General features: G+C 70.6%; 52 protein-coding genes (1 of these 52 only partly in view). 23 read left to right on the top strand and 29 right to left on the bottom strand.

All coding sequences use genetic code 11. From position 1 onward, the window contains the following. The 7 genes from QSJ40_RS08775 to QSJ40_RS08745 form a co-directional block, all read right to left on the bottom strand. Positions 1–25, bottom strand: the 5' portion of a protein-coding gene (locus QSJ40_RS08775; protein WP_024289416.1) for an excalibur calcium-binding domain-containing protein. 641 nt of this gene lie to the left of the window's left edge; 25 of the gene's 666 nt are visible here — the first part of the coding sequence; its start codon is at positions 23–25; the stop codon falls past the left edge of the window. Between the two features lie 200 nt (positions 26–225). Next, positions 226–1,068, bottom strand: coding sequence for an excalibur calcium-binding domain-containing protein (locus tag QSJ40_RS08770; RefSeq protein WP_259871789.1), 843 nt, complete (start codon positions 1,066–1,068; stop codon positions 226–228). Positions 1,069–1,386: 318 nt separating this feature from the next. Next, a complete protein-coding gene (locus QSJ40_RS08765; protein WP_006215402.1) occupies positions 1,387–1,737 on the bottom strand; it encodes a PH domain-containing protein in 351 nt (116 codons plus the stop codon). A 110-nt stretch (positions 1,738–1,847) separates the two neighbouring features. Next, a complete protein-coding gene (locus tag QSJ40_RS08760) occupies positions 1,848–3,053 on the bottom strand; it encodes an aminotransferase-like domain-containing protein (protein WP_024289418.1) in 1,206 nt (401 codons plus the stop codon). 40 nt (positions 3,054–3,093) lie between these two features. Further along, positions 3,094–4,230 (bottom strand): N-acetylglucosamine-6-phosphate deacetylase, encoded by a 1,137-nt coding sequence (nagA, locus tag QSJ40_RS08755; protein ID WP_285730296.1) that lies wholly within the window; start codon positions 4,228–4,230, stop codon positions 3,094–3,096. Further along, the gene (gene nagB, locus QSJ40_RS08750) at positions 4,227–4,976 is read right to left on the bottom strand and encodes a glucosamine-6-phosphate deaminase (RefSeq protein WP_053448153.1); all 750 of its coding nucleotides are present in this window, start codon (positions 4,974–4,976) and stop codon (positions 4,227–4,229) included. Before nagB ends, nagA begins: the two co-directional genes overlap by 4 nt. Before the next feature lie 4 nt (positions 4,977–4,980). Further along, positions 4,981–6,246, bottom strand: a complete 1,266-nt coding sequence (locus tag QSJ40_RS08745; protein ID WP_058871583.1) for a PTS transporter subunit EIIC — start codon at positions 6,244–6,246, stop codon at positions 4,981–4,983. A 175-nt stretch (positions 6,247–6,421) separates the two neighbouring features. On the opposite strand from QSJ40_RS08745, the gene QSJ40_RS08740 reads away from it, so the two are divergent. The 3 genes from QSJ40_RS08740 to QSJ40_RS08730 are packed head-to-tail and all read left to right on the top strand — an operon-like array spanning position 6,422 to position 7,882. Further along, entirely contained in the window at positions 6,422–6,652 is a 231-nt protein-coding gene (locus QSJ40_RS08740) for a PTS sugar transporter subunit IIB (RefSeq protein ID WP_006215397.1), read from the top strand. Then, positions 6,649–7,119 carry a PTS sugar transporter subunit IIA gene (locus QSJ40_RS08735; protein WP_006215396.1) on the top strand — a complete coding sequence of 157 codons (471 nt, stop codon included), beginning with the start codon at positions 6,649–6,651 and terminating at the stop codon, positions 7,117–7,119. Before QSJ40_RS08740 ends, QSJ40_RS08735 begins: the two co-directional genes overlap by 4 nt. Positions 7,120–7,123: 4 nt before the next feature. Beyond that, positions 7,124–7,882: a GntR family transcriptional regulator gene (locus QSJ40_RS08730; RefSeq protein WP_235444547.1), complete on the top strand. Its 759-nt coding sequence runs from the start codon at positions 7,124–7,126 to the stop codon at positions 7,880–7,882. A 22-nt stretch (positions 7,883–7,904) separates the two neighbouring features. On the opposite strand, the gene QSJ40_RS08725 is transcribed toward QSJ40_RS08730, so the two are convergent. Next, on the bottom strand, positions 7,905–8,792 hold the full coding sequence (locus QSJ40_RS08725) for a LysR family transcriptional regulator (protein ID WP_239546515.1): 888 nt from the start codon (positions 8,790–8,792) through the stop codon (positions 7,905–7,907). 121 nt (positions 8,793–8,913) lie between these two features. Between QSJ40_RS08725 and mmsB the strand changes: the two genes are divergently transcribed. The 4 genes from mmsB to QSJ40_RS08705 are packed head-to-tail and all read left to right on the top strand — an operon-like array spanning position 8,914 to position 13,903. Continuing rightward, entirely contained in the window at positions 8,914–9,825 is a 912-nt protein-coding gene (gene mmsB, locus QSJ40_RS08720; protein WP_204782536.1) for a 3-hydroxyisobutyrate dehydrogenase, read from the top strand. A gap of 45 nt (positions 9,826–9,870) precedes the next feature. Next, positions 9,871–11,370: a CoA-acylating methylmalonate-semialdehyde dehydrogenase gene (locus QSJ40_RS08715; protein WP_278856024.1), complete on the top strand. Its 1,500-nt coding sequence runs from the start codon at positions 9,871–9,873 to the stop codon at positions 11,368–11,370. A gap of 48 nt (positions 11,371–11,418) precedes the next feature. Further along, complete coding sequence (locus tag QSJ40_RS08710; protein WP_239546513.1) at positions 11,419–12,933, top strand: GntP family permease; 1,515 nt, start codon at positions 11,419–11,421, stop codon at positions 12,931–12,933. 37 nt (positions 12,934–12,970) lie between these two features. Continuing rightward, a complete protein-coding gene (locus QSJ40_RS08705) occupies positions 12,971–13,903 on the top strand; it encodes a patatin-like phospholipase family protein (protein ID WP_285730284.1) in 933 nt (310 codons plus the stop codon). 19 nt (positions 13,904–13,922) lie between these two features. Here QSJ40_RS08705 and QSJ40_RS08700 read toward each other — a convergent pair whose 3' ends face one another. Continuing rightward, positions 13,923–14,657 carry a Crp/Fnr family transcriptional regulator gene (locus QSJ40_RS08700; protein WP_024289424.1) on the bottom strand — a complete coding sequence of 245 codons (735 nt, stop codon included), beginning with the start codon at positions 14,655–14,657 and terminating at the stop codon, positions 13,923–13,925. A gap of 56 nt (positions 14,658–14,713) precedes the next feature. Here QSJ40_RS08700 and QSJ40_RS08695 point away from each other — a divergent pair, with 56 nt between their 5' ends. After that, a complete protein-coding gene (locus tag QSJ40_RS08695; protein ID WP_285730281.1) occupies positions 14,714–15,382 on the top strand; it encodes a DUF1801 domain-containing protein in 669 nt (222 codons plus the stop codon). Beyond that, entirely contained in the window at positions 15,383–16,672 is a 1,290-nt protein-coding gene (locus tag QSJ40_RS08690) for an MFS transporter (RefSeq protein WP_285730279.1), read from the top strand. A 174-nt stretch (positions 16,673–16,846) separates the two neighbouring features. On the opposite strand, the gene QSJ40_RS08685 is transcribed toward QSJ40_RS08690, so the two are convergent. After that, positions 16,847–18,841: an alpha-amylase family protein gene (locus tag QSJ40_RS08685; protein WP_285730277.1), complete on the bottom strand. Its 1,995-nt coding sequence runs from the start codon at positions 18,839–18,841 to the stop codon at positions 16,847–16,849. Positions 18,842–18,889: 48 nt separating this feature from the next. After that, positions 18,890–19,213, bottom strand: coding sequence for a hypothetical protein (locus QSJ40_RS08680; RefSeq protein WP_204782530.1), 324 nt, complete (start codon positions 19,211–19,213; stop codon positions 18,890–18,892). Between the two features lie 152 nt (positions 19,214–19,365). Here QSJ40_RS08680 and QSJ40_RS08675 point away from each other — a divergent pair, with 152 nt between their 5' ends. Then, positions 19,366–22,224, top strand: a complete 2,859-nt coding sequence (locus QSJ40_RS08675) for an FAD-binding and (Fe-S)-binding domain-containing protein (RefSeq protein ID WP_285730273.1) — start codon at positions 19,366–19,368, stop codon at positions 22,222–22,224. Positions 22,225–22,287: 63 nt separating this feature from the next. Here QSJ40_RS08675 and QSJ40_RS08670 read toward each other — a convergent pair whose 3' ends face one another. From QSJ40_RS08670 to QSJ40_RS08655, 4 genes are all read right to left on the bottom strand, one after another. Continuing rightward, on the bottom strand, positions 22,288–23,745 hold the full coding sequence (locus QSJ40_RS08670) for an MDR family MFS transporter (protein ID WP_006215385.1): 1,458 nt from the start codon (positions 23,743–23,745) through the stop codon (positions 22,288–22,290). 275 nt (positions 23,746–24,020) lie between these two features. Further along, a complete protein-coding gene (locus QSJ40_RS08665) occupies positions 24,021–24,590 on the bottom strand; it encodes a Dps family protein (protein WP_006215384.1) in 570 nt (189 codons plus the stop codon). A 208-nt stretch (positions 24,591–24,798) separates the two neighbouring features. Continuing rightward, entirely contained in the window at positions 24,799–27,261 is a 2,463-nt protein-coding gene (locus QSJ40_RS08660) for an MMPL family transporter (RefSeq protein ID WP_285730270.1), read from the bottom strand. An 83-nt stretch (positions 27,262–27,344) separates the two neighbouring features. Continuing rightward, the gene (locus QSJ40_RS08655; RefSeq protein WP_285730268.1) at positions 27,345–28,019 is read right to left on the bottom strand and encodes a TetR/AcrR family transcriptional regulator; all 675 of its coding nucleotides are present in this window, start codon (positions 28,017–28,019) and stop codon (positions 27,345–27,347) included. A 112-nt stretch (positions 28,020–28,131) separates the two neighbouring features. Here QSJ40_RS08655 and QSJ40_RS08650 point away from each other — a divergent pair, with 112 nt between their 5' ends. Both QSJ40_RS08650 and QSJ40_RS08645 read left to right on the top strand, forming a co-directional pair. Beyond that, positions 28,132–29,550, top strand: coding sequence for an amino acid permease (locus QSJ40_RS08650; protein WP_352156336.1), 1,419 nt, complete (start codon positions 28,132–28,134; stop codon positions 29,548–29,550). Between the two features lie 174 nt (positions 29,551–29,724). Beyond that, positions 29,725–31,464, top strand: a complete 1,740-nt coding sequence (locus tag QSJ40_RS08645) for an ABC-F family ATP-binding cassette domain-containing protein (RefSeq protein ID WP_024289436.1) — start codon at positions 29,725–29,727, stop codon at positions 31,462–31,464. Between the two features lie 174 nt (positions 31,465–31,638). Here the strand turns inward: QSJ40_RS08645 and QSJ40_RS08640 are convergent, their stop codons facing one another. After that, positions 31,639–32,655, bottom strand: coding sequence for a DUF2382 domain-containing protein (locus QSJ40_RS08640; protein WP_285730265.1), 1,017 nt, complete (start codon positions 32,653–32,655; stop codon positions 31,639–31,641). A 282-nt stretch (positions 32,656–32,937) separates the two neighbouring features. On the opposite strand from QSJ40_RS08640, the gene QSJ40_RS08635 reads away from it, so the two are divergent. Beyond that, positions 32,938–33,507 (top strand): hypothetical protein, encoded by a 570-nt coding sequence (locus QSJ40_RS08635; protein WP_285730263.1) that lies wholly within the window; start codon positions 32,938–32,940, stop codon positions 33,505–33,507. A 34-nt stretch (positions 33,508–33,541) separates the two neighbouring features. Beyond that, positions 33,542–33,856 (top strand): hypothetical protein, encoded by a 315-nt coding sequence (locus QSJ40_RS08630; protein ID WP_006215378.1) that lies wholly within the window; start codon positions 33,542–33,544, stop codon positions 33,854–33,856. Positions 33,857–33,899: 43 nt separating this feature from the next. On the opposite strand, the gene QSJ40_RS08625 is transcribed toward QSJ40_RS08630, so the two are convergent. The 3 genes from QSJ40_RS08625 to QSJ40_RS08615 form a co-directional block, all read right to left on the bottom strand. Further along, positions 33,900–35,363: an NYN domain-containing protein gene (locus QSJ40_RS08625; protein ID WP_081609558.1), complete on the bottom strand. Its 1,464-nt coding sequence runs from the start codon at positions 35,361–35,363 to the stop codon at positions 33,900–33,902. 87 nt (positions 35,364–35,450) lie between these two features. Further along, positions 35,451–35,813 carry a tautomerase family protein gene (locus QSJ40_RS08620; RefSeq protein WP_285730260.1) on the bottom strand — a complete coding sequence of 121 codons (363 nt, stop codon included), beginning with the start codon at positions 35,811–35,813 and terminating at the stop codon, positions 35,451–35,453. Positions 35,814–35,885: 72 nt separating this feature from the next. Next, a complete protein-coding gene (locus QSJ40_RS08615) occupies positions 35,886–37,616 on the bottom strand; it encodes a glycoside hydrolase family 13 protein (protein WP_285730258.1) in 1,731 nt (576 codons plus the stop codon). Positions 37,617–37,921: 305 nt separating this feature from the next. Between QSJ40_RS08615 and QSJ40_RS08610 the strand changes: the two genes are divergently transcribed. From QSJ40_RS08610 to QSJ40_RS08595, 4 genes are all read left to right on the top strand, one after another. Further along, positions 37,922–38,587, top strand: coding sequence for a LysM peptidoglycan-binding domain-containing protein (locus QSJ40_RS08610; protein WP_285730257.1), 666 nt, complete (start codon positions 37,922–37,924; stop codon positions 38,585–38,587). A gap of 122 nt (positions 38,588–38,709) precedes the next feature. Continuing rightward, on the top strand, positions 38,710–39,324 hold the full coding sequence (locus QSJ40_RS08605; protein WP_024289443.1) for a DinB family protein: 615 nt from the start codon (positions 38,710–38,712) through the stop codon (positions 39,322–39,324). Next, on the top strand, positions 39,321–39,449 hold the full coding sequence (locus QSJ40_RS08600; protein WP_285730255.1) for a hypothetical protein: 129 nt from the start codon (positions 39,321–39,323) through the stop codon (positions 39,447–39,449). Before QSJ40_RS08605 ends, QSJ40_RS08600 begins: the two co-directional genes overlap by 4 nt. A gap of 69 nt (positions 39,450–39,518) precedes the next feature. Beyond that, positions 39,519–40,469 (top strand): VOC family protein, encoded by a 951-nt coding sequence (locus QSJ40_RS08595; RefSeq protein ID WP_285730253.1) that lies wholly within the window; start codon positions 39,519–39,521, stop codon positions 40,467–40,469. Here QSJ40_RS08595 and QSJ40_RS08590 read toward each other — a convergent pair. After that, the gene (locus QSJ40_RS08590) at positions 40,400–41,461 is read right to left on the bottom strand and encodes a hypothetical protein (protein WP_285730251.1); all 1,062 of its coding nucleotides are present in this window, start codon (positions 41,459–41,461) and stop codon (positions 40,400–40,402) included. The genes QSJ40_RS08595 and QSJ40_RS08590 overlap by 70 nt on opposite strands. Before the next feature lie 150 nt (positions 41,462–41,611). Between QSJ40_RS08590 and QSJ40_RS08585 the strand changes: the two genes are divergently transcribed. Further along, positions 41,612–41,920 (top strand): 4a-hydroxytetrahydrobiopterin dehydratase, encoded by a 309-nt coding sequence (locus tag QSJ40_RS08585; protein WP_058871596.1) that lies wholly within the window; start codon positions 41,612–41,614, stop codon positions 41,918–41,920. A 121-nt stretch (positions 41,921–42,041) separates the two neighbouring features. Here the strand turns inward: QSJ40_RS08585 and QSJ40_RS08580 are convergent, their stop codons facing one another. Both QSJ40_RS08580 and QSJ40_RS08575 read right to left on the bottom strand, forming a co-directional pair. Beyond that, the gene (locus QSJ40_RS08580) at positions 42,042–42,782 is read right to left on the bottom strand and encodes a response regulator (RefSeq protein ID WP_285730247.1); all 741 of its coding nucleotides are present in this window, start codon (positions 42,780–42,782) and stop codon (positions 42,042–42,044) included. Further along, positions 42,770–44,119: a sensor histidine kinase gene (locus QSJ40_RS08575; RefSeq protein ID WP_285730245.1), complete on the bottom strand. Its 1,350-nt coding sequence runs from the start codon at positions 44,117–44,119 to the stop codon at positions 42,770–42,772. Before QSJ40_RS08575 ends, QSJ40_RS08580 begins: the two co-directional genes overlap by 13 nt. A 196-nt stretch (positions 44,120–44,315) precedes the next feature. Here QSJ40_RS08575 and QSJ40_RS08570 point away from each other — a divergent pair, with 196 nt between their 5' ends. After that, positions 44,316–46,262: a BCCT family transporter gene (locus tag QSJ40_RS08570; RefSeq protein ID WP_285730243.1), complete on the top strand. Its 1,947-nt coding sequence runs from the start codon at positions 44,316–44,318 to the stop codon at positions 46,260–46,262. Between the two features lie 210 nt (positions 46,263–46,472). Here QSJ40_RS08570 and QSJ40_RS08565 read toward each other — a convergent pair whose 3' ends face one another. The 3 genes from QSJ40_RS08565 to QSJ40_RS08555 form a co-directional block, all read right to left on the bottom strand. Next, complete coding sequence (locus QSJ40_RS08565; protein WP_285730241.1) at positions 46,473–46,862, bottom strand: DoxX family protein; 390 nt, start codon at positions 46,860–46,862, stop codon at positions 46,473–46,475. A 4-nt stretch (positions 46,863–46,866) separates the two neighbouring features. Beyond that, positions 46,867–47,847 carry an LLM class flavin-dependent oxidoreductase gene (locus QSJ40_RS08560; RefSeq protein WP_285730239.1) on the bottom strand — a complete coding sequence of 327 codons (981 nt, stop codon included), beginning with the start codon at positions 47,845–47,847 and terminating at the stop codon, positions 46,867–46,869. Positions 47,848–47,933: 86 nt separating this feature from the next. Then, positions 47,934–49,742: an AMP-dependent synthetase/ligase gene (locus QSJ40_RS08555; protein ID WP_285730237.1), complete on the bottom strand. Its 1,809-nt coding sequence runs from the start codon at positions 49,740–49,742 to the stop codon at positions 47,934–47,936. A 244-nt stretch (positions 49,743–49,986) separates the two neighbouring features. On the opposite strand from QSJ40_RS08555, the gene QSJ40_RS08550 reads away from it, so the two are divergent. Further along, positions 49,987–51,303 carry an NRAMP family divalent metal transporter gene (locus tag QSJ40_RS08550; RefSeq protein ID WP_259903249.1) on the top strand — a complete coding sequence of 439 codons (1,317 nt, stop codon included), beginning with the start codon at positions 49,987–49,989 and terminating at the stop codon, positions 51,301–51,303. Between the two features lie 55 nt (positions 51,304–51,358). Continuing rightward, complete coding sequence (locus QSJ40_RS08545; RefSeq protein WP_285730233.1) at positions 51,359–52,153, top strand: putative hydro-lyase; 795 nt, start codon at positions 51,359–51,361, stop codon at positions 52,151–52,153. A gap of 9 nt (positions 52,154–52,162) precedes the next feature. Here QSJ40_RS08545 and QSJ40_RS08540 read toward each other — a convergent pair whose 3' ends face one another. The 3 genes from QSJ40_RS08540 to QSJ40_RS08530 form a co-directional block, all read right to left on the bottom strand. Beyond that, entirely contained in the window at positions 52,163–52,582 is a 420-nt protein-coding gene (locus tag QSJ40_RS08540) for an organic hydroperoxide resistance protein (RefSeq protein ID WP_285730231.1), read from the bottom strand. A 132-nt stretch (positions 52,583–52,714) separates the two neighbouring features. Next, positions 52,715–54,010: an MFS transporter gene (locus tag QSJ40_RS08535; RefSeq protein WP_285730228.1), complete on the bottom strand. Its 1,296-nt coding sequence runs from the start codon at positions 54,008–54,010 to the stop codon at positions 52,715–52,717. Between the two features lie 161 nt (positions 54,011–54,171). Further along, the gene (locus tag QSJ40_RS08530; protein ID WP_285730226.1) at positions 54,172–55,332 is read right to left on the bottom strand and encodes a GmrSD restriction endonuclease domain-containing protein; all 1,161 of its coding nucleotides are present in this window, start codon (positions 55,330–55,332) and stop codon (positions 54,172–54,174) included. A gap of 50 nt (positions 55,333–55,382) precedes the next feature. On the opposite strand from QSJ40_RS08530, the gene QSJ40_RS08525 reads away from it, so the two are divergent. Beyond that, the gene (locus tag QSJ40_RS08525; protein ID WP_285730224.1) at positions 55,383–56,132 is read left to right on the top strand and encodes a hypothetical protein; all 750 of its coding nucleotides are present in this window, start codon (positions 55,383–55,385) and stop codon (positions 56,130–56,132) included. A 64-nt stretch (positions 56,133–56,196) separates the two neighbouring features. On the opposite strand, the gene QSJ40_RS08520 is transcribed toward QSJ40_RS08525, so the two are convergent. Next, a partial coding sequence (locus QSJ40_RS08520; RefSeq protein WP_285730479.1) for a transposase occupies positions 56,197–56,373 on the bottom strand: 177 nt, incomplete at its 5' end.

Here is a 56,373-nt window from a genome sequence, read left to right as displayed (position 1 = left end):
CGGCGCCGGCTGCGAACTTCTTCATGGGGGGCTCCTCTGGAGTGAGATAAATGATCATGCCGTCGCGAACGCGAACAACATGCCGAGTCATCTGACCACTGACCAGCAGTGCATTTCCAATGCCCCGTCATGGTTTCTTTCTGTGACGCAGCCCACCCGCAGGAAGGAGGAGCTCGGTGCTGAGCGGCGATCCCCGGACACCGAGCCCCCCGACCTGCCAGCGGGTCAGTGCCGGCGCGCGCGGCGCAGCAGGAGCCCGCCGCCAACCAGCGCGGCGATCGCTCCGCCGGCGAGCAGACCCGTGCGGTTCGGCGACTCGGAGACGCCGGTGTCGGCACCGCCCACCGGAACCTCCTCGACCTGGGAGCCCTCCGCTGCCGAAGCGGCAGCGGCAGGGGCCTGGGCGGCGGGGGCCTCGGCGGTCGGAGCCTCGCCCGTGGGCATCTCAGGCGCCGGAGCCGGAGCGACCGGCTCGGTCACCAGCGGGGCCTCGTGGATCACGCCGGTGAAGGCCGCGTCGTCGTCGCCATTAGTCTCGCAGGCCATGCCGTCACCGTCGATGTCCAGGTGAGGGCCCGTGAACTGCATGAACATCGGGAACGGGTAGGGCCGGCCGCTGACGGCGAAGGCGGTGTCGCAGTTCGGGTACACGTACCCGACCGGGAGGGGCGGGCCAGCGCCCTCCCACGGATCGAGCGAAGGCGCCCGTGCGGCGTCGTCGTCGCCATTGGACTCGCACATGATGCCGTCGCCGTCGGCATCGAGGATCGACGGCCAGCCCGGCTTGAGGACGTTGTCCTGGTACGGGGTGCCCACGGCATCGGCGCAGGAGACGTTGTTCTCCAGGTCGCGGGCCCAGTCGGGGATGACGATCTCCTCCGCGGCGGGTGCCGTGGCACCCGACTCGTCGACGATGCCGTCTTCGAGGGGCGCCTGGACATCCTCGGGGGCAGCCTCAGCAGGATCGGCAGGCGCAGGTGCGGGCGCGACGGCGAATGCAGCGGTCATGGTCCAAGCGGAGAGGCCGATGGTGGCGGCCAGAGCAGTGGTGGCGGTGGTCTTCTTCATGGCAGAGCTCCCGGTGTCTGGGTGGTGAACGGAAGTTCTGAGGCCCTGTCGCGGGTGCGGCGACCCCAGTAGCTGAAGCAAACCACTGTGCGGCCGCACATTCGATCACGTTTGCAAAACGATCGCTATGTGACGCTCACGATTCGATAACAGACGCAAACACATGGAACCACCCCGCGTCGCGGACGAAGAACGGGCGGCCCTGTGCGATGCGCAGCGCACGGGACCGCCCGTCCTCACCCCCGTCGAGTGGTGAGTCAGTTGCGCTGTTCGCATGGTCAGCGCAACTGAGTATCCACTCGGCAATGGGGAAGAGGGTCAGACCAGCACGACCTGCGCGATCAGGTTGTCGAGGGCGCGGACGTCGATCCCGCCGCGCAGGTTGAGCTTGAAGATCCCGGCGCGCGTGTTCAGCGTCAGCTCCGAATCGGCGTCGAACGTGCCGGCGTTCTCCGAGGCCCACGAGACGATCTGCGAGTACGGCAGGGACATGACCTGGACCTTGTTGCCCGTCATCCCCTGGACATCGCGCAGGATGAGCCGCTTATTGGTGAACACCGAACCGTCCCGGAAGGTCGCGAACGCGCACACGGGCTGCTCTCCCTGGATCAGCAGCGGGAAGATGTCCTGGGGGATCTGGATCTCCCGCATGAACGTGAACTCGGGCACCGAACATCTCCTCGCGCATCTGGGCCGGCCCCGGTAGTGGGACTCTAGGCGCCGTCATCGTCTCATGCAGGGGTGCCCTGTGCTCCAGATGTTGCGGACCGACCCTCGCCTCAGCCGCGCCAGCGCCGCAGTGCCCGCCCGAGCCGCTCGACGCCCTCGTCGATGACCTCCGGCGGGTTCGTCACGTAGGACAGCCGCATGGTCGTGCGGTCCGGATCGTGGGCGAAGAACGAGGCCCCGGGCACGAACGCGACACCCTCCTGGACGGCCATCGGCAGCAGTGCGGTGGTGTCGATCCCGTTGCCGAGGGTGGCCCACAGGAACATGCCGCCCTCCGGACGGGTGAGGGTGGCGCCCTCCGGGAGGATCGACGGCAGCGCTGCGGCCATCGCGTCGCGGCGCCCCCGGTACAGCGCAGCGACCTCGGCCACGTGGGCGTCGACGTCGTAGTGCTCCAGGTAGCGGGCCACGGCCAGCTGATCCACGACCGAGGAGTGCAGGCCCATGGCCTCCTTGGCGATCGACAGAGTGTTCATGATGGGGCCCTCGCCGCGGATCCAGCCCACGCGGATGCCCGGGGACATGATCTTGGACATCGAGTTCAGCAGCAGCGTCTGCCGCGCCATCCCGGGCAGCGCGGCGATCTGCGGGGCCGTCTCGCCCTCGAAGCGCAGCTCGCCGTACGGGTCGTCCTCGACCAGCGGGGCCCCGGTGCGCAGCAGGACCTCGGCGATCTCACGACGGCGCTGAGCTGGCATGGACACGCCCGAGGGGTTCTGGAACGTGGGGATCAGGTAGACGAAGCGCGGGTCGTGCTCGCGGATCAGCTCCTCCAGCGCCTCTGGCTGGGCGCCGTCGTCGTCCGAGGGGATCCCGATCAGCCGCGCGCCGGAGGATGCGAAGGCCTGGACCGCGGCCAGGTATGTGGGCCGCTCGACGAGCACGACGTCCCCGGGGCGCAGCATCGCGTGGCCCACCAGGTAGATGGCCTCCTGCGAGCCCGTGGTGATCTGGATCTGATCCGCGGTCGTGGGCAGCGTGCGCGAGACCCGGCAAGCCGCCTGCTCGCGCAGCTCGGGCTCCCCCGGGGTCGACGAGTACTGCAGGGCCTTGGCACCGCGGTTCGCGAAGACCCAGTCGAAGCACTCCCGGACGTCGTCGATCTCGAAGGACTCGGCGGCCGGAGCACCCCCGGCGAACGAGATGACGCCGGGGACGGAGAGCACGTCGAGCAGATCGCGCACGGCGGTCGAGGTCATGCCGTCATAGACGGGCGAGACGGGGAATCCGGTGAAGGGGGAGGACTGATCGGTCATGGCTCCGATCATCCCACTGCCGCCCCCCGTGCCCGTGACCTCAGAGATCGACGCCTCCGCGGATCACCCGCTCGACCGTCCTGTCGTCGCCCAGTACGACCAGATCGGCCCGGGCGCCGGCCTGGATACGGCCCAGGTCGGGCCGTCCCAGCAGGTCCGCGGGCGTCTGAGAGGCCGCCCGGACGGCGTCGGCCGGGTCGATCCCCACCTCCTGGATCGCGAAGCGGACGGCGCGATCCAGGGTCAGGGTCGAGCCGGCGATCGCTCCCGTGGAGCGAATGCGAGCCACGGAGTCCACCACGTCGACGTCGAGCGGCCCCAGGCGGTAGGCACCGTCCGGAGCGGCGGCAGCGGCCATGGCATCGGTGATCAGCAGCCAGGGACCGGCACTGGCCTCGATCGCCAGACGCAGCACGGACGGCTGGACGTGGACGCCGTCGGCGATCAGCTCGACGGTCGTACGCGAGTCGGTGAGCAGACGCGGAATGGGCCCTGGCGTGCGGTGATGGATCGAGGGCATGGCGTTGAACAGGTGGGTCGCCACGCTCGCTCCGGCCTCGAGAGCCCGCCCGACGACCTCCTCATCGGCGTCGGTGTGCCCGATCGCGGCGATCACGCCCCGATCGGCGAGCAGCCGGACCGCGTCCAGGGCGCCCTTGCGCTCGGGGGCGAGGGTCACCATGCGGATCGTGCCCTCCCCCGCGGCCAGCAGGCGCTCGAGGTCCTCTCGGCGCGGGTCCCGCAGCAGCTCCGGGGTGTGGGCCCCGCAGCGGGACTCGGCCAGCCACGGCCCTTCCAGGTGGATCCCCGCGAGCTCCCCCGCCCGCGCCAACGGCACGAGCGCGCGAATCTGCTGCTCGAGGCTGTCGATCGTGTCGGTGACCAGGGAAGCCGTCGACGTCGTGGTGCCCGCCCTGCGGTGCGCGCTCAATGCGGCTGCCGCCCCCTCGGGACCATCGGAGAAGGCACCGCCCCCACCGCCGTGGACGTGCTGGTCCACGAAGCCGGGCGCCAGCATGCGGTCGCCGAGCTCCTCGACGGGCGCGCCCCCGAGATCGGCAGTCGATGCCCCCTCGAGAACGGAGGAGATCCGCTCCCCGTCGAGCCCGACCCAGGCCTCGCGGGCAGGACCACTGGGCAGGACGACGGTCGTGGAGTGGAAGATGCGCTCGGTCATGCCGAAGAGTCTGCCCGTTCCAGGAGGGAGGCCGCGGCCCGATCCACGACCACGGTCGCGTGCGGATGGCGCAGCAGCGCGGTGACCGGCCAGCGCTCGGTAACCGGGCCCTCGACCGCCTGGCGGATCGCCTCCGCCTTCGAGTCCCCGAAGGCCAGCAGGAGCAGCTCGCCCGCTTCCAGGATCGTGGCGATGCCCTGGGTCAGGCAGTGCGTGGGAACCTGCTCCGCATCGTCGCCGAAGAAGCGGGCGTTGTCCTGCCGCGTGCGCGGGGCCAGCTCCAAGGGGCGGGTGCGCGAATCCAGCGCAGAGCCCGGCTCGTTGAAGCCGATGTGCCCGTCGGTGCCGACCCCCAGCAGCTGCAGATCGATCCCGCCGGCGCCGCGGATGGTCCGCTCATAGGCGCTGCACTCGGCCTCGACGTCCTCGGCGGCACCGTCCAGGCCGCGCACTGCCGCACTCGGCAGGTCGGTTCGCTCGACCACCTCCCGCTCGATCTCCGCCCGGTAGGACCGAGGATCCTCGCTCGACAGGCCGAGGTACTCGTCGAGCAGGAAGGCCCGGGTGCGCGCCAGGCTGAGGCTGCCGTCGTGGACCCTGCGGGCCAGGTCGCGGTAGACGGGCCGCGGGCTGGAGCCTGTGGCCAGCCCCAGCACCGGACGCTCGGCCGCAGCGACGACGGCGGCCACGGCCTCTCCCGCCAGCTCGCCGGCGCGCTGCGGCGACTCGACCACGACGACCCGCAGCACGTCAGACCTTTCCCTGCATCTCGGCGTCCACGGACTCGTCCTCGCGCCCCGGGGTGCGCAGGTTCCACCTGCGGATCACGAAGCGGAAGAGGACGTAGTAGACCACCGCGTAGCCGATGCCGATCAGCGCCAGCAGCAGCGGCTTCTGCGCCCGGCCGAAGTTGATCAGGTAGTCGATCCCGCCGGCGGAGAAGCTGAACCCCATGTGGATGTCCAGGGCGTTGACCAGGGCCATCGACGTGCCGGTGAGCACGGCGTGGATCAGGTAGAGCGGCCAGGCCACGAACATGAATGAGAACTCGAGCGGCTCGGTGATGCCGGTGACGAACGCGGTCAGGGCCATCGAGAGCATGATGCCGCCGGTGACCTTCTTCTTCTTCGGCTTGGCCTCGTGGTAGATCGCCAGGGCCGCTGCGGGCAGGGCGAACATCATGATCGGGAAGAAGCCGGTGGTGAAGATGCCCGCCGAGGGATCACCGGCGAAGAAGCGGTAGATATCGCCGTGGGCGCCGTCGTACTCGCCGATCTGGAACCACAGGGGGAAGTTCAGAATGTGATGCAGGCCCAGAGGGATCAGCAGCCGGTTGATGACGCCGTAGATGCCGCCGCCGACGACCGCGTTCTGCGCCACGGCATCGCTGAGCCAGGTGAGGCCGGCGTCGAAGAACGGGTAGACCAGCGCCATGACCACGCCCAGGGGCACGCAGATGGCGGCCACGACGATCGGCACGAAGCGGCGCCCGCCGAAGAACCCGAGCCAGTCCGGCAGCTTGATGCGGTGATAGCGCTCCCACAGCTTGGCGGCGATCACGCCGACCAGGATGCCGCCGAGCACGCCGTAGTTGATGACAGGGTCTTCCGCCCCTTCCTCCGGCGCGCCGAGCACGATCGGGGCCATGGCATCGAACACGCCGAGCAGCACCAGGTAGCCGACCAGACCGGCCATCGCGGCGGAGCCGTCTCCCTTCTTGGCGAAGCCGAAGGCCAGCCCCACCGCGAAGAGGTAGCCGAGGTTCGCGAACAGCGCGTCGCCCGCCCCGGCCAGCACCGCAGCCACGCCCATCAGCAGCTCGCTGTTCTCGAACCGACCGATCATGTCGTCCTGGCCCAGGCGCAGCAGGATGCCCGCCGCCGGCAGCGCGGCAATGGGGAGCATGAGGCTGCGTCCGAAGCGCTGCAGCTGCTGCATGGCCCGCGAGGGCTTCTTCTCGGGCTGGCTCGCGCCTGCCCCGTCGCCGGCCGCGGCCGCCGGATTCGCCGTGGACATGGGGTTCCTCGCTCCGTATCGTTCTGCCCTACTGGTTATGACCAGTGATGGGTGACACTGTGCGCGACCTCATGCGAACCTGTCAATGACCTGGGAGCATCCGCTCCCCCGCGATCCCGATGCCCGACAGCCGGGCCCCGACGCCCGCCGGACGGGCAGAGACCAGGAGGACACCATGTCGAAGGCCGAGGACATCCTGCGAGCGCTCGGCGGCGCCCAGAACGTCGAGGACATCGAGGGCTGCATCACGCGCCTGCGCACCGAGGTCGCGGACTCCTCCGTGATCGACGAGCCCGCGCTGAAGGCGGCCGGCGCCCACGGCGTCATGGTCTCCGGCGGCATCGTCCAGGTCGTGGTGGGCCCCGAGGCCGAGAACCTGGCCGAGGACATCCAGGACCTGCTGTGAGCCTCCAGATCCGCGTCCCGTTCGCGGGGCGGATCATGGGGCTCGACGAAGTCCCGGATCCGGTCTTCGCCCAGGGCATGGTGGGCGCCGGCCTGGCGCTCATGCCCGCCGACGACGCCGCGACCGTCGAGGTGGTGGCCCCCGTGGCCGGCACGGTGCTCAAGGCCATGCCGCACGCGATCGCACTGATCGCCGAGGATGGCACCGGGATCCTGGTCCACGTCGGTCTGGACACCGTGGGCCTGAAGGGCCGGGGGTTCGAGGTGCTGGTCGAGAAGAAGCAGGCGGTCCAGCCCGGAGATCCGATGCTGCGCGTGGACGCCGCCGTGGTGCGCGAGGCCGGACTGAGCCTGTGCACTCCGGTCGTGGCCATGGACACTGCGCCCGAGCGCCTCGAGCTGGAAGCGGCTGCCGGCGCGCACGTCGAGGCTCTGGGTCCTCTGTTCGCACTGCAGCCCGCGCCGTGATGCCGTGACCGCTCCGGACGCGCAGTCGCTGCCGCAACGGCAGGCGTCGCCGCCTTCGTCGCAGGACCAGGCCCCGGCGGCCAAGCACGAGCGCCTGCGTGCGGAGCTGGCGCGCCTGATCACGCAGGAACTCTCCCCCGGCGATCAGCTGCCCGGGGAGCGGCGACTCGAGCAGGAGCACGGAGTCTCGCGCATCACCGTGCGGCACGCGATCGCCGAGCTCGTGCGCGACGGGCTGCTGGTGCGCGAGCACGGACGCGGCACCTTCGTGGCCCCGTCCCCTGCCCGCTCTCGGCTGCATCTGGCCTCCTTCCACGAGGACATGCGCACCGCAGGGCTCGCGCCCTCGACCGTGCCGGTCCTGCTCAGCCAAGAGGACGCTCCGCCGACCGCCGCCGCGCACCTCGGTGCCGCGCGGGCCCTGAGGATCCGGCGTCTGCGCCTGGGCAACGGCACCCCCGTCAGCGTCGACGACTGCTGGGTGCCCGAGGGTGTGCTGCCGATGGAGACGGACTGGTCCGCCTCGCTCTACGGCATGCTCGCCGAGACCGGAGTCGGGATCACCCGTGCAGAGCAGACGGTGCAGGCCGCCGGCGCGTCCCCGGAGGACGCCCAGCTGCTGGACATCGCCCCCGGGGCGCCCGTTCTGGTGTTCCACCGCCGCTCCTTCAGCCTGGGCGCGGACGGCGAGATCCCCATCGAGTACTCGATCTCCGTCTACCGCGGCGACCGCTACCAGCTGTCCATGGAGGTCACGGGTTGAGCATGCGCGTGCGGCCCCAACCTCATCCCGTCGTCGGCCGGTCGCCGCGCAGCGCGACGTAGGCCTGTTGGACGAGCGGATTGCGCACCGCCTCCTGGCGGCCGACCGCCCAGTAGGAAAGCCGCCACGAGAACTCGTCAGGCAGCACCCGCATGAGCCGCGGCTCATCGGCCACGGCGAAGTCCGGCAGCAGGCCGATGCCGGAGCCTGTCAGCGTGGCCGCCAAGTGCGAGTGGACGCTCGTGGAGGCGATTCCGCGAGGCATGGGCGGCAACCGTTCCGTGGCCCTGTCCAGGTCGTCGATCGCGAGCATGGACTCGACGTAGTAGTTCAGACGGTGCTCACCCAGATCCACCAGTGACCGTGGGGTACCCGAGCGCTGGAGGTAGGAGCGCGTGGCGTAGAGGTTCAGCGAGTAGTCCCGCAGCCACGAGGCTTCGGCGCGGTGCACGTGAGGCCGGCCCACCACCACTTCCAGGTCCAGGCCCGTGCGGTACTGCCGAGCCCGCTGCGTCGCGCTCACCAGCTCCACGCTGACGTCGGGATGGTCATTCTGCAGCTGCGCCAGTGCGGGGGTGGCCAGCCACGAGGCAAAGGCCTCCGGAGCACTCACGCGAACCATTCCTGTGAGGCGACCAGACGACGAATCCGCGGCCAGCTCCGCGAGCGCTTCCTCGATCCGCTCCGCGGCCCCCAGTGCCTGCCGCCCCTGCTCCGTGACTTCCCAGCCCCCTTGAGTGCGCACCAGCAAGCGCCCGCCCAGAGAGGTCTCAAGGGCCGCGATCCGACGGGAGATGGTCGAATGGTTCACCCCGATCGACTCGGCTGCGGCGGTCAACCGCCCCAGTCGCGCCACAGCCAGGAAGGCCACGATCCCGTCCAGATGCTGAGCCGCGCCATCCCACTTCATGACGACAGTGTGCATATACGCACACACCAAGTGCAATTCTGCCTGGCAGAACCTCATTGTCCGCACAGAAGTGGATCTTTAACGTGATCTGGGACACATCACGGCGAAGGAGTGGATCACGATGAGCATCTACGCATGGATCGGCCTCGGGAACATGGGCGGTCCCATGTCCAGCAATCTCGTCAAGGCAGGGCACACCGTGCGCGGCTTCGACCTGGACCAGAAGGTCCTGGCACGCGCCGAGGCCGAAGGGGTGCAGCCCGTCGGCAGCATCGCCGAGGCCGTCGATGGCGTCGACGCTGTCTTCACGATGCTCCCCAAAGGCGCGCACGTCCGCGAGGCCTATGACGGCGACGACGGAATCTGGGCTCACGCCAGCACCGACACCCTCCTGATCGACAGCTCGACCGTCGACATCGAGACCTCGCGCTTCACCCACGACGAGTCCGAGAAGCGCGGCTTCGCATTCGTGGACGCCCCGGTCTCAGGCGGCATCTCGGGCGCGGCCGCCGGCACCCTCGGCTTCATGCTCGGCGGCTCCCCCGAGAACGTCGAGCGGGCCACCGGGCACATCGAGCCCATGAGTGGCAAGACCATTGCCGCGGGTGGGCCCACCAATGGCACTGCGGCCAAGATCTGCAACAACATGATGCTGTTCATCAACGTCATCGCCGCAGCCGAGGGCTCCCAGTTGGCCGAACGCATGGGATTGGATCCGAAGGTCTTCTGGGACATCGTCTCGGCTTCCTCCGGATGCTCATGGGCACAGCAGACCTGGTATCCGGTGCCCGGTGTGGTGGACTCCGCAGCCGCGAACAACGACTACGCCGCGACCTTCCGCGCCGACCTGGCCCTGAAGGACATCACCCTGGCCCTGGACGCCGGCGAGCTCACGGAACTGAATCTGCCAGGCGCGAAGCTGGCCCAGAGCCAGTTCCAGCAGCTCATGGACGAGGGCCTGGGCGATATGGACTGCACCCTGATCACCAAGTTCGTCTCCCCAGACGGCTCTGCCCCGGGCTACTCCGGCTGACCCTGAACGACAACCACATCCGAGTCACCGCAGAGAGGCAGACACATGACTGAGACACAGACGCTCCCCGTGATCGGGCACTTCCTCGACGGCCGCGTGCTGGAGGACTCCGCTCGCCGCAGTCCCGTCTTCGATCCGGCCACAGGAGTGCATCAGAAGGACGTCGCGCTCGCCGATCCTGCCCTGGTGGATCAGGCCGTGCGCAGCGCAGCAGAAGCCCAGCGCGCATGGCGCCGGGTGGGCCTGGGCAAGCGCAGCCAGGTCATCTTCAAGGCCCGTCAGATCCTGCTGGCGCGCCAGGGGGAGTTGGCCGCAGCCATCACCTCCGAGCACGGCAAAGTGCTCTCGGACGCCGCCGGTGAGATCTCCCGCGGTCTCGAGAACGTCGACTTCTGCACCGGACTGATGCATCACCTGAAGGGCGAATACGCGGAGCAGGTGTCCACCGGGATCGATGTCCACCAGGTCCGCCAGCCTGTAGGGGTCGTCGCCTGCATCACCCCTTTCAACTTTCCCGCGATGATCCCGCTGTGGATGGCCACTACAGCCCTGGCCGCCGGCAACGCGGTGGTCCTCAAGCCCTCGGAGCGTGACCCCTCGGTCTCGCTGCTGATCGCCCAGGCCTTCAAGGACGCCGGTCTGCCCGACGGCCTGCTCAACGTCGTGCAGGGGGACCGCGTGGCCGTCGATGAGCTGATCACCCATCCGCAGATCGAAGCGATCTCATTCGTCGGCTCGACCCCGATCGCCCAGTCGATCTATGTGAAGGCCGCCGAGCAGGGCAAGCGCGTCCAGGCCCTGGGCGGGGCCAAGAACCACATGGTCGTCATGCCCGACGCCCACCTCGATTCCGCCGCTGATGCCGCGGTCTCGGCCGCCTACGGATCCGCTGGCGAGCGCTGCATGGCTGTGTCTGTGGTGGTCGCAGTCGGCAGCATCGCCGATGACCTGGTGCAGAAGATCCGCGAACGCGCCGAGAAGCTCACGATCGGCCCAGGCACAGACTCCTCTTCGGAGATGGGCCCGCTGGTCTCCGCCGAGGCCCTTGAGCGAGTGACGGGCTATGTGGCACGTGCCGCCGACGAGGGCGCGGAAGTCGTCCTCGACGGCCGCGACCAGCAGTTCGAAGGCGGCGGATACTTCACCGGCGTCTCGCTGCTGGACCACGTGCGCCCGGGCATGAAGGTCTATGACGACGAGATCTTCGGCCCGGTGCTGTGCGTCGTGCGGGTCGAGAACTACGACGAGGCCGTCGAATTGATCAATTCCAGCCGCTTCGCTAACGGCACTGCCTTGTTCACCCGCGACGGCAAGACCGCCCGCGAGTTCGAATTCGACATCGAGGTCGGAATGGTCGGGGTCAACGTCCCGATCCCGGTGCCGGTGGGCGCGTTCAGCTTCGGCGGGTGGAAGGACTCGCTGTTCGGCGACACCCACATGTACGGCCCGGAGGGCTTCAACTTCTACACGCGACGCAAGGTCGTCTCGACCAGGTGGCCGGAGCCCAGCGAGTCGCAGATCGACCTGGGATTCCCCACGAACTGACCGCGCGCGTCGGCGCGAGCCGCCGCCAGCGCCCCGAGCATGCACCTCATGCCCGGGGGCCCGGCGGCGGCTCGTCGTCCCGCCGCCGTAGCGAGCCTGAAGAAGCAGGAGAACACCATGGTCCTCGGGATTATCGGGATCCTCGTATCCCTAGCGCTGCTCATCACGCTGGCCTACCGGGGCGTGACGGTCGTGATCGCCGCGCCCACCGCCGCGATCGTGGCCATGCTGTTCTCGCAGGCCCCGCTGCTGGCCTCATACACCGAGATCTTCATGCCAGCGCTCGGCGGCTTCATCACCAGCTACTTCCCCATGTTCCTCACGGGGGCCATCTTCGGCAAGCTGATGACGATGTCGGGCTACGCCACCGACATCGCGCAGACCATGACCCGCCGTCTGGGCTCACGTCAGGCCATGCTGACGACCGTGCTCACCACGGGTCTGCTGACCTACGGCGGCATCAGCGTGTTCGTCGTGGTGTTCGTGATGTTCCCACTGGCCCGCGAGCTGTTCCGCGAGGCCGACATCCCCCGACGACTGCTGCCCGCCACGATCGCCCACGGCATGCTCACCTTCACCATGACGGCGCTGCCCGGCTCGCCCCAGGTGCAGAACATCATCCCTGCGCAGGCTTTCCAGACCACGTCGTTCGCTGCACCACTGATCGGCGTCATCGGCGGTACCGCGATCTTCGCGCTCGGCATGGTCTGGCTCGAGTACCGCAAGCGCCGCCTCATGGGCGCAGGGGAGAGCTTCGCGGATCTCACCGCTCTGGAGCGGCGCAGCGGGGCCGACGCAGACGTCAGCACACAGGCCCAGTCGGTCGTGATGTCCGGCAGCCCGTCGCGCGGCTCAGAGTCCCTGACGCCGCCGAACCACGTCGTCCCCTTCATCCCCGTGCTGCTGGTCTTCGCCGTGAACTTCGGCTGCACGATCCTGCTGTTCCCCGCCCTGGACTGGGGCTACCTGCAGGAGGAGCGCTTCGGCGGCGTCACCGTCGACGAGCGCGCCGGGGTCTGGGCCGTGCTCATCGCTCTGTTCCTGGCGGCTGTGAGCATCCTGGTGCTCAGTCTCAAGGACGCCAAGTGGCTGGTGGGTGGGGTCGCCGACGGCGCCCGCAACGCCCTGCTGCCCATCTTCAACACAGCCTCCGAAGTGGGCTACGGCGCCGTGATCGCTTCCCTGGGTGCGTTCGCGCTGGTGCGGGACGGCATCTTCGGGATCTCAGACAGCGCCCTGGTCTCCTCCGCAGTCTCCACCTCGGTGATCGCCGGCGTGACTGGGTCGGCATCTGGCGGCATGACGATCGCGCTGAACGCGTTCGGCGAAGACCTGGCGCAGCAGGCGGCCGAGCAGGGCATCAGCCTTGAGATCATGCACCGCATCACCGCCATGGCCTCTGGCGGGCTCGACTCCATGCCGCACAATGGCGCAGTGATCACCCTGCTGATGGTCTGCGGGATGACGCACCGCGAGTCCTACAAGGATGTCGGTGTGATCACCCTGGTCATTCCGGTGCTGGTCACCGCCGCCCTGATCGCCGCGTACCTCACGTTCGCCTGAATCCGGACTGCCGGCGGAGCTGACTAGGCTCTTGGCCATGGAAACGGAAGGCCAGGACACCGATCCGCAGGCCCAGACGAGGCCTGCGCCCCTGACCAGCAACGTCAAGGACGTCGCTCTCGTCTTCGAGGGCGGGGGCATGCGCGGCAGCTACACGGCCGGAGTGGTCACCACGCTGCTCAGCGCGGGCATCCACATCGACTACGTCTGCGGGATCTCCGCCGGGGCCAGCCACACCGCGCATTACCTGTCCCGGGACATGTGGCGGGCGCGCCGGTCCTTCGTGGAGTTCTCGCAGGAGCCGGACTTCGGGAACCTCTCCACCTTCGCCCGCGGCCACGGGCTGCTGAACTCCCAGTTCATCTACGAGGATGCGGCCGGACCGGGCGGTCCTCTGCCCTTCGACTACCAGACCTATCTGGCCAACCCTGCGTCCTTCCGGATCGGGACGTTCAACGCCTCGAAGGGCACCATGCACTACGTCGGACGGGAGGCGATCCGCAGCGAGCTGGATCTGATGCGCCTGGCGCGGGCGTCGTCGTCCATGCCGCTGGTGATGCCGCCGGTCGAGCGCGACGGCGACCTCTACTACGACGGCGCGATCGGCCCCTCCGGCGGCATCCCGCTGGATGCCGCGCAGGTCGACGGCTACACCAAGTTCCTGATCGTGCTGAGCCAGGAGCGCGGCTTCACCAAGGCGGCCGAGCGCTTCAGCGCCGTGATTCGCCGTCGGTTCCGTGACCTGCCGGCCGTCGTGGAGGCGCTCGAGGCCCGCGCGGAGAACTACAACCGCATGCGCGAGCAGGTCTTCGACCTCGAGGCCTCGGGCGATGCCATGGTCTTCGTCCCGGACCACATGCCGGTCTCCAACGGCGAGCGCCGCCTGCCCCGGCTGCAGGCCTCCTACGCCGCCGGCTACCTGCAGGCGCAGCGCGAGCTGCCGTCCTGGCGGGATTTCCTGGGCGTGTGAGACCCGGGGCCCCGGAGGATCAGGCGCGCAGCATGCCCGCGATGTCCATGACGACCATCCGCCGACCGGGCCCCACACGCAGCAGGCCCTCGTCCGACAGCGCCCGCAGCCTCCGGGAGATGGTTTCGGGAGTGGTGCCCAGCAGCTGGGCGAGGTCCCGCTTGCTGATCGGGAGGTCGAACGGCACGCCCTCAACCCCGTCGGCGGCACCGGCCAGGTACTCGCCCAGACGGTGACCCACCGTGGTGCCCACGAGCTCGCTGAGCCGCGCCTCGGTGTCCTCGAGCCGGGCGGTCACTGCATCGAGCAGGCTCAGCGCGAGCTGCGGGGTCTCCTCGAGCCACTGCTGGACGTCCAGGCGCGAGAGCGTGCAGACCTGGGAGACCGTCATGGCCGTGGCCTCCCGCGGGGCGGGCCGTCCGGTGAGCACCGAGTGCTCGCCCATGAACTCCCCCGGCCCCAGGATCCGCAGCAGCCGCTGGGTGCCGTCCTCGGCCAGCAGGCACTGTTTGACCTGCCCGGAGTGGACGATCTGCAGCGCGGGCATGCCGCCCTGCTGCTGGACCACCTCGCCCTTGGGTACCAGGCGGGTCGTGGCGCGGGCGGCGATCCGACGCCGATCCTCCTCAGGCAGCCCCCGGAAGATGGGCACCCGGCTGACGCAGGCCAGACGGTGATCGGGATCCATCCGCACGCGCCCGGAGGCATCGACCCGGGCCTGATCACCCTGGCAGCAGCGGCAGCTCGCGGACATCTCATCCTCTTTCGGCTCAGGACGGCGGGACTCCCATTCTCCCGTACGCTCGGGCCATGATCACTCCCCTGGACAGGATCGGCGGCCTCGTCGCGCCCGCTCGCCGCGCCCTGGAATCCGCGGGGCATACGAGCCTCGAGTCCCTTGACGGTGCGGATCACGACGACCTGCTGGCGCTGCACGGCGTGGGCGCCCGCGCTCTGGAGCGGCTGCAGGCCGCCCTCGAGGAGCGGGGGATGTCGCTGGGCGGGGACGTTCCCGAACCGCAGCCCCGCGACGCCGTGGTCACCGCAGGACACACCGGGGAGGGTGCTGCCGACCTCAAGACGCACCCCACCGACGTCAGCCCGGCGGGGTTCATCGACGGGCTGTCTCCGCAGCGCCGCGTCGACGACGGCCGCGCCCTGCTCGAGCTCTTCGACCGAGTCACAGAGCAGCCGGCGGTCATGTGGGGACCGTCGATGATCGGCTACGGGGAAATCCACTACCGCTATGCGACCGGACGCGAGGGCGACACCTTCCGGGTGGGCTTCAGCCCGCGGAAGTCGGCCGTGAGCCTGTACGGGCTGCAAGGCCATCCCCGCTCCGAGGAGCTGCTGGGGCGGCTCGGCAAGCACCGCACCGCGGTGTCCTGCGTGTACGTGAACAAGCTCGCCGACATCGATCTGGACGTCCTGGAGCAGCTGGTGCGCCATGCCTGGACGTCTGCACCCAGGAGCTGCTGAATGCCGTCGTCGCCCCCTTCGATCCCGGAGCCCGAGCGCCACGACGAGACGCCGTTCGAGGACGCTGCGACGGTCCAGCCGGCGGCGGGGCCGTCGCCGGCTGCGCTGTCCCTGACGCTGCTGGTGCTGGCCGCGGCCGCCGTCTCCCTGAACCTGCGCCCCATCGCGACATCGATCGGTCCCGTGCTGGAGGAGATCCAGAGCGGCCTGGGCGCCTCCTCCGCCGTCGCCGGCATCCTGACGGCGCTTCCCGGGCTGATCTTCGGCCTCGCCGGTCTCACTGCGGTGGGCGTGGCGCGGCGCTTCGGGCTCGTGGGGACCATCTGCGGCGGGCTGGTGCTGGTGGGCGCGGCGGGCCTGGTGCGCTCCGTGACCGACTCCGCGGCGGTCTTCCTGGTGGTCACCGCCCTGGCTCTGGCGGGCATGGGCCTGGGCAACGTGCTCGTGCCGGCCGTCATCAAGCGCTACTCAGGAGACCGCACCGCAACTGTGACGTCCGTGTACACCGTCGTACTCGGCCTCGGCTCGGCGTTGCCGATGTTCGCGACCGCTCCCCTGCTGACCCTGGGGGCCGAGGGAGCCGGGTGGCGCTATGCGCTGGGCACCTGGGCCGTGGTGGCCCTGATCGCCGCGGTGATCTGGGCCGTCATGCTGCTGCGTGTGCGCGGCCGGGATCAGGGGGTCGGCGAGCGCGCCACCGGTCTGCCGATCCACCGCTCCCGAACCGCCGTGGCGCTGTGCGCCTTCTTCGGCCTGCAGTCCATGAACGCCTACGTCCAGTTCGGCTGGCTCGCGCAGATCTACCGCGACGCCGGGATCTCCGCGGGCACGGCGGCCCTGCTGGTGGGCACCATGTCGCTGTTCGGCATCCCGGGCGGGCTACTCATGCCGCAGATCGCCGCTCGCTCGCAGCGGATCACCGCGTGGACCACCGCTCTGGGCCTGTGCATGCTCAGCGGCTGGCTCGGGCTCCTGCTCGCCCCGGCCGCGGGGATGATCGCCTGGGTCCTGCTGCTGGGGGTCGGCCAGTTCACGTTCCCCCTGGCGCTGTCGCTGATCGTCACGCGCTCGGGCACCCCGGAGACCACGGCTCGGCTCTCGGGATTCGCCCAGCCGGTGGGCTACCTGTTCGCGGCGGCCGGTCCGTTCGTGGTGGGGCTGCTGCGCGAAGTCACCGGCGGCTGGACCGCTCCCCTGGCGCTGCTCATCACCAGCGCCGTGCTGCTGATGGGCGCGGGGCTCATGCTGGGCGGCAACCACACGGTCGATCAGGACCTCGCCGACGCCTGAGGCCGACTGCCCCCCCCCTGGCCCGCCGTCGAGGCCGCACGCGCGCAGTCGATCAGCGCTGATCAGCTGCGTAGGCGCGGCCTCGACCAGAGGGCCGCTTCGAGGCCGCACATCAGACGCCCGTCAGCGCTGATCAGCTGCCCTGGTGCGGCCTCGACCGGGGCGGGCGGTGCCTCAGCGGGCGCGCACCCTCAGCCACAGGGTCTCCAGCGGGCCGACCTCCAGGCCCTGCGAGAGATCGAGCGCCGTGTCCTGCTCGGCCAGCAGCGAGGTCGCCTCCGGCTCGAAGCCCGACAGCGTCAGGGCCTCGACCCGCACCGACTCCTCGGAGACGTTGGCCAGGCAGAGGATCACCGACGGGCGCCCCTCCGGATCCAGACCCGGGCGCTGATACGCGACCAGGTGCTCGCTGCCGGCGTCGAAGCCGATCAGATCCGCGCCGTCGAGCTCCGGGGTCGCCGCACGCACGGCCAGCATCTGCCGCAGCCCCGCATAGACCTGCCCGGGGACGCTCGAGCGGTCCAGCCGCTGCTCGAACGCCGCCTCCGGGAAGCGCGGGCGGTGGGCCCACCGGGCGTCGCCGGCCTGATCGGGGTCCTGCGCCCAGTCCTCGTCGTTGGTCTGCGCCAGTTCGTCGCCCAGGTAGATCAGCGGCAGCCCGCCGGTCGAGAACGCGATGCCGTGGGCCAGCAGCACGCGGCGCACGCCGAGCTCGGGCTCGGTCGTCGTGCTGGCCAGCGAGGCCGTGGTGCCGCAGACGCGGGCGTCGCCGGTGCGGGGGTTGTACTGGAACGCGACGCCGTCGGCGAAGGAGCCCTCGAAGCGGCCCGTGTAGAAGTCGTTGAGGAAACGACGGTGCCCGTAGCCGTCGATCCCGTGGCGAGCGGCGTCCTCGTCGGAGAAGGTCCAGCCGATGTCGTCGTGGCTGCGGACGTAGTTGACCCACGCGGTCCCGGCGGGCAGCTCGTGGCGCTCGGCCAGGGCGTCGTCGAGCAGCGTGGCCTTCCGCGTGGCCAGCGCCTCCCAGGTCAGCGCCATCTGCAGGGGGTTGTAGGAGATCTGGCACTCGTCGGGGTGGACGTACTGCACGACCTCGTCCGGGTGCACGATGGCCTCGGACTTGAAGATCGTGGCCGGGGCGGCGATGCGGCAGACGCGGTTGAGTACCTGCACGATCCAGTGCGCCTGCGGCAGCGACTCGCAGGTGGTGCCGAGCTGCTTCCACAGGAACGCGACCGCATCCAGGCGCAGCACCTCCGCCCCCTGGTTGGCCAGGAAGAGCATCTCCTGGGCCATGAGCGCCAGCACGCGCGGATTGGTCCAGTTCAGATCCCACTGGAAGTCGTGGAACGTGGTCCACACCCAGCGGGGGTCATCGGCGGCCACGGGTGTGAAGGAGCCGGGATGGTCGTCCGGGAAGATCTCGCGCGTGGTCCGCTCGAAGGCATCCGGCATCTCGCGATCCGGGTAGATCCAGTACAGCTCCTCGAACTCCGGGTCCCCGGCCTTCGCCCGCTGCGCCCACTTGTGGTCACTGGCGGTGTGGTTGAGCACGAAGTCGACCACCAGGCTGATGCCGGCCTCGCGAAGCTCCCCGGCGGTGTCCGCGAGCTCCGCCATGGTCCCCAGATCGGGACGCAGCTCGCGGTACGACGACACCGCATAGCCGCCGTCGCTGTTGCCCGCAGGCACCTTGAAGGGCGGCATGACGTGCAGGTACGTCAGACCGAGCTCGCGCAGGTACGGGATCCGCGAGCGCAGCCCCGCCAGATCGCCGGCCCAGCGGTCGATGTAGCAGACCCCGCCCACCTCCGTGGGACGCAGGTACCACTCGGGATCCTCGCCGCGGGTGTCGTCCACCGCGCGCAGCTCCGCGGGGCGCTGCGCCCACGCGCTGGCCAGCTGCGCTCCCATCTCCACCACGACGACGGCGGCCTTCTCACCCGATCCGTAGGTGCGCCGGAAGAGCTCGAGCAGCGCCGGGAAGTGCTCATCGAAGCGCTCGAGGAACCCGGCGGCCTGCCACGGGGCGACCTTCCGCTCGGCCACGAGCTCGCGCAGCTGCGCGACGGCCCGATTGCGGGCGGCCTCGACGGCCTCGGTCGTGCTCGAGAGATCGCTCAGCTCAGGACGGTCGGACACGACGGATGCGCGGGAATCAGAGGCCATGGCTCCATGCTTCCCTGCCGCGGCCCCCGGAGCAAAGCGGTGACCCGCTCAGTCGCTTCCCCCGCCGCCGTCGCCCCCGCCGGAATCGCCGCCGGAGTCGCCGCCGCCGAACCAGCCGGAGCCGCCGCCCGCATCCGCGCCCGAGTCGCCGAACCAGCCCGAGCCGCTGTCATGGTGCCTGTCGTCGGAGTCCCAGCCCTGGGAGTCCGCGTACGTGGCCCCGCCCAGGGCCGCGCCATCGGCGCCGGAGCCGGGACGTCGGCGCGAGCGGTCGCTGGAGGCGCGCACGATCACCACCACGATGATGAGCACCAGAGCGACGATGACGAGAAGCGCGATGCCCAGGACGACGAGGGGCCCGATCGAGATCATGGCAGGAGCATAGATCCCAGAGGGCTCGGTCGTTCCCGCCGGAATCTCCGCCGACGGAGTCGGCGCCGAGAGTCTCCCCGCCGACGGCCGCGGGTCGTCGAACAGCGACGCAGATCACGCGATCCTCGTGCGAGCGTGGGAGAATCAGTCTCATGAAGTCAACGTTGCCGCTGCCCACCAGACTCGCCTCCCGCGCCCCGCAGGAGCCGCAGGATCCCCTGCTGCGGGATCTCGGCGCTTGGCCGGGCCAGCTCGTGGACTCGCAGCTCGAGCGCCGAGCAGCCGCGCACGACGCCTCCCACTACCTCCTGCAGCCCCGCGCCCTGGTCCGCCCCCACTCGGCCGACGAGCTCGGGTCCCTGCTGCGGATCCTGGAGCGCCACGATGCCGGGCTGACCCTGCGCTCGGGCGGGACGTCGCTGTCGGGGCAGGCCGTGACCGATCAGGTGCTGGTCGATGTCAGGCGGCACTTCCGCGGCATCGAGGTCCTGGACGACGGCGCGCGGGTGCGGGTGCGCCCGGGCAGCACAGTGCGAGAGGCCAACGCGGTGCTGGCCCCGTACGGGCGCAAGCTCGGCCCCGACCCCGCCAGCGAGTCCGCCTGCACCCTGGGCGGGGTCATCGCGGACAACTCCTCGGGCATGCACTGCGGCACGGAGCAGAACACCTACCGCACGCTCGAGTCCATGGTGATGGTGCTGCCCTCGGGCACGGTCCTGGACACCGCGGACCACGACGCCGACCGGCAGCTGCGCGAGGCCGAGCCCGAGCTGCACGAGGGCCTGCTGCGCCTGCGCCGCCGTGTCACGGGTGATGCCGCCTCCACAGCGACCATCGAGCGGCTCTTCGCCATGAAGAACACCATGGGCTACGGCCTCAACGCGTTCCTGGACGAGACCGAGCCGGTGCGGATCCTGCAGCGGCTGATGATCGGCTCGGAGGGCACGCTGGGCTTCGTGGCCGAGGCTGTGCTTCGCACCGTCGAGATCGCCCCTGAGGTCGCCACCGGCCTGCTCGTGTTCCCCACGCTGCTGGAGGCCACCTCCTCGGTGCCCGGGCTCGTGGAGATCGGCTCGGCGACCGTGGAGCTCATGGATGCGACCTCGCTGCGGGTCGCCCAGGCCTCCGGCACCGCACCGCGCCAGATCATGGACATCAACGTGGCCGATCACGCCGCGCTGCTGGTCGAGTACAACGGGTCGAGCCCGGAGGACCTCGCCGAGCGCAGCGGTGCGGCGCGGGAGCACTTCGTCGGCCTGGACCTGTCGGCCGACCCCGGGCTCACCAGCGATGCCGCAGCCCGCGCCGGGCTGTGGACCGTGCGCAAGGGCCTGTACGCCGCCGTCGCCGGGAACCGGCCCTCCGGGGCGAACGCGCTGCTGGAGGACGTCGTGGTCCCGGTGGATCGCCTGGGCGAGACCTGCAACGAGCTCAACCGCCTGTTCGACGCCCACGACTACGAGCAGTCGGTGATCTTCGGCCATGCCAAGGACGGCAACGTCCACTTCATGCTCAACGAGCAGTTCGCAGACACGAACGGGCTGGCGCGCTACGAGCGCTTCACCGACGAGATGGTCGAGCTCATCCTGGACGCCGGAGGCTCACTGAAGGCCGAGCACGGCACCGGGCGGATCATGGCGCCGTTCGTGCGCCGCCAGTACGGCGACGAGCTCTACGAGGTCATGCGCGAGCTCAAGGCCCTCGTGGACCCGCGCGGGGCGTTCAACCCGGGCGTGATCCTCAACGACGATCCCCGCTGCTACCTCCAGGACCTCAAGATCGCTCCCACGGTCGAGGAGGAGGTCGATCGCTGCGTGGAGTGCGGCTACTGCGAGCCGGTGTGCCCGTCGCAGGATCTGACGCTCACGCCGCGCCAGCGCATCGTGGGGCGTCGCGAGATCCGCGACGCCGAGCAGCGCGGGGACAGGGAGCAGGCCGAGGCCCTGCTGCGGGAGTACGCCTACCTGGGGGAGCAGACATGTGCCGTGGACGGCATGTGCTCGACGGCCTGCCCCGTGGACATCGACACCGGCGATCTGGTCCGACGGCTGCGGGCGGAGAGCGCCTCCCGCATCGAGGACCTCGGCTGGGACACGGCGGCGCGTCGATGGGACGTGGGCGTGCGGGCGGCCTCGGGCGCGCTGAGCGCGGCCGACGCCGTTCCCGCCGCTCTGCCCCGCGCGGCCACCGCGGCGGCGCGAGCCGTGCTCGGCTCGGATCGCGTGCCGCTGTACTCGCAGCATCTGCCCGCAGGAGGAGGACCCCGGCCCGAGCCGCAGTCGCCTCCGGAGGCGCAGGCCGTGCTCTTCGCCGCCTGCGTGTCCTCCATGTTCGGCGGCTCCGAGGCCGGCGAGCCGTCGGCGGCCCAGGCGCTGCTGCGGCTGTGCGAGAGGGCAGGGGTGCCGATCGCCGTGCCCGAGGGACTGGCCTCGACCTGCTGCGGGACGCCGTGGAAGTCCAAGGGCATGACCTCGGGCTTCGAGCGGATGACGCGGACCACGCTGCCGATGCTCTGGGAGGCCACGGACCACGGTCGCCTGCCGGTGGTCTGCGATGCGTCGTCGTGCACCGAGGGCCTCGAGGCCATGCAGGCGGCGGCCGGGCCGGACTCCCCCTGGGCCGGTCTGCGCTTCGTGGACTCGGTGGAGTTCGTCGCCCGGGAGGTGCTGCCCGGCCTGCAGGTGCACGAGCGCCTCGGGTCGATGGCGCTGCACCCCACGTGCTCCTCCACCCAGCTCGGGCTCAACGAATCCCTGCGAAAGATCGCCGAGGCCATGGCCGAGGAGGTCGTCGTGCCCCTCGAGTGGCGCTGCTGCGCCTACGCAGGGGACCGGGGGATGCTGCACCCCGAGCTGACCGCCTCGGCCACGCGCCGGGAGGCCGCCGAGGTGGGCGAGCACGGCTTCGACGCCTACGCTTCCCTGAACCGCACCTGCGAGCTCGGGATGACGGAGGCCACCGGCAGGCCGTACCGCCACGTCCTGCAGCACCTCGAGGCCGCCACCCGCTGACGGTGACAGAGACGGAAGGCGCCCGGTCCTCCCGGACCGGGCGCCTTCACGGCAGTGCGCCGATCAGTCCAGGGTCTGGCGCCCCGCGGGGCTCGCCGGCTTGCGCGGGACGACGAACGAGAGCGCCAGCGCCACCAGGGCGATCCCGAAGCCCACCAGGAAGGCCACATGGACGCCGTGCGCCGTGGCCTCCAGCTCCGACTCCCCTCCCCGGACGGCGGCCAGGGTGCCCACGGACATCAGCGTGATGAACAGGGCGCCGCCGGCCGCGCCCGCCACCTGCTGCAGGGTGTTCAGCAGCGCCGAGCCGTGCGAGTAGAGCGGCTGCGGCAGGCTTCCCAGCGCCGAGGTCATCAGCGGCGTGATCAGCAGGGCCAGGCCGCAGGAGATGATCACGTGGGCCATCACGACGGTCCACAGCGGGGTCTCCAGCGCGAGCCGGCTCAGCGTGAACATGCCGAGGCTGAGCAGGATCGTCCCCGGGATGACCAGGACCCGCGCGCCGTGGCGGTCGTAGAGCCGTCCGACGAACGGGGAGAGCAGGCCCATGATCAGACCGCCCGGCAGCATGACCAGCCCAGTGGTCAGCGTGGAGTGGCCCTGCACCGACTGCAGGTAGATGGGCAGGAGGATGATCATCCCGAACAGGCCGCCGAAGGACACGATCATCAGCCCGAGCGAGATCGTGTAGACGCGGTAGGTGAACGGGCGCAGATCCAGCAGGGCGCGATCCTCGCGCTGCAGCGAGCGCTGGCGCAGCACGAACAGCACCAGCGCGATCACGCCGACGACGAAGGCCGGCACCGCCGGGATGGCCGCGTCCGAGGCTCCGATGCCGTTGAGGCCCATGACCAGCCCGCCGAAGCCCAGCACGGACAGCGGCACGGAGATCAGGTCCAGCCCCACCCGTCGCTGCTCCCCCATGGCGGGCATGAGCCACGCGCCCAGGGCCAGGGCGGCCAGTGCGATCGGGAGCATGATCGCGAACAGCCAGCGCCAGCTCAGCGAGTCCAGGATCAGCCCGGAGATCGTGGGGCCCACGGCCGGTGCCACCGAGATCACCACGGAGATCAGCCCCATCACGGAGCCGCGGCGCTCGACCGGGATCACGTTGAGCACGGTGGTCATCAGCAGCGGCAGCATCAGCGCGGTGCCGCAGGCCTGGATCACGCGTCCGACCATGAGCACGGGGAAGCCGGGGGCCAGCATGGCCAGCAGGGTGCCCAGGGTGAACAGGACCATGGCCGCCATGAACACCCGGCGGTGGGCGAAGCGCTGGAGCACGAAACCGGTCGTGGGGATGACCACGGCCATCGTGAGCATGAAGCCTGTGGTCAGCCACTGCGCGGTGGGTGCCGGGATGTCCAGCTCGTCCATGAGATCGGGCAGCGCGACGGAGAGCACCGTCTCGTTGAGGATCACCACGAACGCGGCGGTGATGAGGATGACCAGCAGGGTGCGCACGCGCGCCGGCTCGAGGTCGGGCTGCGCGGGCCGGGGCTCTTCGACAGGGTGCGGCACAGGGATCCTCCAGGGCGGTTGGGCGGGGTTCTCGACGTCCCGGGCCGGTGAGAGCGCACGGGGATGCCGGAGCAGGCTACTTGCCCTGGGATGCTGTACGCACGCAGTGTGAGTGGCGTCCCACTGCGGGCCGCCCGTCCCGGCCGCCCGAGGACCGATGCGCGCAACCCACCCATGCGCAGGGCCCCGACGACCGGGGTCGTCGGGGCCCTGCGCTGGACCTGCTCCTCAGCACCGCGGGGAGCGGCTCGAGCGGGCGGGTCGGATCAGCTCGCTCAGCCGTTGCCGACGGCGCGCTGGGCGGCGTCGTTCTCGGAGGTCGCGCCGCGGGTGGCGAGATCGCCCTCGTCGTTCTCCAGGTGGGCGCGCACGAACCACTGGAAGGCCTCGAGGTTGCCGGTCTGGCTGATCAGCATGTCCTCGGTGACCGGGTCGAGCTCGCCGACCTCGTCGATGGCCTTGCGGTGGGACTCGATGACTCCGCTGTAGACCAGATCGAGGGCGCCGAGGTGCTCCAGCGCACCGGCCCGGCCCACGGAGTAGTCGTCCCAGGTGCGGCCCTGCACCAGCGAGCTGGCGCGGCCGTCCGGGGAGTAGCCCAGCGCGGCGATGCGCTCGGCTATGTCGTCGACGGCCGCGCGGACCTCGTCGACCTGGGGATCCAGCATCTCGTGGACTCCGATGAAGTTGCGGCCCACAACGTTCCAGTGCGCGTGCTTGAGCACGAGCTGAAGGTCGTTGAGGGCCCACAGGCGGTCCTGCAGGATCGTCGCGATGCGGTTGCCCTGCTCAGCGGTCAATCCGGGCAGGGTGTACTTGGCGTTGTTCGGGAATGCCTCAGCCATGGTTCTGCTCCTTCCGTCGCCATCAGCCTGCGCTCCGCGTCTGGCGGAGCCCGATCGATCTGATCAGTCGGCGGATGTCTCCATGCCTCCATGATGGCACCCTTCGGGTGCGTTATCCAGAGCTGTTCACGATAAACAAGAGGCAGAACGAGCGGCGCCCCGGGTCCCCTCGCGGGGGCCCGGGGCGCCGCTCAGCCGAGGGCCCGGCTCACTCGGCTGCGTGCCTGCCCCGCGAGGACCGGGAGGATCCGGCCAGGGCCTGCTCCTCCTCGGCCGCCACGACCTCCCTGGCCAGGCGCTCATCGCGCGAGCCAGGGGCCTCGGCCTGCGGCTTGCCCTGCTGCAGGGACTCGCCCTCCACATCCACGTTCGGCAGGATGCGATCGAGCCAGCGCGGGAACCACCAGGCCTTCTCCCCCAGCAGCGTCATCAGCGCCGGGATGATGGTCATGCGGACCAGGAAGGCGTCGAACAGCACGCCCGTGGCCAGACCGAAGCCCATGGGCCGGATCATCGCCATGTGGGAGAAGATGAAGCCCGCGAAGACCGAGGTCATGATGATCGCCGCCGCGGTCACCACGGCCCGGCCGCCCACCATGCCGCGGACCACCGCGGTCCTCGCCGGATAGCCGTGGACATGGGCCTCTCGCATGCCGGTGACCAGGAACAGCTGGTAGTCCATCGCCAGGCCGAACAGGATGCCGACCATCAGCGTGGGCAGGAAGCTGAGCACCGGGCCGGGCTCAGTGACGTTGAACAGCCAGCTCAGCCAGCCCCACTGGTACACGGCCACGACCGCTCCGAAGGCCGCCAGCAGGGACAGCAGGAAGCCCAGCGAGGCGATCACGGGCACCAGGATCGAGCGGAAGACCAGGATCAGCAGGACCATCGAGATCACCACGACGACCGCCAGGTAGACCGGCAGCGCATCGGAGAGGACCTGGGAGACGTCGATGTTCGCCGCCGTGGTGCCGGCCACGCCGATCGTCGGATCGCCGGCCGACTCCAGGTTCCCGGACAGCCCGCGGATGTCATCCACGAGGGTCTCGGTCGCCTCATCCGACGGACCGCTCTCCGGCACGACCTGCAGCAGCGCCATGCCCGAATCGATATCGATCGGCGAGGGGACCACGGAGGCGACGTCCTCGAGCTCGGAGACCTCCTGGCCGACGGCCAGCTGCAGCTCCTGAGCCGACTGCTCGTCGGCATCCTCGGGCAGATCGGCCACGACCGTCATGGGGCCGTTCTTGCCGGCACCGAAGTCCTCGGCGACGGTCTCGTAGGCCCGGTACTGGGTCGAGTCCTGCGGCTCGGTGGAGCCGTCCGGCAGGCCCAGGCGCATGGAGCCCATGGGGATCGCCAGGATCGCCAGCGCGGCCACTGCCGCCAGGAGCACGGGCAGCGGGCGCCGCACGGCCAGGGGCGTCTTGACGTGCTCGGCCTCATCCACCGTGACATCGCGCTGCGACTTGGGCAGCAGGCGCTTGCCCACCAGCCCGAGCAGGGCAGGAGTCAGGGTCAGCGTGATCAGCACGGCCACCAGCACGGCGAGCGCGGCCACGGCGCCCATGAGCGCCAAGAAGGGGATGCCCGTGACGGACAGGCCGATCAGCGCGATCATCACGGTCATGCCTGCGAAGGCCACGGCCGAGCCGGCAGTGCCCGTGGCCAGGCCGATGGCCTCCGTGACCTCCGTGCCGCGGCGCAGCTCGGTGCGGTAGCGGTTGAGCAGGAACAGGGAGTAGTCGATGCCCACGGCCAGGCCCAGCATCACGCCGAGCATCGGGGTCACCGAGGCCATCTGCACCTGTCCCGACAGCGACAGCGCCAGCATGGTGGAGAAGCCCACGCCCACGAAGGCGGTGAGCACCGGCAGGGCCGCGCCGACCGCGGTGCGCAGCATGATCAGCAGGACCACGACCGCCACGACCACGCCCACGATCTCGCCGGCGCCCATCGCCAACATCTCCTGGGCGATCTCGGTGGAGTAGTCGACCTCCACGCCGTCGACCGGGTGATCCTCGACGGCAGCCATCAGATCGTCCTTGGTGGACTGCTCGATGGACATCTGGTCCTCGTCGAAGTTCACCGTGGCGACCGCGGTGGACCCCTCGGGCGACACGAAGCCGTAGTCGCCCATCATGTCCATGGTGTCCTGGCCGACCTGCAGCTGCTGCTCCTGCTGCGTGACCGACTCGGCTGTGGTGCCCTCGGGCAGCATGCCGGCCTGCACGGCAGCATCGAGACGGCCGCTGTCGCGCAGCTCGATCAGCTGGGGCAGCTGCTCGGCGCCCTGCTCGACCTGGTCGCGCTGATCGTCGAGATCCGCCTGGGCGTCGAACGGGTTCATGGCCGAGGCCATGCCGTCCACGTCCGCCGCGGCATCCAGAGCCTCGCCGATCTCGGTCTTCTGCTCATCCGTGAACTCCGAGCCGTCCTCGGTGCTGAAGACGACCGTTCCCATGCCCTGATTGGCCTCGGGCAGCTCGTCGGCCAGACGGTCGGCCAGCTGCTGGGTCTCGGTGCCCGGGATCTCGAAGGAGTTGGACAGGGTCCCGCTGAACGCCGCGAAGGCGCCCCCGGCGAGGCCCAGCAGGACGAGCCAGGTGATGATCGCCACCCAGGCGCGGGTGGCTGCGCCCCGGCCCAGGCGGTAGAGGAACTTGGCCACTGGCGTGGCTCCCTTCAGGAGACGGTTCCGAGCAGCGACGCCGCCCGGCGGTTGTTTCGGGGAATGCAGGAGTCTCGGTGCGCTCAGGGCTCGGGCCGGGCGAACCCGGTCTCGAGCCGCGTCAGCGACCGATCTAACAGGGTGGTCCAGGTGCGGCGGTTGCGCTCGGAGAGCGTCTGGTCCGTGGTCTCGGCCCACTGCTTGACGCTCGAGGACATCGCGGCGATGGCCATCTCCACGAGCAGGCGGATCTCCCAGAGCTCGGCCTCGCCCATGCGCTCACGGAGGGAGTCGACGCAGTAGCGCACCATGCCCTCCATGAGCCCGATCATCCAGATCTCCTCGCTGCGCAGCCTTTCGGCATTCGGACGCTGCCGCTCCTGGTCCATGGCCGAGAGCAGGACGATGGACGGATGCACGGGCGTGAGGATGTCGACCGAGCGCAGGGCGGCGGTGAAGGCGAGGCACGCCTCCGACAGCGTCGCGAACGGCTCGCCCCCCAAGGCCTTCTCGACCTCCTCGTAGAGCTGATCGACCTTGGATGCGAACGACGCGAAGATCGCCTCGTCCACCGAGGAGAAGTGGTTGAAGATCGTGCGCCGGGAGACGCCCACCCGCTCGGCGAGGCTCTCGACGCTGAATCCGTCGATCCCGTGCTCCGCCGTGAGCTGCGCGGCGGCCCCGACGATCGCCCGGCGATTGCGCCACTTGGTGGCCTCGCGCTTGTCCGTCGGCGGAGTGCGGCATGACAGTTTCACGCAGTGGACCCTAGCGGGCACCTTGCACTGAGTGCAATGTTGCACGCTGTGCAATGAGTCACCCGGTGCGCCCCGTCCGCCACGGCCCCGCGCCGATGCTAGGTTCACCCGCATGAGCTCTCCCTCCTCCCGCGCGGACGCGCCGGACAGCGGCACCGCACCCATCGGATCCTCCAGCCTCGGCGCCGGGATGAAGGGCCGCCATCTTGTGATGATGAGCCTCGGCTCGGCGATCGGCGCCGGGCTGTTCGTGGGCTCGGGAGCAGGCATCCACACGGCAGGACCAGCCGTGCTGCTGTCCTACGTGATCGCCGGGATCGTCGTGATCATCATGATGCGCAGCCTGGGCGAGCTCTCGGCCGCGCACCCCTCCTCCGGGGCCTTCTCCGTCTACACGTCCCGAGCCCTCGGCCCGGCCGCCGGCTTCACGGTCGGATGGCTGTGGTGGCTGCAGCTATGCCTGGTGATCGCCGCCGAATCGACGGCAGCCGCGCAGCTGCTCAACGGCCTGTGGCCCGTCTTCCCCCAGTGGGTGCTGGCCCTCGTGTTCATGGTCGCCTTCACCGCGGTCAACATGCTCGGCGTGGGGAAGTTCGGCGAGTTCGAGTTCTGGTTCTCCATGATCAAGGTCGGCGCCGTGGTGGCCTTCCTCATCGTGGGCATCGTGTTCCTGCTCGGCGGCACGCCGACCGAGTCCCCGGGGCTGAGCAACCTGAGCGATCACGGCGGCTTCTTCCCCATGGGCCTGGGCGGCGTGGCCGCAGGCCTGCTCGTGGTGGCCTTCGCCTTCGGCGGCATCGAGATCGTGGCGGTGGCGGCCGCCGAGACCGAGAACCCCGCGCAGAACATCCGCCGCGCGGTGCGCACCATCGTGTGGCGCATCCTGATCTTCTACATGGGCTCGGTCGCGCTCATGGTGATCGCCCTGCCCTGGGACTCGGACGAGCTGCTGGCCTCGCCGTTCGTGGCCACCCTGGACGCCGCCGGCCTGCCCGGGCTGGGCGCGGTGCTCGGAGTGATCATCGTGGTCGCCCTGCTGTCGTCGCTGAACGCGAACCTCTACGGGGCCTCCCGCATGGTCTACTCGCTGTCCGAGCGCGGCCTGGCCCCGGCGGGCCTGCACCGGGTCGACGGCCGCCGCGTCCCCCTGCTGGCCGTGCTCGCCTCGGTCGCCCTGGGCTTCGTGGGCGTGCTGCTGAACTACCTGTGGGCCGAGGCCGTGCTGGGCATCCTGCTCAACATCGTGGGCTCCACCCTGATCGTCACGTGGGTGGCCACGATCGTCTCCCACCTGATCCTGCGCCGACGCGCCGAGCGCGACGGGACCCCCATGCCCGTGAAGGGCCGCGGCTTCCCCTACGTCAACTACCTGGCGCTGGCCATCATCGCGGCCATCATCGTGCTGGGCATGGGTGTGCCGGACGTGCGCTTCCAGCTGCTGGCCACCGGTGCCCTGGTGGTCGTCCTGTGGGTCATCGGCGCCGCCCTCGCCCGCCGCCGCCCCGAGCTGGCCACCGCAGACCGGGTCTGAGGGCACCGCGGCAGCGCGGCCCCGCGCAGAGGCCCTCGACGACTCCCGGCGGGGCCGCTAGAGTGACCGCCATGTTCCTGTGAGTCGCCGCCGCCCCACGCCCGAGGCCCCTGTCGCACCTGATGCTGCGACCGGCGCGCCCGGTGGGGATCCCGCGATCCTCCAGGAGCCCCCATGCACCCACAGCGTGCCCACCCCTCCACTGCCTCGGCCCCAAGCCCCCTGCGCCTCGACGGCGTCTCCTTCCGATACGACTCCCGTCCGGAGCAGCCCGTCCTGACGGATGTGTCGCTGACCGTGCCGCCCGGACGGACGGTCGGGCTGATCGGCGAGAACGGCAGCGGCAAGTCCACGGCGCTGCGCCTCCTCAGCGGAGCCGCGCTGCCGGATCACGGCATCGTCGAGGCGCCTGAGTCCCTCGGCGTGCTCGAGCAGATGCCGGCTGCGGCCGGTCGGGACGGGACCATCGCGGACCTGCTCCGACAGGCCGCCGCACCCCTGCGCGCCCTCGAGCACCGGATCGAGGCCCTGGCCGCCCGGATGGCCGCAGACCCACCACCCGATGACCCCTCCTCCCTCGCACAGCAGTGGGACGAGGCTCTGACCGAAGCGCAGCACCGGAGCCTGTGGAGCCTGGAGGCCAGGGTCGAGACCGTGCTGGACGGACTGGGCCTGGGCGCTCTGCCCCGCAGCCGCCCCCTGCAGGAGCTCTCCGGCGGCCAGCGGCGACGGCTCGACCTGGCCGCCGCGCTGCTGCACACCCCGCATGCGCTGCTGCTCGACGAGCCGACGAACCACCTCGACGACGAGGCCGCGGACTTCCTCGTGGCCGAGCTGGACTCCTGGCGCGGGCCGGTGCTGCTGGCCAGCCACGATCGGTGGCTGCTGGATGCCGCCGCCGATGCCGTGGTCGACCTCGACCCCGGCCTGGACCCGGAAGGACGCGGGGGCGGGCGCATGGGGACGCTGTTCAGCGGCGGCTTCTCGAGCTATCTCGAGCAGCGCGAGCAGCTGCGCAGCACCTGGGCGGCCCGCTGGCGGGAGCAGGAGCAGCAGCGGCAGCGATGGGAGGCGGAGGCCCGGCTCGAGCACGCCGATGTCTTCCACCGCTCGAGCGGCAGGTCCGAGGCGCGGATCGCGCAGAAGTTCTACGCCGACCGTGCCGCCACCACGCTGAACCGACGCACACGGGCGGCGCACCGGCACCTGGAGGAGCTGCAGCGCCAGGCCGTGCCGCCGCCGCCCGTCCCGCTGCGCCTGGGCGAGGTGCCTGCGCCGGCCCCCGGAAGCCCCTCCGAGGCGGTGCTGGTCCTCGACGGGGCCGGGGTCTCCGGACGGCTGAGCGCCCAGGACCTGGTGGTGCGCCGCGGCGAGCACGTCCTGCTCACCGGGCCCAATGGCGCGGGCAAGTCCACGCTCATCGGAGTCCTCGACGGCTCCGTGGCGCCCGACACCGGCCAGGTCCTGCGCCGCGACGGCCTGCGGATGGCCGTCCTGGCACAGGCCGCCGGGGATGGCCTCGCGGCGTGCCCGTCGACCGACCCGAGGGAGCCCCCGACGCCGGCTGGGCTTCTGGCGGCGACGGAGCTGGCCGCCGAGGCCGCGCGCGAACCCCACGTCGAGCGGACGCAGCCGCCGGGGCCGGTGGAGCTGGGACTGCTGCGCCCCGAGGACCTGCAGCGCCCCCTGCACGAGCTCTCTCCCGGGCAGCGGCAGCGATTCGAGCTGGCGCAGGTGCTGGCCGCCTCGGCGGACGTGCTGCTGCTCGATGAGCCGACGAACCACCTGTCCCTGGGGCTGGCCGAGGATCTCGAGCGCGCGCTGGCGGACTGGCCGGGGACGGTCGTGCTGTGCACGCACGACCGCTGGATCCGCGATCGGTGGCGCGGGCACCACCTGGAGCTCCGCACCTGAGCGGTCAGCCCCGCCCCGGAGGCCTCCCCCACAGGAGCATGGCCCGGAGCCGGTGGCCCGGGCACGTGAAAGGGGCGCTTCGCCCACCCATGGTGCGAAGCGCCCCTTCGGCTCGGCCGCGTGACCGGAGGAGCACGCGGCCGGCGGAGATCGGGTCAGCGGACCCGGACCGGATCAGATGCGGTCGTTGCGACCATCCTGATCAGTGCGGCCGTCGACGTCACGACCGTCGACGCCACGGGCATCGGCGTCGCGCTCGATGTCGACCTCCTCGCGGGCGACATCGGTCTGGACCTGCTCCTGATCCTGGACCACGTTCTTGTCCAGGCCCACGCGCTCCTTGGCCACGACATCCTTGTCGACCACGGGGCGCTCCTCGGAGAGGCTGACCTCGACGTCCTCGTCCGACAGGCGGCCGCCGTGCTCGCCATCGGCGATCGGCTCGCGGACGATCTCGACCTCCTCGCGCTCGACCGGGACAGTGACGGTCTCGGTGTCGTGCACGATGTGCTTGCGCAGGCGAGCACGGCCGGTCTGCACGCGCTCGGTGCCGACGTTGACCTCCTCCTCGTGGCGGACCACGGAGTTGGCGTCATCGCCGCGGGCGGTGCCTGCAGCAGCGACATCGTCGCGGTGACGGGCATCGCCGTCGCGCAGGTCGCCCTCACGGCGATCGCCGGCGAGGGGGCCGTCGGCCGCGTTGTCGCGGTGCCGGACGTCGCCGTCGCGCAGGTCGTTGTCGCGGCGGTCGCCGTCGCGGCGGTCGCCGGTGTGCGCCGCGCCGGCCGCACCTGCGGCCGTGCCAGCGGTGCCCGCGGCAGCGGCGTCGCGGCCGTCGACCGCACCATCGCGGCCATCGCGCACCCGCTCGGTGCCGCCGGCCTGGAGGCCGTAGTAGCGGTAGAGCTCGTCCTCCTGGGACTCATCCACGTGGGAGTCCGCGTCCAGGTTCGGGGCGTCCTTGATGAAGGCCTTGGTGTAGGGCACGCGCAGGTCGTCGCCGTCCTGGGTGGCCTCATCGAGCGGGACGAAGGTCTCGTTGCCGCCGAACAGGCCGGTGTTGACCGTGACCCAGTTGGGCTGACCGGTGGCGTCGTCCAGGTAGACCTGACCGACCTTGCCGACCTTGTCCCCGTCCTGATCGATGACGGTGCTGCGCTGCAGGTCCTCGATGCTGATGTTGTTCGCCATGTCGTGCTCCTTAAGTCAAGTGTCGTGCACGTCCCCGCATCGATCTTGTGGACTGATGCGGGGCCCGGTTCGATGGATCGTCCCTTGTCGGACAGAGTCCCTTCGGTCCGGGGGCTGCTTGCCTGAGGAAACCATAAGCAGGTTTGGCATCCATCTGCATCAACTTTTCTGACGAATTCGCTCCGCACAGTCACCCAGTTCCCTGATGGTTCACTGAGAGCGGGGTCACATATCTGGACGCCCGCGCCTGACGCGAGTACAGGCTCTGGCTACTCTGGGGTCATGAGTCAGACGGAGGCCCCGCAGGGCAGCGCGCCGGAGAAGGCAGGTGCCATCGAGCGGGCAACGGGGACCTCGTGGCCGGAGTGGCGGCGGATCATGGCGAACGGCGGCGCCGCGGACGCAGATCACGCCGGCCTGGCCAGGATCGCGCTGGCCGCCATGGGCGAGCGCGTGGAGAACCCGGGCTGGTGGGCGCAGTCGGTGGCCGTGGCCTACGAGCAGGACACCGGCCGCCGCGTGAAGGGACAGGTCGCGGACGGAACCTTCCAGGTCTCCGCGACCCGCACGCTGCCCGGAACCATGGATGAGGTCTTCGAGGCCTGGCTGGCCCGAGCCCAGAAGCTTACCGAGATCGATGGCGCGGCGATCGTCGACGGCCCTCGGGAGACCGGCACGGCCAAGCGGCGCCACTGGCGGATCGGCCTTGCCGACGGCACGCGCGCCGTCGTGTCCGCGGAGGCCAAGGGCCAGGGCCGGGCGTTCCTGACAGCCACGCACACCAAGCTGCCCTCGATCGAGCAGCTCGAGCGCTGGCGGGCGGCCTGGAAGGACCAGCTCGCCGGCCTGTGAGTCCACGGCAGCCGGCCGTCGGGAAGGAGAGCACATGCACGAACCAGCATCCGAGAACCGCAGCAACCGCTCCCGTGCGTCGGGATCCCGCCCAGGGCCCGCGGCGATCGCCGCCGTCCTGGCGGTGGCCCTGGGCATCGCGACGATCCTCAGCCCCACCGCGAACCTGCTCCTGCTCATCGGCTGCGCGGCGGCCTTCGGCGCGGGCGTTGGACTGCTCCTGGACCCGCCCCTGCGCGGCTCGCTGCCCAAGGACAGGGCGGCCCTGCGGATCCTGCTGGGTGTCACGGCCGCCGGCGCGCTGCTGGTGGTCCTGCTGCCGGTCCTGAGTCGCACCGGCCTCTGGTGAGACCCCGCTCCGATGCCTCACAGAGCATCGGAGCGGGAAGGGATCAGTCCAGCCCGATCCAGTCGGCCAGCGCCCGGGTGTCCTTGGCACTGGCGTTGAAGCCCACGCGGCGGGCCTGCTCCACGATCGAGGCGTGCACGGCGCTGCGCATCACGTCCTTGCTCGGCTGATCATCGCCGGCCAGGTCGATGCCGGCATCGGTGCAGCCGCGGATCGCGTAGAGCAGGTCCTCGCGGGAGATCTGGTGATGCCCCAGCTGCTTGGCCCGTTGCTGGCACCACGTGGTGGCCTCCGAGAGGCTGAAGCTCTCCGCCGTGCGCGAGTACTCCTCCAGCACCGTGAACACGGCGTTCCACTGCTTGCGCGACAGCCGCGGCGCCTTGGCCACCGTGCAGAAGCGCCCCACGGGCTCCGGGACGCGCACCTGGTGTTGCGCCTTGGACTCCACGGACGAGTTCACCGTCTGGTCATCGCGGCGCCCGCCCGAGGAGCCGGAGCCCGTCTTGGCCGGGGCCTTGTGACGGGTGTCGTCCCAGACGCAGCGGTCGTCGAAGCGGGCGTGCGGCAGCCCGACCCGCTCCAGCGCCTTCTTGAAGGACCCGGCTCCGAACCACTTGCTGGCCTTGAGGCCGTCGCCGAGCTCCTCCAGCGCCAGCCGGGACAGATGCGTGTAGGTCAGCGGCGCGGTCGAGCGGCGGTAGGCCCGCGTCACGAAGGACCGGAAGTCCTCCCAGTCCGCGTCCTGCGACCGATCCTCGCCGGAATCCCTCGCCCCGCGCTCCGGGAGCAGGCGGGGCTCGTCGTCGTCCTCGTCGTCGTAGTCGTCCTCGAGGTCTTCGTCCTCGTCGAGCACTGCGGGGTCGTCGTCATCCCAGTCCTCGGAGTCATCGTCCGCCGGGGACTCCGCGTCCGCCTCCTCCTCGGCCTGCTCGGCGCCCTCCGTGGCAGCGAGCAGATCGAAGATGTCCTGCTCGTCGAGGTACTCGTCCGCCAGGGCCTCATAGGCGATCGCGGTCGAGCCGGTGGCGATCACGCAGGTGCGCAGATCGGCGGCGCGCAGGACCTGCAGCAGGGGCGTGAAGTCCGAGTCCGACGACGCCAGGACGAACTCCTCGAACAGGGCCCCCTGGTTCAGCGCGGCCATGACATCCACGACGATGCGGATGTCCGCGCCGTTCTTCGCCTGCTTGGTCAGCGCGGGGCAGTCCACGACCTCGATGCCGGCCTGGGTGAAGTACGGGCGGAAGGCATCGAAGCGGATGCGCTGCCCGGGCTCGGTGGGATGCGGGACGCTGCCGCCCGGGTTCAGGTAGCAGCGCAGCTGCAGCCAGCGCCGCGAGGGGGCGCCGTCCGGATGCGTCAGCCCCTCGATCCACACCTGCGGGCGCTCGGCGATGCGCACGGCGGCTTGCGGGTCGGAGCGCAGGAGCCCGCCGAAGAAGTTGTCGAAGTCGATGTACAGGGCAGAGCGGCGCTGGTCCACAGGTGCCTCCGGGGGGTTGGTCATCACTCAAGCACCCTACGCGTCAGGGGCGACGACGCAGGCCCTCATGACGGGCTCCCGGGCGGAAGGCGCAGCGACAGCGAGCGCGGCTCAGCCCAGCTTCCGCTTGACGTAGCTCTCGCGCACCATCTCCACGACCTCGACGGAGACGCTGCCTGCCGGCCCTTCCGGAACTGCCCCGGCGACCGCCTCGAGGATCGACTCCGCGGTGCGCGTCCTCAGCTCCTGGCTGCGCCCGGGCAGGACCCGCAGCTGCACTGCCACGTAGCCCGTGCCGTCATGCGGGTGATCCACGGCGAAGTCCTCGAGCACGCGCGCCCGGGCCTTGGCGGAGGACATGTCGTACTGGCCGATCTCCTGCAGGGCACCCAGCCCGGCTCGGATCAGCTCCTGGGCGTCATAGCCCGGTGCGGCGGCGATGTCTGCGGTGGTCTCGATGATCAGGTGCGGCATGAGGTGAGCCTGCCACCGGGGCCCGGCGCCGCACCAGAGGCCACGCTCTCCGATGCGGCACCGACCCGAGGCTCAGCCGCGGCGGATCCAGGCAGTGGAGCGTCCGCTCAGGCGACCGTCCTCCAGCGGGGCGCTGGTCAGCAGGACCTCGCCCTCGGGCAGGTCCACCGGTTCGGAGCCGAAGTTCGTCACGGACTCCCAGCCGCCGGGGCGCACGAGATGCAGGACCTCGTCCGCGTCCAGGCCGCCCCACTCGAGCACCTCATCGCCCTGCAGCTGCCGGCGCAGGCTCAGCGCCTGCCGGTACAGCGACAGGAAGGACTCCGGCTGCTGCGCCTCCTGGGCGGCCGCATAGCGGGCGAACCACTCCGGCTGCGGCAGATGGGGCGGCCCGCCGAAGCCGTTGTACGGCTGATCCGCATCCCACGGCAGCGGGACGCGGCAGCCGTCGCGGCCCTGGTCCACCCCGGGATTGCGGAAGAACGACGGGTCCTGGCGCTCGTGGTCCGCGATCTCCACGACCTCATGCAGGCCGAGCTCCTCGCCCTGATAGAGGTAGGCGGAGCCGGGCAGCGCGAGCAGGAGCATCACGGCCGCGCGCGCCCGACGCTCGCCGAGCTCCCGGTCGAGCAGCGGCATGCCGTCCTCGAGCAGCAGCCACTGCTGGGAGGCGACCTTGAGGTTCTCGCCGCCGGCGGAGTTGCGCGGGAACTCCCCCAGGGCCTGACGCAGCCCGCCGAGGTCCAGCCCGTAGCGGGTGGCGTGGCGGACGACGTCGTGGTTGGACAGCACCCAGGTGCTCGAGGCTCCCGAGCGAGCTGCCTCCGCGAGGTTCTTCCGGATGGCGCGGCGGAACTCGGAGGCGTCGAACGGGACCTCCAGCAGATCGAAGCTGAAGGCCTGGCCGAGCCCCTCCGAGCTGGCGTAGCGGGCCAGGCGGTCGGGATGGACCCAGGCCTCGGCCACGGCGGTGCGGGGAGGGTCGTACTCGTCGAAGACCTGGCGCCACTCGCGGTAGATCTCGTGGACCTCGTCGCGATCCCAGAAGGGATGTGCGCCCAGGGACTCGAACTCGTCCGGCAGCTCTGTGCTGGCCGGCAGCTGCGCAGGCAGGTCCTTGGCCAGCCCGTGGGCGACATCGATCCGGAAGCCGTCCACCCCGCGGTCCGACCAGAAGCGCAGCGTGGTCAGGAACTCCTGGTGGACCTCCGGGTTGGACCAGTCGAAGTCCGGCTGCTCGCTGGCGAACAGGTGCAGGTACCACTGCCCCGGGGTGCCGTCCGGCTCGGTGACGCGCGTCCAGGCCGGGCCGCCGAAAATGGAGGTCCAGTCCGCCGGCGGCAGCTCGCCGTGCTCGCCTCGGCCCTCCCGGAAGATGTAGCGGGCGCGCTCGGGGCTGCCCGGCCCGGCGGCCAGCGCCTCCTGGAACCACACGTGCTGATCCGAGCTGTGGTTGGGCACGATGTCGACGACGACCTTGATCTGCCGCTCGTGCAGGGCCGCGACGAGCTCGTCGAAGTCCTCGAGGGTGCCCAGACGGGGGTCGACGTCGCGGTAGTCGGCGACGTCGTAGCCACCGTCGGCCAGCTCCGAGGGATAGAACGGGCTCAGCCACACGGCATCCACTCCCAGGTCCCGCAGGTAGTCCGCGCGACGGGTCACGCCGCGCAGGTCCCCCAGGCCGTCGCCGTCGGCGTCCTGGAAGCTGCGCGGATAGACCTGGTAGACGACCGCCTGCCGCCACCAGTCCGGCGAGCTCCAGAGGGGGTTCGGCTGCGGTGCCTCGGAGGCGGGGATGCTCACAGGATCTCTCCTTCATGCAGGGGATGAACGCGGATGCGCTGAGGTCGGACGACGACGGAGCCCGACAGACGGACCCGACGCGCAATCCCACCAGGCTATCGACGCTCCACGACAGCCCGGGAACGGCGACGCGCACGGGCAGAGGAACATGCCCGGGAAACCATGGTGTGGTCCCCATCACCAAACGGCCCTACTCTGGGCCTCGGACCGACAGTCCGACGCCTCGAGGGTCCTGTGCCGCCATCAGCGCAGGTCACGGCGCTCTCGCGGGTGACGACAGGCACGATCTCATCGAAAGGCACCCCATGGCTCTCCAGTTCCCCGAGAAGAGGCATCTGCGTCTCGCGCCCCTGGGCCTCGTCCTGGCCGCCGGGCTCACGCTGTCCGCCTGCGGAGGTGGCGACGACGCCTCCTCCGACTCGTCCTCCTCCGACTCCAGCGCCTCGGAGTCCAGCTCGTCCGCCTCGGGCGGGGCGTCCGAGGGAGCGTCGGGTGGTGCCTCCGCTGGCGCTTCCGCCGGTGCTGAGGGCGGCGATGCCGCCGCCGGCGGGGCGGCAGGTGCTGAGGGCGGCGATGCCGCAGCCGGCGGTGAGGGTGCCGCTGGCGGCGATGCCGCAGCAGGTGCCGAGGGTGGCGACGCGGCTGCCGGTGCTGAGGGCGACGCCGCCGCCGGCGGTGCTGCTGGCGCCGAGGGCGGCGCAGGCGCTGAGGATGCCGCAGGCGCTGAGGGCGGTGCCGCCTCGGGAGCGGTCGATCCGTACAACGGCGGCGTGCCGGAGTCCGTCGGCGTCGACCCGGGCGCGGCTCCGTCGATCCAGCCCGGCCCGTACACGGTCACCCAGGGCGACACCCTGGGCTACATCTCGACGCTGTCGGGCATCACGGTCGACGACATCGCGGCGGCCAACGGCCTCTCGAACGTCGACCAGCTCGAGGTCGGCCAGACGATCACCATCCCCGAGGCCGGCTGATCCCCAGCCGACTCGATCGACGGGCCTCCCTCTGACCAGAGGGAGGCCCGTCGTGCTGCGGGGGCGCAGAACCCGCGGCATCTCCTGGTCATCGCGGGTTCGGCCTGCCTACGGTTCAGGACATGAGCACTCACAGCACCACCCCGACCCCTACCGACACCGTCGACTGGGCCTTCGTGACCGAGGGCCCCTGCGCCGAGTGCGGCTTCGCCCCGGGACTGCGCGAGCTCTCCGCCGCCGAGACCCTTCGCGCCTCCGCCGCCTCGTGGCAGGAGACGATCGAGCGCGACGACGTCCGCGAGCGCCCGTCGGCTGAGGTCTGGTCCCCGCTGGAGTACGCCGCGCACACCCGCGATGTGGTGGGGCTGTTCCACGAGCGGATCTCACTGCTGCTCGAGAAGGACGACCCGCGGTTCGGCTCCTGGGACGGGGAGCAGGTCGCCGTGGACTCCGACTACGGAGCCCAGGACCCGGCGGTCGTCGCCGCCGAGTACGCGCAGGCCGCCGATGAGACGGCCGCCCTGCTGGACGGCCTGGACGAGCAGCAGCTCAGGCGCACGGGCTCACGGGCCGACGGCCGCGCCTTCACCGTGGCCGGGCTGATCGACTACCTCTTGCACGAGGTGCGCCATCACCTGCACGACGTCGGCATCCAGGCGCCTCGCGAGGGCGTCCAGGAGGCTGCGGCGGAGGCCGCTGAGCAGGCCCACGATCAGGACGCAGGAGCGTCGCAGTGACCGCGCCCCTGCGCGAGCTCGTGCGCGCGCTGCTGGACGCCGGTACGCTCGGGCGCGCAGGCGCCTCCGTGCCCGAGCAGCCGCCCGGGGGCGGCTTCCGCACCGTCCCGGTCACCCTGGACTGAGGACGTTCCGGCGCCCGCGCGGTCACCGGTGCCGCCGGTGCGCGCCCGTCATCGTGGAACGAGGACCCCATGCCCTCCGTGCAGACCGATCTCTGGTTCGACACCCAGGCCCTCGAGGCCGCCGAGTACTGGACCTCCCTGGTCCCCGGCTCGCGGATCCTGGAGGTGTTCCACGACCACGGAGGCAACCCATTCACCGACGGCGAGGGCTCCGTGCTCTACGTCCAGTTCGAGCTCGGCGGCCAGCGCTACGGCGCCGTCAACGGAGGACCGCACTTCCAGCTCGACGAGTCCGTCTCCATCTCCCTGATGTGCGATGACCAGGCCGAGGTCGACCGGTACTGGGAGGAGCTGACCCGAGAGGGCAGCGAGTCCATGTGCGGGTGGTGCAAGGACCGCTACGGCATGAGCTGGCAGATCGTCCCGCAGGAGATGATGCGGCTGCAGGCCGACTCCGACCCGGTCGCCGCGCGGCGCTCCACGCAGGCCATGCTCGCCATGCACCGACTGGATGTGCAGACGCTGCGCCGCATCGCGCTGCGCACCGAGGACCAGGACCGGATGCCCGCACCGGCCCCGGAGCAGGGCCGGGTGCCGAACCACATCGAGGGCGCGGTGCGCATCTCTGCCCCGGCGCACGAGGCCTGGGAGCTGATCTCGCGCCCGGGGTGGTGGGTCAACGACGGCCGGATCCGCGAGCACGAGATCACCTCGGACGGCGGCCGCCACACGGTGACCGACCCCGTGCACGGCACCTTCGCGCTCGCGGTCGAGGACAGGCTCGACGGCGAGTTCATCGCCTACCGCTGGGAGGGCTTCGAGGGCTCCGACGATCCTCGCACCCTCACGCAGTTCTGGGTCGATCCCCTGGATGACGGCTCGTGCATGGTCCGGATGCTGGAGTCCGGCTTCCGCGACGGCGGGGCCTCCGATGCCGCGCTGCGGCCGACCTACGACGACCAGGCAGGCGGCTGGTGCCTGGAGCTGCGAGCGCTGCGCTCGGCCCTCGACGGCTCCTGATCCGCGGCCGGCGCTGACGCGGCGTCGGCGCCCGGCAGCGCAGAGAGGCGGTCGGCCTCCGTCGTCGCCTCGTCGCCGGAGGACGGCGTCCGGTCGTCGGCGGACGTCGCAGGTGTCGACGGCCGGACCTGCCAGTCCTGGCGAGTGCGCCGGGTCCGCCGAGCTGTGCGCAGCGCTCCCACGGCCACCGCGATGCCGATCAGCAGCGGCACCCACACCTTGGAGTACTCCAGCAGGACGCCAGCCCACTCGGGCAGCTCGATGCTGGGCCAGGGGATCGACGGGAGGTCGATCTCCGGCCAGGGGAGGCGGGGCAGGCTGATCTGCGGCCACGGGATGCCGAGATCGGGCAGCAGCCGGCCCAGGAAGCTCCACACCGGATCGAGCAGACGGAGGATCAGCGGCAGCAGCACGATGCCCGCGATCGCCGCCCCCGCTCGCCCCAGCCCCTCCATGAGCGGGTAGACCGCGCGCTTCCAGGGCGAGGCCTCCATGGCCGCCTGGCGACGTGCGGCCCACGATCCTTCCGGCGGTGCGAACTCGGCCACCTGGCTGCCGTCCTTGAAGCGGACGTGGGCGACCCGGGTCCCGCCGCCGACCGCCTTGACCACGATGCGGGGATCGGCGAACGAGAGCAGCAGGGACTCGGCCTCCGGGGCCGGCGCCTGGTCGGGCTGCTCTTCGGAGGATCCGGTGCGGGCGTCGTCGTCCTCCGGGTGCACGGCCACGCGATGCGAGCCGAGCTGCGAGGCCCGTGCGAGCACGCGGGTCCCGCGGAAGAACACACAGCCCTTCTGCGGGCCCTCCATGTCGTCGCTGCGGAACTGCGGATCGACCTCGGTGAGCTGGGCGCGATTGCCCACCGCCACGCTGAACGGCCCGAGCTGCGGGTGCTGCAGGCGCCAGATCTCCGGCTGAGGCCGCCCCGGCGCAGGCTGCACGACGTCCTGCGGGGCCTGAGTCCCGTCCTGGTTCTGCTGCTCGCTCGTCATGCTCCAGAAGCTACAGAGGACGACCATCTCCGGTCATCGGCCCCCGGGACGACTTCGGGCGCTCATTCTTCCGGAGGGGTCCTGGGCCTCTTTTCGCCGCAGATCATCAGCCCCCTGTCCGAATGCTTCTCGCCTTCCTATGCTGGGAGCATGGATCACAGCACCGGACAGCTCACCGACCAGGAGATCGCCGAGGCTCAGCTCGCCGACTGGAGCCTGGAGGACGGCGTGCTGCGCGCGTCGTTCGACACCGGCGACTTCCTCAGCGGCCTCAAGTTCGTCACCGCGCTGGCGGAGATCGCGGAGGAGGTCGGACATCACCCCGACGTCCTGCTGACCTACCCCTCCGTTCAGCTCTCTCTGATCAGCCACGACGTCGAGGCCATCACCCAGAAGGACGTCAACATGGCGCGGCGGCTCTCGGAGCTCGCCGCGCAGCTCGGTGTCTCCACCGCCTGAGCGCGCACGACCGCAGCACCACGCAGACCAGGGACCCCGCCGGATCGCACCGGCGGGGTCCCTGCGTCGTCTCAGCACCCTGCGCTGTCCCAGAGTCCTGCGCGCCCAGGCCCCGGCCGCCTCACGCGCCCAGCACGCGAATGGCCACCTGCACGCGGTTGGTGACCTCGAGCTTGGCGAAGATGCTGGCCACGTGCGTCTTGACCGTGGTGATCGACAGGAACATCTCCTCGGCGATCTCCGAGTTCGTCAGTCCCCGGGCCACGGCCTCGGCGATCTCGCGCTCCCGGGCGCTCAGGACGTCCAGCCCCGGCCCGGACCCGACCTGGGGCCGGGGAGCAGAGCCCTGCGACGAGGACTGCTCCCCGTCCGAGACGGACACGGAGCCCGGCCTCGCCTCAGGGGTGCCGAGCCGCCTGCCCTGAGCCGTGGCCACGGCGATCAGCCGCGAGAGCACCTGCGGGGAGACCGTGGAGCGGCCGGCGGCCGTCTCCTGGACGGCTTCCACGAGCTGGCGCGGCGGGGTGTCCTTGAGCATGAAGCCCAGAGCCCCGGCCTCGAGGGCGTCCAGGATGAACGAGTCGGTGTCGAAGGCCGTGAGCACCAGGACCTCGGGCGGCTGCGGCAGCGCGCGCACGAGCCGACATCCCTCGATCCCGTCGACTCGGGGCATGCGGATGTCCATGAGGACCACGTTCGGGCTCAGCTGACCGGCGAGCTCGGCGGCCTCCGCGCCGTCGGCGGCCTCGCCCACGACCTGGAGGTTCTCGGCGCCGTCGAGCAGCAGCTTCAGTCCGGCACGCATGAGGGACTCGTCGTCGACCAGCAGGATGCGGACGGGATCGCTGTCTAGCTGCGGCATGGGATGCACGCCTCCAATCGGAACATGGTCTCGGTGCGCTCAGTGCTGATCGTGCCACCCAGACCGCGAGCGCGCTCGTCGAGTCCCACCAGGCCGAAGCCGCTGGGCTCCGGATGAGCGTCAGCGACCAGCGGATTGCTCACCGTCAGGGACACCGCCCCGGCGCGACGAGACCAGCGGACGGTCACCGGCGCACCGGGCGCGTGCTTGACCGCGTTGGTCAGCGCCTCCTGCAGGATCCGGTAGAGCGTGCGCGCCGCAGTGTCGGGCACGGCCTCGGCGTCGACGACCTCCCGGCCGACCATCTCGATCCGGGCGCCTGCCGCGCGGAACTCCGCCAGCAGCTCGGGCAGCTGCCGCAGATCGGGCTCGGGCCGGGTGTCCCCGGGGTCGTCGCGCAGGATGTCGAGCACGGTGCGCAGCTCGGCCGACGCCGTCGCGGCCGTCTGCTGCACCAGTCGAGCGGTCGAGCGGACGGTGCCGCGGTCGAGGTCCTCGCGGTAGTCCAGCGCACCGGCGTACGTGCTGATCAGGGCCAGGCGGTGGGAGAGGGTGTCGTGCATCTCCCGAGCGATCCGGGTGCGCTCCTGCGCCCGGGACTGCTCCGCGCGGGCGTGCTCCTCGCGCACCAGGGCGGCCGCCTCCCGTCGGGCCGTCAGCGCCTCGGCCTGCAGGGCCCGGATCCGGCGGCGGCGGGACCACCGGTACATGCCGATCAGCACAGGCACCAGGAGCATCACGGCCGAGACCCCGCACACCAGCAGGCCTTCGAACCACCCCTCGGCGGAGTCTTGGATGAAGTACCCGACGATGGTCGCGGCCACCGTGACGACGTAGACCAGCCCCGCCCACGACCGACGTCCCCGTGAGGCGATCGAGATCATGGTGAACAGCGAGGCCAGCCACGCCGAGACCGAGAGGGACACGCACACGCCGATGATCAGGGCGGCGATCAGCGCCGAGCGGGGCTCGGGCCGGTCCACCAGCTCCGCCGGATCCACGGAGCCGTCCTCGAGCGCCTGCGCATCGGTGAACCCGTGCCGCAGCGCCACGGGGACCAGTGCCACCGCGACCAGTCCCAGGACCACATCCAGGACCGAGAGCAGGACCACGGGCCGGCCCGGGCCGTACACGTCCAAGGGGTCCAGCGGATCGCCCTGGGTCAGCACCACGACCAGGATCAGCCCCCAGACCACCGGCCCGAGCAGGAAGGCGAGCAGCGTGAGGATCGCGGTGAACCACGGGCGCTGCAGCCTGCGCGGACTCCAGGGCTGACGGGGCGGCTCCGGCGCCGACGCAGCCCACGGGGCGGCGGTCTGGGACGTGGTGGCGGACATGGCTCTCAGCGTAGGAGCGCGCCGCGGCCGCGTCGCCGTCCGGAAGCATGAACGGGCCCTCATCCCATCCGACGAGATCCCGCCGCCCACGGCCCCAGCGAGCGGCATCACACCGGGAGCCTGAGCCCGTCGGTATACCGTGGAGCGCTCACCGGCCCTCTCGGGCCCCTCCCTCCACCGAAACTCGAGCTTCCCTATGCCCTCCTCCAGCCCGGCTTCCGAGCAGGCTCCCGATTCCGGCGACGCCGAGTACCCCCACGGCACTCACCCGGGGCTCGTCCCCGGCGTGGCCGTCGACGAGCAGCGGGTGCGCTACCGCACCGACAAGATCACCTTCGGGGTGGCCGGCGGCCTCATCGTCGCCTTCATCCTCTGGGGCGCGCTGTCCACCGAGAGCCTCACCTCCGCCTCGACCAGCGCCCTGAGCTTCACCGTCACCTACGGCGGCTGGATCTTCACGGCCCTGGCGGCCGTCGTCCTGCTGTTCCTGCTGTTCGTGGGCTTCTCCCGCTTCGGGCGCATCCCGCTCGGCAAGGACGGCGAGCAGCCGGCCTACTCCATGCGCTCCTGGATCGCGATGCTCTTCGCGGCGGGCATGGGCGTGGGCCTGATCTTCTTCGGCGCCTACGAGCCTGTGACGTACTACATGACCCCGCCGCCGGGGCGTGCTGAGCCCGAGTCGCTGCAGGCCATGCACTCGGCGATGGCGCAGACGATCTTCCACTGGGGTCTGCAGGCCTGGGCGATCTACGCCATGGTCGGCGCGGCCATGGGCTACGCCGCCTACCGCCGCGGCCGTCCCCTGCTGATCTCGGCGATCTTCGGCCAGCGGGCGCCGGGCAGCGTCTGGGGGCGGCTGATCGACGCCTTCGCCGTGATAGGCATCCTGTTCGCCACCGCCGCCTCGCTCGGGCTGGGCACCCTGCAGATCGGCCGCGGCGTGGAGGTCGTGGCGGGCATCGGCCCGGTGTCCAACGCCGTGCTGATCGGGATCATCGCCGTGCTCACCGCGTGCTTCCTGATCTCGGCCGTCTCCGGCATCGCCAAGGGCATCCGGCTGCTGTCTAACTTCAACATGATGCTGGCCGCAGCTGTCGCATTCTTCCTGTTCGTGGTCGGCCCCACGGTCTTCCTGCTGAACTTCATCCCCTCCGTGGTGGCCACGTACTTCGGCGAGATGTTCGACATGCTCTCGATGTCCGCCTCCAAGGGCCCCGACTCCGAGGAGTTCATGCGCTACTGGACCCTGTTCTACTGGGCCTGGTGGGTCTCGTGGGCGCCGTTCGTGGGCGCGTTCGTCGCGCAGATCTCGCGCGGGCGCACCCTGCGCCAGTACGTGACCGTGGTGCTGCTGGCCCCCACCGCCATCTGCGTGCTCGCCTTCTCGATCTTCGGCGGCACCGCCATCTGGCTGCAGCGCTCGGGCAGCGACATCGCCGGAGCGGCTTCCCCCGAGGACATGCTCTTCCAGATGCTCGACGCCCTGCCGATGTCCCAGATCAGCTCGGTGGCCGTGATGATCCTGCTGGCGGTCTTCTTCATCACCTCGGCCGACTCGGCCTCCGTGGTCATGGCCTCGATGTCCCAGCGCGGCAACCCCGAGCCGACCAAGCCGGTCGTCGCCTTCTGGGCGCTGGCCCTGGCCGGCGTGGCCGCCGTGATGCTGGTCGTGGGCGGGGCCAATGCCCTGCAGGGGCTGCAGGACCTCGTCACGGTGGCGGCCCTGCCCTTCGCCGTGATCCTGCTGTGCATCATGCCGGCGTTCTTCCGGCTGCTGTCGACCGACCCCATGATGCTGCGCGTCCAGTACGCGCGGGTGGCGATCGACGACGCCATGCGCACGGGCATGTCCGAGCACGGCGACGACTTCGCCCTGGCCGTCAAGCACGAGACCGAGGGGTCCTCCGCCGGACGCGACTTCGACTCGACCTCCCCCGAGTACACCGAGTGGTACCGCCGCACCGACGAGAACGGCGAGCCGGCGGAGTACGACTACGAGAAGGACCGCTGGGCCGACGAGGCGCCAGGCGAGATGTCGTCCGTGGAGGCTGCCGGCGAGTCCGGCTCCGAGGCCCCGTCCGGCACCGAGGCGGAGCCCCGGGCCGACGAGCCCGCCCGCGGCAAGACCCCCTGGACGCGCTGAGCGAGCGCATCCCGCACGACGACGCCGTCGGGTCGCCCTGCGCCGCGGCATTCATCGTCGAGGGGACCCATCGGACGCTTTCGTCGCCGAGGGGACTCACCTGACACCCTTTCAGGTGCAGGAAGGCGTCGGACGGGTCCCCTCAGCGCGTACGGGGTCAGCTACGTCCCCTCGGCGTTCCAGTTGACGCTCGACGACTCCCGCACCGCTTCAGCCGCGGGCGATGGCGACCGCCGAGCGGATGAGCGGGATCTGCATCGGGACGCGCCCGATCGCGACGGCCTGAGCCGGCCATGGCTTGTCCCGCCAGTCCACGGCCATCTTGATGTTGCCCGGCCACACGCCCACGAGGAGCGCGGCCGACGCCGCACCGCCCAGCCGACGGGTCCGAGGCATGGCCAGCAGCCCGGCCACACCGAGCTCGGCGACGCCCGACCACACAGCCCACTGGCGAGGCGTCCCGGGCAGCGCCTCCGGGACGATGCTCTCGTAGACGCCGGGGACCGCCAGATGCAGCATGCCGGTCACGGCATACATGCGCGCCTGGCGGCGAGCCAGGGCATCGGCGGTCGTCCCACTGCGTCGCGCGCGCTGTGCCATCACCTCAACGGCCCCAGGCCTCGCGCAGCACGCGCAGGGAGTCGATGGCGCCCTCGGAAGTGGAGCCCACCGGAGCGACCATGATCTCGTCGGCGCTGGCGCGGGCCGCGAAGTCCTCCACGTACTGCTTGACCTGGGCGCCGTCGCCCACGGCCGTGTAGCGGATCATGTTGAGGATCTGCTGCCCGGCCGGGGAGTGCATGACCAGGTCGAGCTCCTCCTCGGAGAGCTCCCGGCCGCGTCCGGCCATCTGACGCACCCGCGAGCGGCGGTACCACTCGAGCTCCTGCGCGGCGTCGTCGGGGTTCTCGCGACCCACCACATTGACCGCGGCGATCACATAGGGCTCGTCCAGCACCTCGGAGGGCTGGAACTGGGCGCGGTAGGCCTGGGTGGCCTGCTCGAGCGCCTCAGGGGCGAAGTGCGAGGCGAACGAGTACGGCAGCCCGTAGGCGGCCGCCAGGGTGGCGCCGAACATCGACGAGCCCAGGATGTAGAGCGGCACGTTCGTGCCGGCACCGGGGACCGCACGCAGGCCGGGCACCACGGACTCGTCGCGCAGGAAGGCCTGCAGCTCCTTGACGTCCTGCGGGAACTCCTCGGCGGCGCGGGGATCGCGGCGCATGGCACGCACGGCCGCCTGATCCGTGCCGGGCGCGCGGCCCAGACCCAGATCGATGCGTCCGGGGTGCAGCTCGGCGAGCGTGCCGAACTGCTCGGCGATGATCAGCGGCGCGTGGTTGGGCAGCATCACGCCGCCCGAGCCGAGCCGGATGGACTCGGTCTGGGCGGCGATGTGCGCGATGAGCACCGCCGGGGCGGCCGAGGCGATCGAGCTCATGTTGTGGTGCTCGGTGTACCAGACGCGCTCGTAGCCCAGCCGCTCGGCGGCCTGGGCAAGCTCGACGGACTCCTGGAACGCCTCCCCCACCGTCTTGCCGCTGCGGACGGAGGCGAAGTCGAGGACGGACAGGGGAAGGGGCATGGCGCGGGCCTTTCGGGATCGCAGGTGCAGAGGTCTCTGACCCGTACAGCGGATCCCGGGCCCGCTTGATTCCCCGCCCCGTCCGCTCAGTCCTTGCGCGGACCGCCGTAGATCTCGTTCACGACGTCCTCGTAGGTCCGCAGCACCTGCGCCCGCTTGAGCTTCAGCGACGGGGTCAGGGTGCCGTCGTTCTCCGAGAAGTCCGAGGACAGGATCCGGTGCTCCTTGATCTGTTCGACGCGCGAGACCGCCTGATTCGCCTTGTCGATGGCCTCGGCGATCGCTGCGCGCACCTTGTCGTTCTGGCGGGCGTCGTCGATCGACATCTGGGGATCCAGGCCGTGAGCCTCGAGCCAGCCCGGCAGGGCCTCCTCGTCCAGGGTGATCAGCGCGGCGATGAACGGGCGGTTGTCGCCCACGGCGATGCACTGCGAGACCAGCGTGTGCGCGCGGATCTGATCCTCCAGGACCACGGGGCTGACGTTCTTGCCGCCGGCGGTCACGATCAGCTCCTTGATGCGCCCGGTGATGCGCAGGTAGCCGTCCTCGTCGAGCTCGCCCAGATCTCCGGTGCGGAACCAACCGTCCTCGAAGGCCTCCTCGGTCTTCTCCGGGTTGTCCCAGTAGCCGCGCATCACGGCGATGCCCTTGACCTGGACCTCGCCCATGTCCGAGATCCGCACCGCGTTGCCCGGCAGGGGCCGCCCGACGCTGCCGATGCGCAGCGCGGACGGGGTGTTCACGGTCTGCGGCGCGGTGGTCTCGGTGAGGCCGTAGCCCTCGAGCACGGTGAGGCCCACGCCGTGGAAGAAGTGCGCCAGCCGCTCGCCCAGCGGCCCGCCGCCGGAGACCGCGTGCGTGACCTTCCCGCCCATGGCCTCGCGCAGCTTGGCGTAGACCAGGCGGTCGAAGATCGCGTGCTGGATCTTCAGCCCGAGCGGCACCTTCCCGGCCTGCTCGGCGCGCGACCAGGCGATCGAGACGGCCGCGGCGCGGTCGAAGATCTTCCCGCGGCCGCCGGCTTCGGCCTTCTGCTGGGCGGAGTTGTACACCTTCTCGAACACGCGCGGAACCACGAGCAGGAAGTCGGGATGGAAGCTCTGCAGGTCCGGCAGCAGGTTCTTCATATCCGCGGTGTAGGCCATGGTGCACCCCGAGGCCACCGACAGCACCGAGATGTAGCGGGCGAACACGTGCGCCAGCGGCAGGAACATCACCGTGCGGGAGCCTTCGTGCAGGATCTCCGGGATGGACAGCCGGGCGGCCTCGGCCAGCTCCACGAAGTTCCCGTGGGTGATCTCGCAGCCCTTGGGCTTCCCGGTGGTGCCGGAGGTGTAGATGATCGTGGCGAGATCGTCGAGGCCGGCGAGATCGCGGCGGCGCTCGATCTCCTCGTCCGGGACGTCCTTGCCTCCCTCGCGCAGGTGATCGAGCGCGCCCTCGTCGAAGCACCACACGCTGTGCACGGCAGAGAGGTCCTTGTCCTGGGCTGCCCGCTCGAACACGGCCTTGTGCTCCGGGGTCTCGACGACGAGCGCCGTGGCGCCCGAGTCCGCCAGGTTCCAGTGCAGCTGCGACGGCGCCGACGACTCGTACACCGGCACGGAGACCGCACCGGCGAACCAGATCGCGAAGTCGATGAGGCTCCACTCCAGGCGGTTGCGCGACATGAGCCCCACACGGTCCCCCGGCTCGATGCCGGCGGCCACCAGTCCCTTGGCCAGGGCGGTGACCTGCTCCACCACCTCGCTGGCCCGCAGATCGACCCACTGCTCACCTTCTCGATGGGCGAAGATCGCCGGGTCGGAGGGCTTGCGCGCATTGCGCAGCAGCAGCCCTGTCACGTTCGTGTCTCGGGGGGTCTCTACAGCAGGCGGAATGCTGATCTCGCGCACGGGGGCTCCTGGTGATAGGGGTCAGTGACTCCACGGTAGGCGACCGTGAGACAGGTCACAAAAAGAAGATCACCCCGGATGTGGTGCAGATCTCGTCAATTTGTTCAACAATCTGTACCGTGTCCTCCACTGACCCGGACTCCCCCTCGCGGGGCTCCACGCCGACGGCGCACCTGAGCGTCGGCGCGCACCACTCGGGGCCGCAGCGCACGCCGCCGCCCCACTGACCCTCTCGAGGCCGACCATGACCCAGCACGATCCCGAGCAGACCTCCCCCTGGGGAGACGGCTCCGCAGCGGACCCCTCGTCCGGAAGCAGCGTCGCGACGACTCCCGAGGGCGAGATCCAGACCGGCCCGCCCACAGCGGCCCTGGCCTCCAGCTCGACCCGCCAGGCGATCCTGGGCGCCCTGTTCCTCATGGCCACCAGCGCCATCGGGCCGGGCTTCATCACCCAGACCGCCAACTTCACCGTCCAGCTGGGCGCGGCCTTCGCCTTCGCGATCCTCGTCTCGATCCTCGTGGACATCGCCGTGCAGCTGAACGTGTGGCGAGTCATCGGCGTCTCCGGGCTCAAGGCCCAGCAGCTGGGCAACGCCGTGCTGCCGGGCATCGGCTGGCTCGTGGCCGTGCTGGTCGCGATCGGCGGCCTGGTCTTCAACATCGGCAACACCGCCGGCGGCGGCCTGGGCATCAACGCCATGACCGGTCTGGACGCCAAGTGGGGCGGCCTCATCACCGCCGTCCTGGCCATCGCCGTGTTCCTGTCCAAGAAGGCCGGCATGGCCCTGGACAAGATCGTGATCGGCCTGGGCGTCGTGATGATCCTGGTGACCGGCTACGTGGCGATCGTCTCCGATCCGCCCGTGGGCGAGGCCATGAAGAACATGGTCATTCCGGACCAGGTGAGCTTCGTGGTGATCACCACCCTGATCGGCGGCACCATCGGCGGCTACATCACCTACGCCGGCGCACACCGCATGGTCGACTCCGGGATCACCGGCCCCGAGAACGCCAAGCGCATCTCGAACTCCTCCGTGCTCGGCATCATCATCACGGGCGTCATGCGCTTCCTGCTGTTCCTGGCCATCTTGGGCGTCGTGGTCGGGGGCGCGCAGCTCACGGGCGAGAACCTCGCCGCCCAGGCCTTCGAGCACGCCGCCGGCGAGATCGGGCTTCGCCTGTTCGGCCTGATCCTGTGGGCCGCCTCGATCTCCTCCGTGATCGGCGCCGCCTACACGTCGGTCTCGTTCATCACCTCGGAGAAGACCTCCGGTCGCACCCGCAACATCCTCACGGTCGCGTTCATCGCCGTCTCCGCACTCGTGTTCCTGCTGCTGGGCCAGGCCCCGTCGACCCTGCTGATCGTGGCCGGTGCCGTGAACGGGCTGATCCTGCCGATCGGCTTCACCGTCATCATCATCGTGGCGTGGTTCCGCCGTGACCTGCTGCACGGGTACCGCTACCCGGTGTGGCTGGCGGGCATCGGTTCGGTGGCGCTGCTCGTGTGCTTCTTCCTGGGCTTGAAGTCCCTGACGGGCATCGCCGCCCTCTGGGCCTGACGCCGACCTGCTCTGGCAGGCTGACCCCATGACCCGCGCGACGGCAGGAGCTCCGATGAACGACGACACCCCCGTCTCCCAGCTGAGCCCTGCCGCCGCGCGGGAGCTGTTCCGCGCCGGGCGGGCCGTCCCCACCTCCGGGTGGTCGGACGGCTTCGCCCAGGCCAATCTCATCGCGGTGCCGCAGGACTGGGCGTACGACGTCCTGCTCTTCGCCCACCGCAACCCCAAGTCCTGCCCGCTGCTGGGCGTGCTCGAGGCCGGTCAGCTCAGCAGCGACCTGCTGCCCGGCGGCGACATCCGCACCGACATCCCGCGCTACACCGTCCACCGTGACGGCGAGCTCGTGGACTCCCCCGCCGACGTCACCGAGCTGTGGCGCGATGACCTGGTGGCCTTCCTGATCGGGTGCAGCTTCACGTTCGAGGCCGCGCTGCTGGAGGCCGGGCTGCCGCTGGCGCATCAGGACCAGGGCGTGAACGTGCCGATGTACCGGACGTCGATCCCGGCCGGCTCCGCAGGCCGGCTGCACGGGCCCACCGTGGTCTCCATGCGGCCGCTGCCCGGCTCCATGGTCGCCGACGCCGTGCGCATCACCTCGCGCTACCCGGCCGTGCACGGTGCGCCCCTGCACGTGGGCGATCCGGCCGCGATCGGCATCGAGGACCTGTCCCGTCCGGACTACGGCGACGCCGTGAAGATCCCCGACGGATGGCTGCCGGTCTTCTGGGCCTGCGGCGTCACGCCCCAGGCGGCGATCGCGGCCAGCGGCGTCCCCTTCGCGATCGGCCACGCGCCGGGTCACATGCTCATCACAGATGCCCCGAACACGTCGTACCAGGTGCCGTGAGGCCGCGGATCAGTCGTCCGAGACCGTGACCTCCACCGGGATGTTGCCGCGCGTGGCATTGGAGTACGGGCAGACCTGATGCGCCGCATCGGCCAGCTCCTGCGCCTCGTCGTGCGGCATGCCCGGGATGACGATCTCGAGCTCGACCGCCAGGCCGAACCCCTCGCCCTCCTTGCCGATGGAGACCTTGGCGCCCACGGAGGAGTCGCCCAGGTCCTTGCCGCGCTGCTTGGCGGTGAGCTGCAGCGCGGAGTGGAAGCAGGCCGCGTAGCCCGCGGCGAAGAGCTGCTCCGGATTGCTCCCGTTGCCGCTGCCGCCCATGGCCCGGGGTGAAGCCAGATCGAATTCCAGGCCTCCGTCGGGGACGGTCACGCTGCCGTTGCGTCCTGCTCCGGTGGCGAGCGCCTCGGTGGTGTACAAGGGATCCATGTCATCCTCCTCGCGATCCGCGACCGGCGTCTCCGGCGCGCGGTGATCTCATCGTAGGACGCCCGTCAAGACGGGGGTGCATCGGCTGCGCGAGCACCTGCGAGCCGCGCGGCCAGGACGGGCAGGGCGAGCTCAGCGGGCCGAGGCGGCCTCGGGGGCCTGCACCGGGACCTGCGCTGTGTCGAGCTCGCGGCGGAAGCGCCGCGAGCGCAGGCGCAGCAGGGCGAAGCTGCCCAGCAGCATCGTGAAGCCCAGGCTCGCCACGACCAGCCCGACCACTGTGGGGGCCGCCAGGCCGAGGCCCGCGGAGATCACCATGCCGCCCAGCAGCGCGCCCAGCGCGTTCGCCACGTTGAACGCCGCGTGGTGCAGCGAGGCGCCCAGCATCTCGGAGGGGCCGGCGATGCGCATGAGCCAGGTCTGCATGGCCGGGCCCAGCGTCGCGTGGCCCATGTTGGTGAGGAAGAACGCGATGCTCAGCCCGACCGGGTCCGTCACCACGGAGACCATCAGCACCATGGCCGCGATGTAGAGCGGGAAGGCCACCAGCAGCGTCCTGTCCAGGGAGCGGTCCGTCGTGAAGCCGCCGATCGCGTTGCCGATGGTCATGCCCAGTCCGGCCACCGCCAGCAGCACGGGGATAAATCCGGCGCTCATGCCGGCGACCTGCTGGCCGATGTCCGCGATGTAGCTGAACACGGCGAACGACCCGGCGAACCCCACCGCGGCGATCAGCATGACCACCCACAGCTGGACCCGGGAGAAGGCGCGCAGCTCGTCCTGGATCCGTCGGCCCTGCGGGGCGGGCTGGGACGGGATCGTGGTGGCCACCAGGACGGCGGTCAGCGCGAAGACCGCAGCGATCGTCAGGAAGGCCGCGCGCCATCCGGCCGCCTGCCCCAGAGCCGTGAGCATGGGCACGCCCACCAGATTGGCCACGGTCAGCCCGGACAGGGCGACGGCTGCGCCCTTGCCCTGCGAACCGGGGCCCATGAGGGAGGCCGCCAGCAGCGAGGCCACCCCCAGGTAGGCGCCGTGCGGCAGCCCTGCGATGAAGCGGGCCAGCAGCGTCAGCTCGAAGCTCGGCATCAGCCCGGAGGCCAGGGTGGACACGCACAGCAGTCCCGCGAACACTACGATCAGGCGGGTGCGGCTCAGGCGCACGGCCAGCAGCGACAGCAGCGGGGCGCCGACCACCACGCCCAGCGCGTAGGCGGTGATGGCCCATCCGGCGCGGGCCACGCCCTGCTCCGGGTCCGCGGCCATCATCTCGGGCAGCAGCCCCTGGGCGATCTGCGGGAGCAGCCCCATGGAGACGAACTCGGCGGAGCCGATGCCGAAGCCTCCGAGGGCCAGGGCCATCAGCGCGATGCGGCGGCGCGTCGGCGACAGCACGGCGCCGCCCTGGGTCTCATGCACAGCGGTCACAGGACACCTCCCGGGATGATGGATCGATGAAGAACTGCATCACCGCGGCGGAGGCCTCACGCTCGCGGCAGAACCCTCAACGCTAGACCTCGGCTCGCTCTGCCTGCCAGGCCTCCGGGGCCATCCGACCCGCGAGAAGCGTCACACGGCCGCGACGCCGGTCACTCGCAGGCGACCCCGTCGCCGTCGCCATCCATGCGCGGCGCATAGCCGGGCATGCCGCGGTACAGGGGCGCGGCACCGGCGGCTCGGGCCTCGGAGCAGTTCGCGAAGGCTGCGCCCGGTGCAGCGGGTGCCGGGGCAGGCTCCTGGGCGGGCTGCGGTGCGCTCTCGGCGGGCACCCGCGTCGAGCTCTGGTCCGAGCCCGAACCGGAGTCGGACGACGACTCCCCCTCGCAGTCCCGCAGCACCTCCGCCATCCGGTCGTGCTCGGGCTGGGTGACCCACAGGTCGTACTTGGCCTTCACATCGACCTGCCGCGCCACGTAGGGGCACCAGTAGGAGCGGTTCGGCGGCAACCAGGTCGCGGCGTCGCCGTCGCCCTTGGACTGGTTGGTCGGGCCGTCGACGGCCAGGAGGTTCAGCGGATCGTTGGCGAAGACCAGCCGCTGCTGCTCGCTCAGCTGCTGGGCGCCCTTCTGCCAGGCATCGGACAGCGCCACCACGTGATCGATCTGCACCTCGGCGGAGGTGTCCATTCCCGCGGTGAAGTCGATCGCGGTGTCCGTGTAGGGGTCCTGCAGCAGACCGGAGGACACGGAGCAGCCGTCCTCGCGCTGGATGCCCGTGAGGTCGCGGGCCAGGATGTCATTGCGGGTGCTGCATCCGTTGCCGTCGACGTCGTGCCAGGTGGGACCGAAGAGATCGCGGCCATAGCCGGTCTTCGGCGCGCGGCCCTTGATGTCGAGGGTCTCCAGCACGGTCAGGGCCTCAGCGGAGTCGGAGGCGGCGCTGTCGTCGACGGGCGCGGGCGAGCTCTCGGGCTCCGAGGCCGGCGCCGACGTCTCGACCGCCTCGGGTGCCTCTGCTGCCTCGGACGACTCGGCCCCGGCAGGCTCCTGCGCCTCCGATGACGGGGCCTCCGGCGCCTGCGGTGCAGACGACGCCGAGGTGCCCGGCCGCGGATCTTCGGCCTCCTCGGAGGACGGGCCGACGATCAGCGCGATGACCACCAGAGCCACGAAGGCGAGGACCAGCAGGCCCAGGCAGCCGCCGCAGCCGATGCCGATCTTGGCGGGGGTCGTCATCCGGGAGCGCGCAGGGGTCACATCAGCCTCGTCGTCGGGGGTCGCGGGGAAGCCCCACAGCCTACTGATCAGCACCCTGCCGACGACGGCGCCGCGCGGGCCGCTGCGTGCCCTACCCTCTCCTGGTGTCCTACCTCGATGAGCTGGCCGAGCGGCCCGACGACCACGACGACAGCCCTCCCGACGGCAGCCGGTACCAGAGCCTCAAGCACGAGGCGGTGCGCGATTCCACGCGCGCGCTCCAGCAGCGCATCCGCTCCCGCTTCCCGGATCGCGGGCTGTGGGAGGTATGCGGCGAGCTCGCGGCGCTCGTGGACGAGGTCGGCTCGGAGGGCGGCATCAGCCGCCGTCGCATCCGGTTCGCCCGCTTCATGTCGCGGCTGCTGGTCGCGCTCATCGTCGTGTTCGTGACACTGACGATCGCGCTGGCCGCGGCCGACATCTGGGCCGATCCGGAGGCCATCAGCCCGATCGACTTCCTGCCGCTGCTGGAGACCGTCATCAACAACGCGGTGTTCGCGGGCCTGGCGGTGTTCTTCCTGATCGCCGTGCCGGAGCGGATGGAGCGGGCGCGCGTGATGCGGCTGCTGCACCGCCTGCGCTCCCTGGCCCACGTGATCGACATGCATCAGCTGACCAAGGTCCCCGAGCGCCTGGAGCGGGGCTCGCGCGCCGACGGCGGCCTCGATCTCAGCCGCGACCAGCTGCGCCACTACCTGGACTACTGCACGGAGATGCTCTCGCTCGTGGGCAAGACCGCTGCCCTGTTCGCCGAGGACACGACGGACGGCGAGATCATCGACGGCGTGGAGGGCCTGGAGACCCTGACCTCCGACATGGCCCGCAAGGTCTGGCAGAAGATCGCGGTGCTGTGACCTGCGTGAACGGCTGGCACGCCGCGGACTTCACCCTGACTCGGCCGACTAGGGCATGTCTCCTTTATCGGCGTAGCCATGTCAGGATCGCGCTGATCACGACCGCCGCCCGATAGGTGATCGCGAGCTTGTCGTAGCGCGTTGCTAATCCTCGCCACTGTTTGACGTAGGCAAACGAGCGTTCCACGACGTTGCGGTTCCGATAGGCACCAGCATCGAACGTCGGCGGCCGTCCATCCTT

Source organism: Kocuria sp. NBRC 114282 (assembly GCF_030268385.1).
Taxonomy (GTDB): Bacteria; Actinomycetota; Actinomycetes; order Actinomycetales; family Micrococcaceae; genus Kocuria; species Kocuria palustris.
The sequence above is the reverse complement of the archived record's forward strand: the minus strand, read 5'-3'. Positions and strand labels throughout refer to the sequence as shown.

Bases quoted from the DNA above. Each gene is read 5' to 3' on its own strand.
- QSJ40_RS08680 (WP_204782530.1), bottom strand. From the start codon at position 19,213: ATGATCTCGATCGGGCCCCTCGTCGTCCTGGGCATCGCGCTTCTCGTC.
- QSJ40_RS08745 (WP_058871583.1), bottom strand. From the start codon at position 6,246: ATGTCCACGGCGAATCCGGCGGCCGCGGCCGGCGACGGGGCAGGCGCG.
- QSJ40_RS08565 (WP_285730241.1), bottom strand. From the start codon at position 46,862: ATGGCACAGCGCGCGCGACGCAGTGGGACGACCGCCGATGCCCTGGCT.
- QSJ40_RS08650 (WP_352156336.1), top strand. From the start codon at position 28,132: ATGAGCTCTCCCTCCTCCCGCGCGGACGCGCCGGACAGCGGCACCGCA.
- QSJ40_RS08640 (WP_285730265.1), bottom strand. From the start codon at position 32,655: ATGGCGAACAACATCAGCATCGAGGACCTGCAGCGCAGCACCGTCATC.
- QSJ40_RS08575 (WP_285730245.1), bottom strand. From the start codon at position 44,119: ATGTCCGCCACCACGTCCCAGACCGCCGCCCCGTGGGCTGCGTCGGCG.
- QSJ40_RS08625 (WP_081609558.1), bottom strand. From the start codon at position 35,363: ATGACCAACCCCCCGGAGGCACCTGTGGACCAGCGCCGCTCTGCCCTG.
- QSJ40_RS08715 (WP_278856024.1), top strand. From the start codon at position 9,871: ATGACTGAGACACAGACGCTCCCCGTGATCGGGCACTTCCTCGACGGC.
- QSJ40_RS08605 (WP_024289443.1), top strand. From the start codon at position 38,710: ATGAGCACTCACAGCACCACCCCGACCCCTACCGACACCGTCGACTGG.
- QSJ40_RS08635 (WP_285730263.1), top strand. From the start codon at position 32,938: ATGAGTCAGACGGAGGCCCCGCAGGGCAGCGCGCCGGAGAAGGCAGGT.
- QSJ40_RS08550 (WP_259903249.1), top strand. From the start codon at position 49,987: ATGACCCAGCACGATCCCGAGCAGACCTCCCCCTGGGGAGACGGCTCC.
- QSJ40_RS08675 (WP_285730273.1), top strand. From the start codon at position 19,366: ATGAAGTCAACGTTGCCGCTGCCCACCAGACTCGCCTCCCGCGCCCCG.
- QSJ40_RS08645 (WP_024289436.1), top strand. From the start codon at position 29,725: ATGCACCCACAGCGTGCCCACCCCTCCACTGCCTCGGCCCCAAGCCCC.
- QSJ40_RS08585 (WP_058871596.1), top strand. From the start codon at position 41,612: ATGGATCACAGCACCGGACAGCTCACCGACCAGGAGATCGCCGAGGCT.
- QSJ40_RS08685 (WP_285730277.1), bottom strand. From the start codon at position 18,841: ATGGCCTCTGATTCCCGCGCATCCGTCGTGTCCGACCGTCCTGAGCTG.
- QSJ40_RS08740 (WP_006215397.1), top strand. From the start codon at position 6,422: ATGTCGAAGGCCGAGGACATCCTGCGAGCGCTCGGCGGCGCCCAGAAC.
- mmsB (WP_204782536.1), top strand. From the start codon at position 8,914: ATGAGCATCTACGCATGGATCGGCCTCGGGAACATGGGCGGTCCCATG.
- QSJ40_RS08620 (WP_285730260.1), bottom strand. From the start codon at position 35,813: ATGCCGCACCTGATCATCGAGACCACCGCAGACATCGCCGCCGCACCG.
- QSJ40_RS08540 (WP_285730231.1), bottom strand. From the start codon at position 52,582: ATGGATCCCTTGTACACCACCGAGGCGCTCGCCACCGGAGCAGGACGC.
- QSJ40_RS08560 (WP_285730239.1), bottom strand. From the start codon at position 47,847: ATGCCCCTTCCCCTGTCCGTCCTCGACTTCGCCTCCGTCCGCAGCGGC.
- nagA (WP_285730296.1), bottom strand. From the start codon at position 4,230: ATGACCGAGCGCATCTTCCACTCCACGACCGTCGTCCTGCCCAGTGGT.
- QSJ40_RS08710 (WP_239546513.1), top strand. From the start codon at position 11,419: ATGCCCGGGGGCCCGGCGGCGGCTCGTCGTCCCGCCGCCGTAGCGAGC.
- QSJ40_RS08700 (WP_024289424.1), bottom strand. From the start codon at position 14,657: ATGTCCGCGAGCTGCCGCTGCTGCCAGGGTGATCAGGCCCGGGTCGAT.
- QSJ40_RS08770 (WP_259871789.1), bottom strand. From the start codon at position 1,068: ATGAAGAAGACCACCGCCACCACTGCTCTGGCCGCCACCATCGGCCTC.
- QSJ40_RS08630 (WP_006215378.1), top strand. From the start codon at position 33,542: ATGCACGAACCAGCATCCGAGAACCGCAGCAACCGCTCCCGTGCGTCG.
- QSJ40_RS08595 (WP_285730253.1), top strand. From the start codon at position 39,519: ATGCCCTCCGTGCAGACCGATCTCTGGTTCGACACCCAGGCCCTCGAG.
- QSJ40_RS08545 (WP_285730233.1), top strand. From the start codon at position 51,359: ATGAACGACGACACCCCCGTCTCCCAGCTGAGCCCTGCCGCCGCGCGG.
- QSJ40_RS08610 (WP_285730257.1), top strand. From the start codon at position 37,922: ATGGCTCTCCAGTTCCCCGAGAAGAGGCATCTGCGTCTCGCGCCCCTG.
- QSJ40_RS08570 (WP_285730243.1), top strand. From the start codon at position 44,316: ATGCCCTCCTCCAGCCCGGCTTCCGAGCAGGCTCCCGATTCCGGCGAC.
- QSJ40_RS08590 (WP_285730251.1), bottom strand. From the start codon at position 41,461: ATGACGAGCGAGCAGCAGAACCAGGACGGGACTCAGGCCCCGCAGGAC.
- QSJ40_RS08725 (WP_239546515.1), bottom strand. From the start codon at position 8,792: ATGAAGTGGGATGGCGCGGCTCAGCATCTGGACGGGATCGTGGCCTTC.
- QSJ40_RS08705 (WP_285730284.1), top strand. From the start codon at position 12,971: ATGGAAACGGAAGGCCAGGACACCGATCCGCAGGCCCAGACGAGGCCT.
- QSJ40_RS08665 (WP_006215384.1), bottom strand. From the start codon at position 24,590: ATGGCTGAGGCATTCCCGAACAACGCCAAGTACACCCTGCCCGGATTG.
- QSJ40_RS08760 (WP_024289418.1), bottom strand. From the start codon at position 3,053: ATGACCGATCAGTCCTCCCCCTTCACCGGATTCCCCGTCTCGCCCGTC.
- QSJ40_RS08695 (WP_285730281.1), top strand. From the start codon at position 14,714: ATGATCACTCCCCTGGACAGGATCGGCGGCCTCGTCGCGCCCGCTCGC.
- QSJ40_RS08580 (WP_285730247.1), bottom strand. From the start codon at position 42,782: ATGCCGCAGCTAGACAGCGATCCCGTCCGCATCCTGCTGGTCGACGAC.
- QSJ40_RS08690 (WP_285730279.1), top strand. From the start codon at position 15,383: ATGCCGTCGTCGCCCCCTTCGATCCCGGAGCCCGAGCGCCACGACGAG.